We start from the raw sequence: 57,671 nt of genomic DNA, 5'->3' as shown, positions 1-57,671 counted from the left end.
TCGGCGAGGCGTTTGGCTACGGGGGGAGGCAGGGAGCTTCCGCCTTCGAATACGGAGCGCACGATTTCCGCTATGTCTTCGATGGGCATGTCTTTCAAGATGTAGGAAGCCGCTCCCGATTGCAGGGCGCGATGAATATCCTCGTCCCAGTCGTAGGTGGAGATGACGATGACCTTGGTTTCGGGGTGGAGTTTTCTGATGGCCATGATCGCCTCGGCGCCGCCCATGCCGGGCAGTCCGAAGCTCTTTTTTGATTCGGGAGAAAGCGATTCGATGTCGAAACCGATTCCGTCGTCGCTCACCAGCAGCTCGAGTCTTCTGTTCTGGTAGGAGATGCGGACATTTATGGTTTTTGGGTTGGCGTGCTTGCAGGCGTTGGTGAGGGCCTCTTGTCCGATGCGCAGCAAGTTATTTTCGACGACGGGTGGGAGACGTCTCCGTTTTCCCACTACGTCGACATCTATTTCGATATCGGTGACGCCGGTCAGTTGCTTGGCGATCCGTTCGAGCGCCCGGCTCAAGTCGTATTTCTCGAGGACTTGGGAGCACATGTTCCAAATGGAGTCGCGAGCGTCGGCCAGGGCGGTGCGAGCCAACTTGTGGGCGGTTTGAATGTGTTTCTGGGTAGTTTCTCCCAAGTTGTGCGAGTCGGTTCTGACCATTTCCAGCTGGACGGAGATGGCGCCGATGTTTTGTACTCTTGGAGCTCGACGGCGATTTCAGCGTTCCCGTCGGCCAGCTTCATGAGAGTGTAGAGGTGGGGTTTTCGATCGTCATCGCGTTGGTGGCCGAGGTGCAGAGCAATCGTTGATAAGGTGAGGGACAGGCGAGGCATCGGACTGGGGGAACCTGGACAAGGACTGAGCCTAGAGACCGAGCGCTTGTTGAAGGTTCTCGTAAGCGGGGTCGCCGTCTAGGTCGGTGCGTTGGCGGAGGATTTCCAAGTGGTCGCCGCGGTCGGCCATGTCGAAGAGCTTGCCGCGGGCGTTGCGGAAGGGGCGGTGCAGCACCATCATCAGCTCGCCTTCGAAGGTATGGAAAAGCATGCCGTGTCCGGAGTCGCGTTTGACGAGAGGCGGAAGTTGTTTCCAGGGGCCTGTCAAGGTGCCGGATTCGGAACGGGCGATGGTCTGCACGTAGGAATCGCTTTCGTAGCTGGACCAGAGCATGAGGAGATCTCCGGTCTTGCTGCGGAAGAATTGCGGCCCGTCGGTGCAATAGTGTAGTCCTGCGTCGGATACATTTATGGAGGCGTTGAGCCAAGGGGCATCGGAGGCTTTGAAGAGATGAATGGGGTCGCTGATCGCGGTTGAGAGGTCGGGTGAGAGTTTGACGGCTTCGATGGTGCCGTCGATGCGCTGCAACCATTCGTGGGCGTAGACCATCCAAGGCTGCTCGTCTGCGTCGACGTACAGCGTGCCGTCGAGGGTCATAAGCTCTCTGGGCACGACGGGGCCATTCTTGTTGAGCATCTCGAAGGGACCGTCAGGAGAATCGGATACGGCGGTGATGGTTCCGCGCACGTAGGTGTCGCGCCAGGCTTCGGGTGGGCGCTTGAGAAAGGCGTCGCTGTCGTGCAGGGTGACGAAGAGGTAGAACTTGCCTTGGTACTCGTGCACTTCGGGCGCCCAGTTGCCTTCTTGGGCGAAGCTGTCCTCGGGCACGGTGAAGACGACTTTAGGCTGATTCCAGTGCTTCAGGTCCTTGGAGGTGTAGGCCATGGTGCCGAGGGCTTTGACGCCGGTGAGACGTGAAACGTTTCGGGTGTAGAGGTAGTAGGTCTGGGTCGGCTCGTGGGCCACGATGTAGGGATCGTGCAGCGGCATGTCCGGCATGAGAAGGCTTGGCTCGCTGGCTTGGGTGGTGGGAGCGAACGCTAGGCAGCTTGCTGCAAATGCGATTTGTATCCGATTTTTCATGGCGTTGGCGGTCGTGGGGTTGGCTAGTGTGGGGGCATGAGAGCACTTTTCAGTTGGATTGACGCGAATCATCGCGTGACAAGCACGCTCCTACAAAGGTCATGTTTAAGATGAATGTGTCAGTAGGCGAGCCATTCTATGAGCGAGGGAGGATTCTCTGCTGCCGCATCGACAAATTGGATACGTAGGAATTTGCAGGTGACGGGTTCTATGAGGGTGATCGGGGAACCGGAAATTGGGGACTGGCGGTAGTCGGCCACGGTCTCCCAGCTTGTGCCGTCGAGGGAACTCTCCATAATGAACCGCTGTTCCTTCCAGCCGAAGGTGGGGCGAAGCTCTTGATGGCTTACTTGCGAAATTGAGTCGAATTCCAATTGGATTGTGGGCTCGCTGTCGTCGCTAGCGGCTTGCCAGCGGGTGGCGTAGTTGTTGTCCAGGACGTGGTTGGGTGCTGTGCGCTCGTCACGGAAGCTGGAAGCGGTGGCGCTGGCGGGAATGGAAGTATTGTTCCCGAGTCGGTTTGCGACGAGTTCGGGGCCGCGATGGGTCGGAGTGACAGTCTCGATGAGGCCGTCTGGAGTGAAGTTAAGCTCGTCCACGCAGATCTGGCGGTGCACGGGCTCGAAGGGGATGTTGTGGCGGTGGTAGAGGATGTAGTGTTGTCCGTCTTTTTCGAATACGGTGTGGTGGCCGGGGGAGGAGACGTTGCGGGAGTGGTCGGTGACGAGGATGGGGCTGTTGCTGGCTTCTTCGAAGGGGCCGAGGGGCGAGTCGCCGATGGCGTAGTGAACTTGGTAGGTGTCGATGGTTGTCTTGCCGTCTGAATACATGAGGTAGTACTTGCCGTTTTGTTTCACCATGACGGGGGCTTCGAAGTAGTGGGGAGGAGTGACGTTTTTCACTTCGCCGTCGAAGCTGGCCATGTCGGGAGCGAGCTTGGCGGCGAAGCAGGCGCCGTTGACCCAATTCCAGCCGGAGCCCCAGTAGAGGTAGGCGGAGCCGTCGTCGTCGATGAAGGCCTGGGCGTCGATCATGTGGAACTCGCGGTCGAAGTCGGCGGAGATCATGGGCCGGTCTCCGAGCGGGTTTTCCCAGGGGCCGAGCGGGTGTTCGGCGACGCCCACCCAGACCTCGCTTCCCACGGATACGTGCATGTAGAATTTGCCGTCGGTGCCTTGCACGACGGAGGGGGCCCAGACCATGGCTCCCATGGAGGTGGGGCCGGTACAGGCGGTTTTGGTGGGCCAGTTGAGCAGGTTGAGCTTCCAGTTCTTGAAGTCGCTGGATTCCCAGCAGGAGAGCTGCTCGCCACCCCAGGGATCGATGGTGGCGTAAATGTAGTGATTGCCTTGATACGAGACGATAGCAGGGTCGGCGTAGTAGCCGGGGAGGATTGGGTTGCCGCTGTGCGGTTGCTCGCCAGGAATGGAGGCGAAGGCGCTGGAAGTGGCGAGGGCGGCGGCGAGAGCGAGAGTTCGGAGGTGGCGAATAGTGATTTTCATGGGGAAAGGGGGGCGTTATCTGGGGAGGTCGCGTAGTTGGACAGGGCGACCGAGGCGTCGGCTGATGCGGGCGCAGAGATTGAGGAAGAGCAGGCCGGTGGTGTAGGCGTCGCCGAGGGCGGTATGGCGCTCGAGGATGGGCATTTTGAGATGGGTGCAGAGCTCTTCGAGGGTGGGGGGGCGTTGGTTGACGTATCCGGTGCGCTTGAAGGCGGTGAGCTCTTGCATGGCGAGGTGGGCGGTATCCACGACGCGGTTTTTTATGGAAATGCGGAAGTGGCGTTTGCTGGCTTCGTTGAGGACGGCCGTGTCGAATCCGATGTGGTGGCCGACGATGATGGCGTCTTGCAATTCAGAGAGGAATTCGAGCATGACCTCTTTTTCGGGCCTGCCGTTGTTGGTATCGGAAGGCAGGATACCGTGCACCTTTACGGCTTCGTTGAGGATGGGCTTTTCTTGGTAGACGGTCCAGCTGCGGGCGCTTTCGACGAGGATTTGCTGGGCTTGGACGCGTATGATGCCAAGGGTGAGGAGCCGGTCGACGCCGATCTTGAAGCCGGTGGTTTCGGCGTCGAGCAGCACGATGGGGAGTTCGCGGATCTCCTTCGCTTCGCGCCGTTGGCTCGGTTTGCTGGCGAGGTAAGCGGCGACGGTGGGTTCCTTGGGCTGGGAGAAGGGCCAGATCACTGCATGCGCGGGTCGAGGTGGAAGGTGCGACGCACGGCTTGTTGGATCATGCGCACGATGTCGAAGATGTTGGAGAGCTGGGCGCGCTCGAGCTTGCTGAGCTTGGAGGGGGTGATGTAGCGGCCGGAGTCGCGGCGATCGAGACCGGTGAGGTTGCGCAGCTGGAGCAGGTAGTCGTAGGCACCGTAGGCGTGCTGGGCGATTTCCCGCAGCTCGGGCACGGCTTCGGCGAGCTCCTCGAAACGTCCGCCGGTGGAGTGGCGGCTGGCGAGATTGTATTGCAAAGCGAATACGCGAGCGGCGTCGCGCAGCGGGGAGAGAGCTTTGGCCTTGATGTCGAATTCTCCGACGTTGCTGCCTTTTTTCTCCACCACGAACTTGCCGAAGAAGTTGAGCGGGGGCGGCGTGGCGACGGCGATTTCGGCGAGGCGGCGCAGCATGAAAGGGCTCTGGGCGGCGGTGGCGAAGAGGGATTTGCGGAGGCTTTGGCAGAGGGTCCGGTCGCCTTCCACGAAGCGCAGGTCGAGCAGGATGCTGGCCCGCAGGATTTGGTTTCCGTCTTCGGGGTTGAGGGCCGCGAGCTCTTGGGTCCACTCTGTTTCGGTGCGGCACCATTGTGGGTTGGAGCTCATGACGCCGCCTTGGCAGCGGGCGAACCCGCAGGCGACGAACTTGTCGATGACGCTTTGGTTGAAGGCGAGCAGAGCCTGGCGGTTTTCCTCGTCTTGGGCGGGGTCGCCGCTGGATGCAAAGACCATGGCGTTGTCCATGTCGGTACGCAGGATTTGCTCGCGTCGCCCGTCGCTGCCGATGCTTATCCAGGCCCAAGGGATTTCGGGCAGCTTCTTGCCTTGGTCGGCGAACTCCTCGAGGGAAAGGGCGATGAGGCGCTCGATGAGCACGTCGTTGAGCTCAGCGAAGATTTGGCCGACGAGGATGCCGGATATCTTGGCTTGCAGGTAGCTTTTGCCGACGAGCTCGATCTCGTCGCAGATCTCGCGGAGCCGCGTGACGGTGCGGGCGCGGCGGATTTGGTTGAGGAAGAAGGCGGGGTGGCGGCTGGTTTGGGCGATGAGGTCCTTGTAGGTGCAGACGTCGAGGGCCTTGGAGTCAGCGGTGCCGTCTTCGGTGACGCAGAGCAGGCCGATGCGTTGGCGGAGCATCAGCAGGATGGCGGCGGCGGTGCTGGAGTCGGGCGCGACGGTTTGCACGGGGCCGGACATGAGGCTTTTGACCGGCGAGGAAGGGGAGCCGCCGGCGACGACCATTTCCTTGAGCAGGTCGATGCTTTTGACCACGCCGAGGGGGTGGCGCTGCTCGTCCACCACGAGGATGGAAGGGACTCGTTTGGCGACCATCATGGCGGTGGCGACTTCCAGGGACTCGTCGGGCAGGCAGGTGAGCAGGCGGTCGAGGGGGCGCGGCTTGACCAGCTGGGCTCCCTCGAAGTAGGACTCGAGAATTGTACGTTTTCCGTGGATACGGGCTTCCTCCGGGACGCTGACCTTGCCGCCGACGCGGGTGGCCCAGAAAAGGTGGCGTCGCACGTAATTTCGGGCGGCGTCGTTGAACTCGATGAGTTGGAGGAAGGTTTCGGCTTCGAGGGCGTAGAGCAGGCAGTCCTCGGCCACGTTTGCGGAGACGCGAACGGGAGACTTTTCGAGGATGGCGGTGAGGCCGATGAGGTCGCCCACGTCCCGGACGTCGACCAGCTCGCTTTTGGCCTCGTTGTTCCAGTAGTATTCGATGCGGCCGTTTTCGAGGAAGTAGACGTCTGGCGGTGGCGGGGAGCCTTGTTCGAACAGGGTGTCGCCTGAGACGAGGGCTTGCACGCGGGCTTTACGGGCGAGTTCTTGAACTTCCTCGGGGGCGAGCAGGGAGAAGGGCGGGTATTTGGCGAGCGAATCGGCGATTCGGTCTGGAATGACGTTAGGGGCGGACACGGCGTTATTGGAGCGGTGTCGGGGGCGTTCCGCAACACGTTATTGCGGGACGCTTTTCTCCTCTGTGAATGGATGGGCAAATCGGTTTTGCGGAGGTGAGGGGCTCTACTCCCCAGTTTGTATCGGGATTTCGATGACGGAGCGCGGGGTTCGATCGGCGGTGAAGTGGACGGCGACGGTGCCGTGGTCGGCGGTGGCTCGCACGTAGGCGACGAGGGTGCCGTTTTGGGCGACGGCGACGTTGTCGTGGAAATTTTCGGAAGCGTCGCGGGAGGCGTTTTCCAGTCCGACGAGCTCGCCGGGGCCTTCGACCTCGCAGGTGACTTCGAGTTGGGAAGCGTCGAGCGGCTGACCGTCTTGGTCGAGGACCTCGAGAGTGATGACTGCGATGTCGTACTTTTCGTCCAGCGTTGGTTTTTGGATACTGGCTCGCAGGTCGGCGGCTTGACGGGCGGGGGCGAGGGAATCGGTGGCGTGTTGCTGTTGGCCGCGGTAGGTGATCACTTCGAGTTTGCCCGGCTTGTAGGGGATGTCCCAGTGGATGATGGCGGTTTCGGCATCATAGGGTTTGAGCTTGCCCAGTTTTTTGCCGTCGAGGTAGAGCTGGGCGGAGTCGCCGTTGGTGTAGCAGACGACGCGTACCGTTTGGCCAGGTTCGTAGTTCCAACTGCGTCCGGCGTCTATGGAGACGTATTTGGATTTTGGATCGCGTGGTTGGTAGGTTCCCAGGTAGGCGACGGGTTCGTCGGACCAGAGGGCGCGGCGGAAGTGTCCGCGGGCTTTGATCTTATTGGAGATGTCGACCATGCCGGTGGTGAAGCCGCGGGAGGGCCAGGCTCCGGATTCGCCGAGGTAGTCGAAGCCGGTCCAGATGAATTGGCCGAATATGAAGTCGTTGTCTGTGACGGCTTTCCAGGCGGCGAGATCGTGACGGGTTTCGCTGCCGTAGAGGATGCGCTCAGGGTAGGCGGCGTGGTCTTGGGCGTAGCGGTTTTCGGTGTAGTTGTATCCCACTACATCGATGTTGCTGGGGTATTCCGTTTCGTTTGACATGACGGCTCCGGCGAGGGCGGCGGTGACGGGGCGGGAGGTGTCGTGCTTGCGAACGACGGCGGCGAGGCGTGCGGAGAGCTCGCTGAGCCGGTCAGCGTGGGGTTGGTTCTTTTGGTAGCCGGCGACGTGTTGTTGGCCGATGCCTTCCTTGTCGAGGATGGGGTGGCTGTAGGGATCGTTGGGATAGTCGACTTCGTTGCCGATGCTCCACATGATGATGGACGGGTGGTTGCGGTCGCGCAGGACCATGGCTTCGAGGTCGCGCTCGCCCCATTCGTGGAAGAAGTCGGCGGCGCCCTGGAATCCGGGTTCGCCCTTGTTCCAGCCTTTGATCCATTTCTTCTTGGGCGTTTCCCATTCGTCGAAGGCTTCGTCCATAACGAGGAATCCCATCTCGTCGCAAAGGTCGTAGAGGTCGGTGGCTTGCGGGTTGTGGCTCATGCGGATGCCGTTGACGCCGATTTCCTTGAGCGTTTGCAGGCGTTCGCGCCAGACTTGCTTGGGTACGGCGGCTCCGAGCACCCCGGCGTCGTGGTGGAGGCAGACGCCTTTGATTTTCATGTTCTCGCCGTTGAGGGCGAAACCGTGGTTGGGGTCGAAAGCGATAGTGCGGATTCCCACGTTTGTAGCGCTTTGGTCGATACGTTTTCCGTTTGTCTTGAGCTCGGATTCGAGCCGGTAGAGGTGAGGCGACCGGATTCCCCAGAGCTGGGCATGGGGGACGGCGACCTCGGTGCGGATGCTGGTTCGCTCGGCGGCATCGATGGAAAGCGGGAGGGTTTTGGTGGCGACGACGTGGCCTTCGGGAGCGTAGAGGGTGTGCTCGATGGTGAGATTTTCTGGGGTCCGCTTTTGGTGGTTCTGTACGGCGGTCTCGATGGATAGGATGGCGTGACCTTGTTCGTCGACGGTGGCCTGGTAGTGGGTGCCCCATTGGGCGAAGTGTATTTGGTTTGCGGTGACGTGGTGGACGGGGCGGTAGATGCCGGAGCCGGTGTACCAGCGGGAGTCGGCGGACAGGCTGTGGTCGACGCGTACGCTGACTTGGTTGCTGCCGTCGGGGTCGAGGTGGGGCGTGATGTCGTAGAGGAATGAGACGTAGCCGTTGGGGCGTTCGCCGACGAGGTCGCCGTTGACGAATACTTGGCTGCGATTGTAGACGCCTTCAAAGTAGAGGTAGTGGCGTTTGTCGCTGGCTGGGTCGATCTCGAGCTCGGTTTCGTACCAGCCGATGCCTCCGGGGAGGTAGCCGGTGCAACTGGCGTTGTCGGGGCTGGCTGGATACTCGACGCTCCAGTCGTGGGGAACGATGACGGGGCGCCAGGCGGGATCATTAGGCTTCAATGCCTCGGCCGTGACGTCGTCGCCGAGACGGAAGTTCCACTCCCTGATGGATTGGGAGTCGCCGAATCCTTGAGCGAAGCTGGAGGTGGCGAGGGTGAGGCAGGCGAAGGCGAGAGCGTAGTTTTTGGACGCCATTTGTCTTTGGGGGATGGGGGTTGGTGGGAAGCGACCCAGGGCCGCGATATTGGGCGAACGAATCGCGACACAAGGTCGCTTCCCACAAAGAGTTAGAAATTTCTAGTTTTGTACTGGAGAGATTTTGTAGGAGTAGGACAGGTCCTCGGGGGCGATGAGGTACTGGTCGTGCTGTCGGTAGCCCCAGCTGTTGTCGCCGCCGACCCCCATCTGGGAGTGGTCGATGTTCAGGCTGACGAGGGGACGGTGGAAGATGTCGCTAGTCTTACGTTGCGCTTTTTCCACGCCGGGATCGAAGTCGGACTCGTACTGGTGGCGGGCGTTGAAGCCGAAGGGGCGATCGATGGCTTGGACGAGGATGCCGACTCCGTCCTTGTTTGTGAGGGCGAGGCTGCGGGTGTCGGTCCGGTATCCATTTTCTTGGGGACGGCCGTAGGCGAAGAGCAGGTCTTCGACTTTGGAAGCGTAGTTTCCGAGGAAGGCGGCGGTCTTGCGGTCCGAGTAGTTTTCGAAGGGGCCGCGGCCGTACCAGGCGGCGTTGGAAAAGGCTTCGTGCAAGATGACGTTGTTTCCGAAACGGGGGAGGTCGGGGAGCTTGTCGGAAACGCCTCGCAGCTTGTTCTCGACGACGATGGATCCGTCTCCGGAAATCGTATACACGATCTCGAGGCTGGCGTCCACGGCCGCGAGTTGGTGGGTGGCGGTGACTTGTACGCTTCCGTTGCCGAGGCTCTTGTGAGCGAGCGTAGCGTTTGCGGGCGATTCGGTGGCTTGTTTCCAGACGGCGTGGGTCTTGGTCATGTGGTAGCCGAAGTCGTTGTCGGTGGGGGCTCGCCAGAAGTTTGGCTTGAGGGCTTCCTTGAGGATTTGCTTTCCGGAGTAGCTGAGGGCGGATAGGGCGCCTGTTTGCTTGTGGAAAGTCGCTTCGAAGTGGGGGCCGGAGACGATGAGCTCGCTGTTTGTTTCCTGTAGGCTTGCCTCGGAGGAGGGCTGCGGGCTGGGGCTTGCGAATTGGGGAGCGGAGAGGGCGAACTGCTCGGCGGCGAGTTCGGTTCCGACGGAGAGCAGGGGCTTTTTGACGCTGAGGCTGGCGGAGAGGTTGAGCAGGTATTCGGCGTCGCTGGCGTCGAAAGCGGGTGTATCCAGCTTTATGCGGCGGGATTCGCCGGGGGCGATGTCGAGGACGGGGAGGCTGCGCCGGGCGATGGGTTCGCCGTTTTCGAGTAGGGTCCAGCTGACTTGGAAGTCGGAGAGGGAGGTGAAGTCGTAGCCGTTGGAGATTTCTACGGTTTGGGTTTTAGGATCGTAGTCGCGGAACTTGATGAACTGGTAGACCTTTTTAACTTCGTAGAGGGCGGGGTGGGCGCTGCGGTCGGCGTTGATGAGGCCGTTGAGGCAGAAGTTCTGGTCGTGCTGCAGGTGGGCTCCGCCGAGGTGGCCGCCGTAGGCCCAGTACTCGTTTCCGTTTTCGTCGTGGGCGAGCAGGCCTTGGTCGACCCAGTCCCAGATGAAGCCGCCCTGCATGATGTCGTAGGACTCGATGACGTCCCAGTAGTCTTGCAAGTTGCCGACGCTGTTGCCCATGGCGTGGGAGTACTCGCACTGGATGAGCGGGCGTTCGGGCGTTTCTTCGGCGTACTTGATCATGTCGTGGAGACGCCAATACATGGGTACCTGCAGATCGCTGTTGGAGTAGTGGGTGGCTCCTTCGTATTGCACGGGGCGGGTGTCTTGCACTTCTTTCAGCCAGTCGTAGGCGGCGAATTGGTTTTGTCCGTTGCCTGCTTCGTTGCCGAGGGACCAGATGATGATGGAGGGGTGGTTCTTGGAGCGCTCGTACATGCGGTAGGTGCGGTCCATAAAGGCGCCTTTCCACTCGGGTAGGTAGGCGGGGTGGACGGATTCGTCGAACTTGCCTTGGTTGGTGGTGCCCATGCCGTGGACTTCGATGTTGGCTTCGTCGACGACGTAGAAGCCGAGGCGGTCGCAGAGGGTGTAGAAGGAATCTTCCTTGGGGTAGTGGCTGCAGCGGATGGCGTTGATGTTGTTTTCCTTCATCAGCTGCAGGTCCTTGAGCGTCATTTTCTCGTCCATGACGTGACCGTTGACGGGGTGGTGGTCGTGCAGGTTGACGCCTTTGAGATAGACGGCCTTGCCGTTGACGAGGAGCTGGGCGTTCTTGATCTCGATGCGGCGGAAACCGACGTCGAGCTGGGTGACTTCGGGGTCGCCGTTTTCTGGAGTGACGCTAACGGTGAGGGTGTAGAGCTCGGGCGTTTCGGCGGTCCATTTGCGGACGTTGGGAACGGTCTTCTCGAAGGTGAGGGTTTCGCTTCCTTTGGCCGCGACCTTTACGGTTTTGCGGAAGGTGGCGACGGCTTTTTCGCCGTCCTTGAGGGTGGCGGAGAGGGTGAGCTTTTGGGGTTTGCCGCTGCTGTTGGTGAGTTCGAAGGCGGTTGAGAAGAGGCCGCGCTGGTAGGCGTCGTCGAGGTTGGCGGTGACGCTGAGGTCCTTGAGGGTGGCGGGGTTGGTGGCGTAGAGCCAGACGTCGCGCTCGATGCCGCTGAGGCGCCAGAAGTCTTGGTCCTCGATGTAGCTGGCGTCGGACCAGCGGTAGACTTCGAGGGCGAGGGTGTTGGAGCCTTCCTTGAGGTACTCGTTCACCTTGAACTCTGCCTCGGTCTTGCTGCCTTCGCTGTAGCCGACTTGCTGGCCATTGATCCAGAGGTAGAAGGCGGAGCGCACGGCGCCGAAGCTGAGGAAAATGTCTTTGCCGTCCCAATCGGCGGGTACGGTGAACTCGCGGCGGTAGCTGCCTACGGGGTTGTCGGAGGCGTCGATGAAAGGCGGGTTCTTGGGGAAGGGATAGACGAGGTTGGTGTAGATGGGGATGCCGTGGCCTTCGAGTTCCCAGTTGCTGGGGACGGGGATGGTGTCCCAGCTGGAGACGTCGTAGGCGGGGGCTTCGAAACCGATGGGCCGGTCCGCGGGCTTGGGAGACCAGTGGAAGTTCCACTCGCCGTTGAGGGAGCGGTAGTAGGGCGAGTCTGCTCGCTCCTGGCTGGCGTCGCTGCTGGCGAAGCGGGTGAAGTTGGCTTGCGGAGCCTCGCGGTTGATCTGGAAGACCTCCGGGGAGCTGAGTTCGCTGAGGTCGTTTGCGGAGAGGCAAAAGCAAGAAGCGAGGGCTGCGGAGACGGTGAAAAGTGTTTTGGTGGCGTTGGCCATTTTTCGAGGGGTTGCAGGGCTGATGTGGTTAGAAGACGGGGTGGTTTCCGAGGCTCGCCTCCTCTCCCTGCGCTGCGCCTCGTCGAGGAGGCGGGCGGGCAAGGGGAGTCGTTCCACTTGTCGTCGGAAACCCGTGGTCTGGGGAGGATACAAGGTGCGTGGAAAAGCGTCCATCCCCCGAATAGGGGAAAGTCTTTTGGGGGAGCGCTTGTTGTGGAGCTTGAAGGTGTCGTGGCCGGGGATCGCGACCAAGGTCGCTCCTACGGGGAGCTGGTGCCCCAGTGGGACTCTACTCGCTCGAGCTCTGCGGCGCTGAGGGGGATGACGGAGCCGTGGCGGAAGTGGAAGGGGAACTGGAAGCCTTCGGCGGGCTCGAACTGGCCGGAGTTGAGATCGGAGGTGACGTAGGGCTGGTAGCCGGTGCCTTGGGAATAGCGATCGATGATGAGGCACCATTGGCCGGGTTCGCCATCGCTGGGGGCGTCGAGCCGGTAAGCCTCCGGACCTTCGTAGCCTTGCAGGTGGGCGAGTGAAAAATCGGATACGTCGCTCCAGGGCCCGGAGAGGCGGGGGGCGGTTTCCATGGTGATGCTCTTGTACTTCTCGTCCTTGGTGAAGCGGTAGTAGTTTTCGCCGTCGTTGACGATGGTGGTGTCGATGACGGTGGTGGGCTTTTCGATGAAGACGAAGGGCTCGCCGAAGGTTTTGAAGTCGTCGGTGCGGGCGGCCCAGATGCGGTGCTTGGCGAAGTCGTCGCGGGCGGTGGTGGAGGCCCAGAAAACCATGTAGGTTTCGTTTTCTTCGTCGTAGATGGCCTCGGGGGCCCAGGTGCAGCCGGCGTCCTCGGGGGCGACGGCGATGAGGCGGGGTTCGGACCAATTGACGAGGTCGGTCGACTCGAAGACGACCACGTTGTGGCTGCCGGCGGTGACGGCCCGGCCCCAGTCGGGGTTGAGGTTGATGTTCAGGTCGGTGGCGACCATGTAGAACTTTTCTCCGTCGTGGGAGCGCAGCAGGTAGGGGTCGCGCAGGCCTTTTTCCCCTTGCTCGCTGACGAGCACCGGCTCGCCTCCGTTGAGGGCTTTCCAGCTGCGGCCGTCATGGCTGGTGGCGAAGTAGATTTGCTCGGTGAGCGGCGTTTGCTCGCCCTTGAAGGTGGCGAAGAGGTAGCCGGCGGGCTTGGCGGCGAGCGGGGAGGCGCTAAGCAGGAGGGCTGCGGCGAGACTGGAAAGGCGGAGAAGGCGCGGAGCGAAGGTTGCGAGCGTCATGGGCGATGGAGAATGTTTGGGGTGGGCGTTGGAGCGGAGCGCGTTGGATGTGCGTTTACCCAATTCACGAATTGGCGGGGAAGAGGGCAAGCGGATCTGTATCCCTCGATTGGGGGAAGCGGGGTGTAGCGCGCTACTCTTTGGGGTGGGAGCGGATTTCAAGTTCCCCGCCGCGAAGGATGCCGTAGCTTCCGTTTTTCGTATCGAGGTCCCAACTACGGCCCTTTTGGTTCGGTTCGGGGATGAGGGTGTGACCCACTATTTGCGGCCATGGCAGCGCGTCCTCGAATTCCTTGAACCAGTCCTGCCAGACGATGCCGCCGTGCGCGTCGGTTCCGCCGCGGGCAGCTCCGACGGCGGCGAGGGCTTGCGGTTTGTCGGAAGGAAGGCGGAGAACCTGCGGCTTGAGTGCGTCGTAGAGCGCTTGCAGGCCCGCGGAGTCGGGCGATGCCAAGTGGCGCGGATGGAGGCCGGCGTGGGAGAGGATCCAGCCTTGGGCGAAAGCGAAAGGCTCGAGTTTGCGCAGGAATTGCGGCGCGAGGTGGCCTTGGATGCTTTCGGAGAGGTAGGGTTTGTAGGCTCCGTTGAAATAGGGGTTCCAATCGCTGGCGTCGGGGCGGCGCTGGTGGTGCAGGTCGTAGAGGTAGGGCAGGTCGTGGTTGCCGACGAGGAAGGTGAAGGGGGCGTCGTAGCGTTTTTCGAGTTGGGAGAGGTAGAGGCAGGTCTGGGCGACGTCTGCTGCCGCTTCGACCTTGGTATCGAAGTAGTCGCCGAGCACCACGATGCGATCCGCGGCGGGGGCTTCTTTTTGCAAGACGGCTTCCGCCCAATCGATGTTTTGGTGGATGTCGGGGAGGACGAGGCAGTGCTGGGAGGAGTCGTTCATTTATCTGCGGTGGGAAGCAAACGGTACGCTTGCTGAGGCTGCAAAGGGAAATGGTCGCGAGAGCGAATTTGTTCTCGAACGCCTGCCTGTGGCAGACCTGATCGCGTGGCGTGGGAGCTGGTTCCGTTTATCGCTTGACTCCAGCCGTCGCTCTTCGAGCTATGGCGGACTTGCGAAGCACGCTCCCACACGCGGTTTTCGGTTGTCACCCCAGCGCCCACTTCAGGGCGTTGGGGAGAGAGGTGGCCCAGGCTTCGGCGGAATGTCCGCCGGAGAAGGTGTCGTAGCGTACCTCGTATCCGTTTTTCAACAACATGTCGCGGAAGCGTTCGACGCCTTCCACCTGGGAGATGGTTTGCACGACGTCTTCTTTGTGCCAGACATACTCCTGCGTTTCCTTGTCGCCTACGTCTAGGAAGAAGGCGGGCGGATGGTTCAGGGATTGGCCGTCGAATTCCCGAATGAGCCAACAATCGTTGGACCAGTAGGAACCGGATTGGGAAATGACTTTTGTGAAAAGGCCGTCGTGGGTGAGGGCGACGAAGGAGGCGGCGAGTCCGGTGTAGCTGAGTCCGGCGATGACGCGTTCCTTGGCCTGGACTGTTTTGGGATAGCGTTCGTGGATCGAAGGTATCAACTCTTTGGTTACGAAGGCGGCGAAGGGAGGGTAGCAGGGGCACTCGATCCAGCGGACGTCCATACTGACGCTAGAGACGTAGACGACCAAGGTTTGGGCGAGCGTGCCGGATTCGAAGAGGTCCTCGATGATCTGCGGAGCTTGCACGCGATTGCGGTAGAGCTCGGCGTCGAGGACGATGAGGAGATCGAGGTCCGTTTGGAGGGAGGCGGGTTCGCGTATCCAGATTCGTCGCTCGTTATCGAGAATCTCGCTGCGCAGGGTGTACTCGGTTTCGGGCATGGATAGGTTTATGAGTCGGAAGTTATCGCGACCGCGGTCGCTCCTGCAGGGCCTTGTTATCTACGGTTTGGCCGGAGTGGGCTTCCTTGATCTTCACCAGGTTGATCAGAAGAACGGACGCGACCCAAAGCAAATAGGGAGGCATTGTGATGTAGAAGAGCGTCTCGCCCTCGGGGCCTTGCTGAGGGAGGATTCCCGCGAGTCCGGCGAGGATCATGGTGGCTATTCTCAGGCCTTTGTGCAGCTCGATCCCGGGTAGGACGGTGAAGTTGAGAAAGAAAAGCGACAGCATAGCCAAACCATACAAGAGCTCGGGAAATCCGGATAGCAGGAGTGCGACGCTGCTCAGCGCGCAGTGGGTGGCGATCTGGATGCCCCAAAGTGAGAGGTCGAAGCTAGGGGCCACGAAGGAAAGGGCGTAGAGCCAGTAGCCTACTTTTAGTTTTGTATCCATTTATTGGGGGAGGGGGTGGATGAGCTCGCTTGTCTAGATGGGAATGCTGGGGTCGAGGAGGCGGGCGTTTTCGAGGAAGAGGATGCGTTGGGCGACGGTGGGATGGGTGCTGTTTTTGCTTTCGCGTACGTTGTCGGTAGCGATGTTGAAGAGTTGGTGCTGGGGGCTGGCGTCGAGGGTGCGTACGAGACGCTCGTATTCGGCCTGGTTGAGGCGGCCGTCGGGGATGACGAAGTCGAAGCGTTTCCAGTCGAGCAGCTTGAAGTCCCGGTCGAGCAGGAGCCGGTCGATGGCCTTTTGGATGAGCTGTTCCTCCTTGGCTTGTTGCTGAGCGTCGAGGGGCTTGCGGATTTGTTGGGACTGGGGACTGGCGAGGATGTTGCTGACGAGGCGTTGGATGTCTTTTTGGCCGATGGCTTTGGCGGGCAGTTCGTTTTCGCAGCGAAAGAGCAGCTCGTCGAGCTGATCGATGGAGAGTGTATTGTCGTTGCGGATACGTTGAAGCAGGGCTTTGTAGAGCTGGGCTTGGATTTCGGCGGTTTTGCAGACGCCGAAGAGGCCGTTTGCGATGTTGAGGACTCCGTAGCGGCGGGCGGCGGAAAGGTCGCAGAGGTGTTCGTGGTCGCGGGAGGTGCGGCCTAGCCAGGTGTTGACGGAGAAGTTGAAGAGCAGGGAGAAGGCGAGCCAGATGAGGAAGGCTTGCCAGAGGGAGATGGAGCCGGCGTCGAGGCTGAGGTAAATGGGGAAGAGGGCGTTGAAGCCCATGAGAGCGAAGTGAACGCGGCTGAGTGGGCGGATGTATTCGTAGAAATGGGCGAGCTCGTGGGCGAGGATCGCTTTGATTTCGCCGGGCTTGAGGATTTGGAAAAGGTGCTGGGAGATGTAGACGGCGTTGAGCGGTTTGACGAAATTGAAGAGCAGGCTGTTGAGCACGAAGGCGCCGTCGTATTTCTGGAAGGTGATGTAGGTGCGGGGTTGTTCTTTGCCGCGATGCGGGGCGAGCAGTTCACGCATCATGAGGTAGATTTCGCCCGCTTGGTAGCGACCGATCTTTTGGGTGGAGCCAAATTCGACGAGGCGGGCCTTGGGGAGCTTGAAGAGTCCGTGGGCGAAGCTGAGGTGGATGGCGTAGGAAAGCCCGAATAGTATACAGGAAACGAATACGGAGTAGAGCGAGCTTTCTCTGACGATGAGGTAGGCGAGGACGGCGTTGGCTGCGAGGCAAAGGGCGATCAGAGCGAAGTCGATGCGGGCGTACTTGCGGGAGCGGGCTTGGAGCTGGGCGGGATCTTTCTGCATGGGGTGGCTAAAAACCTATGGATGGGGAAGCTGAGGTGGAAAGCCAAAAGATTTGGCTGATACCGAGGCTTGCTCGCGGCTTTAAGTTTGGCCAGTTTGCCGCTATGCCTGACTGGTTTTACAGGACTGTAGGTCGCCCCCTCTTGTTTGCTCTGCCGGATTCTATTTCGAGGAAGTTGGCATTGGGCACGATCGGGATCTTGGGGCGGAGCAAAGCGGGTTGCGGCGTGATCGATTTTTTGGGGCACATGTCTCCGCCTCCGGGGTTGGCTTTTGAGAGGCGGGGAATCGTTTTCTCTTCCCCGATGGGGATCGGTTGGCGAGTGGATCCGTTTTGCCAGGTTTCGAATATCGTGACTGCCTGTTAGGTGGCGGATCAAAGAGAAACGACCTTGCTAATGGGGCCGCTGGCTGAAGCGCAGTGCTAGGTCTTACGGAAGACCCGACCTTAACGTTTAATCTCGCGGTACTTCGAGATGCGGTCGGGGCGGTCGAGGTTGGCGGCGGTGTCGCGGGCGGCTTGGGTTTCAGCGCCTGGTTTTTGTAGGAAGCCGAGGTCGTCGAGCCAGTGCAGGTAGCGGTCTTGCCATTTGCCGAAGGCGACTCCGTCGCGGCTGCTGAGGCCGGCGGTGGCGGGGGCTTGGCTGGCTTGGGAGCGGTCGCCGGGGTGCACACCGCGGGCGTAGATGTGTAGTTCGCAATTGGGTACGCCGTCTTCGAGCAGGGCGGTGAAGTGCTCGGTGGCCCAGATGGCGTGAATCCAATCGCCCCAGCCGGGCGAGGCGAAAAATACAGGGGGAGCGTCGCGGGGAATGTCCGCGGACTTGCCGAAAGCGAAGGGCGAGGGACCGGGGTAGACGCTACCTATGAAGTCCGGTCGGGAGGATATAGAGGCGAGTGGATTGTCGGGCTTGTTTTCCGCCGCGTCGAAGGCTTCGTATTGCAGGCCGGCCCGGGCGGCGAGTTCGGCACCGGCGGAGAAGCCGAGAATGCCGATCTTGTTTGTATCCAAATTCCAATGCTTGGCGTGGGCGCGGACGAGCTTGATGGCCTGCTGGGCGTCGTGCACGCCGTGGGTTGTAGGTTTATAGCCGTCGGAGCGGAGGCGGTTGCGCAAGAGCACGGCGTTGATGCCGTTTTGGGTAAAGAAGGGTACGAGTAGGGAGCCTTCGCCCACGATGTTGAGATTATTGTGTCCCCCTCCGGCGGCGAGGATGACGGTGGCTCCGGTGTTGAGTGCTCCGTTGGCGGCGTGGAATTCGATGGAGGGGTTGTGGATGTTTACGATGTAGCCGAGGTGGGGAGGGCTGTAGCTGCCGTATGTCTCGGCTTCGTGGATACGGCTTGGGTCGAGGTGCGGAGAGTCGGGCGGGTAGAGTGGGATGACAATGCCGCCGGGCACAATGGGCGTAGGCTGGTAGGGCGCGTCGGTTTGGGGGCCTGGCGTGGGGATGTCGGCGGGAGGGGGCGGGGGTGGCAGCTCTAGCGTACTGGCATGGCAGAGCTGGGCGAAAATTGCCGCGACGACGGCAACCGTAAAGCGGATCTTGGGGTAGGGCATGCCTTGTCTATGCACAGCCCGGCTGCCACTGTCTAGGGTGGTTCTACACTTCGGTAAGCGCGTTAGGTCTCAGTAGAGGCCGGTGAGCTCAATCAGCGAGGCGGATTCGCCATCATGAGAGCCGAGGGTGAGGCCGACGTGATGGATTGAAGGGAGATCAAGGATTGCGGTTCCGAATTCGTTCCAGTCGACCCCGTTGGGGGACCATTGGTAGGAGACGGTGTTGCCTTGCCGTTCGAGGGCGAGGTAGCAACCGGCGGGGAGTTCCGGTCCGCTGAGGGTGGTGATCTTGGCCCCGTCCCCAGAGCGGGTCAGGGTCTCGATCTTGCCGTAGCCGTTGAGGGTGACGGCGGCGATTGGAGAGTCGGGTTCGAGGGAGGCTCGCAGGGAGAGCCCGGTGCGGGCGGAGGTTCCATCGCCCACGAAGGCGTGGATCTTGGCGACAATGCGGCACGATCCGACGCCGGTCCACTGGTAGAAATTGAGTTGGTCGTGGTATTGCTCGAAGCCGCGTCCTTGGGCGGTCAGCTTGTAGAGGCCGGTCGCTTGGTCGAGGGTGGAGGAGACCTGGGAACTTTCGACTCCGATGGCGGCTTGGCTGCCAGATGCGCGGTAGTAGGAGAGTGAAGGAGCCAAGAGGGGTTCGGTGCTTTCTAGGATTTCGAGCACCGCGATGGAGTTGGTGTTTCCGGAAGATGCGAGAAAAATGCCGACCAGAGGGGTGCTGCCGAGCGCGACGGGAACCTTGCTGCTTGGTGACCAGTCGTATCCGTCCCGGGAAGCGCTCAGCCAGCAATAGGAACCGCGGCGGCGTATTTTCAGGTAGCGGGTGTTGGGATGGGAACTGAGCAGCTCTCGGGTTTGCGAAATGTCGTTGTTTTTTGGGCGCCAACGAGCCTGAGCGGCGCCGTTGGCCGTGAGCAGCGCGGCCCCGTAGGCGGAGTCGGGAGCGAGGCTGCTTCGAACCATGATGCCGCAGGCGCTCTCCGGAGATCCACCGGAATGGAAAGGGACGCGGACCACGATTTGGCAGTCTTGCTCGATGGGAAGGTAGGTAAATTTGAAGGAGTCCGAGCGGGGGCCCAAACCGCTGCCTAGGGAGATCAGGGCATGGAGCCCAAGGCTGTCGTAGTATTGGTATGCGTCTTGGATTGTCGAGGAGCCGACGGTGGTAGTGGGCAGGCTGCTCGCGGAAAGCAACTGACCGTTGAAGAGGAGCTTCTCGCTTTCCTCCGAAACGGTTTGCAGGGTGCGGTCGATCGTTTCGCTGGCGCTTTCGACCAAGGCAGCGACGGTGGCGCTGATGGTGTCGGTGTAGCCGGAGAATCCGAAGGCGTTGAAGGCGCGTACGCGGTAGTGGAAGGTTTTTCCCTCGGTCGCGTTCGGATCGGTGAATTTGTCGACGTCGGCTGGAACGCGACCGATTTCCTGGAAGTGAATTCCGTCGATGGAGCGTTCGATAGCGAATCCGTCTTCGTTGCTGGAATTGTCTTTCCAGTTAAGCGATACGCTGGCTTGGGCGCTGTGAGCGAGTGTGAGTGCGGCGAGGATTTGGACGTGACGAGTGAGGGCGTCAGGAAGGAGTTTCATCGAGGATCGGTTGGCAAGCAGGAGTTGGCATGGGTGTTAAAGGAACGCATGCCTTGTGGGTGGCTTCCCTAGCGATGTCTCTACCAAAATTGGATCAAGCGTCGTGATTGCGTGGATACACGAAGAAGCTCGCGTTGTTCCCTAGGGGGATTGTGTTATCGTGGTCCAACGTTTTGACTAGAGTCTATTTGCTGGCCCACGTACGCAAATTTAGGGGGGGGGCTGGTATGGGCGTAAAAAAGAGCAGCCGGTGAGGGCTGCTCTTTGTGAGATTGGGTTGGTGTGAATAGGTCGTCTTCGGAGAAGCCGACCCACCAGTTAGATGAGGGCGAGGATGCTGTTGAGCGTGGAGCTCGGGCGCATGGCGGCGGAGGCCTTCTCGTCGTCGAAGTGGTAGTAGCCACCGGCGTCGACTTCGCTGCCTTGGACGGCGATGAGCTCTTCCACGATCTTGTCCTCGTTCTTGGTAAGGGCATCGGCCACGGGCTGGAAGGCGGCGGCGAGCTCGGCGTCTTCCGTTTGGGCAGCCACTTCCTGGGCCCAGTAGAGGCAGAGGTAGAAGTGGGAGCCGCGATTGTCGATGCCGCCGAGGCGACGGGTCGGGGACTTGTCGTTCTCGAGGAATTTTCCGGTAGCGGCGTCGAGGGTCTTGGCGAGGACCTTGGCCTTGGCGTTGCCAGTGGTTTCGCCGAGGTGCTCGAAGGAGACCGCGAGGGCGAGGAATTCGCCGAGGGAGTCCCAGCGCAGGTAGTTTTCAGCGAGGAACTGCTGGACGTGCTTGGGAGCGGAACCGCCGGCTCCGGTTTCGAAGAGGCCGCCGCCGTTCATGAGGGGAACGATGGAGAGCATCTTGGCGGAGGTGCCGAGCTCGAGGATGGGGAAGAGGTCGGTGTTGTAGTCGCGCAGCACGTTGCCGGTGACGGAGATGGTGTCGAGTCCCTTGGCCATGCGCTCCACGGAGTACTTGCAGGCGGCCGCGGGCGGCAGGATTTGGATGTCGAGGCCGTCGGTGTCGTGGTCCTTGAGGTAGGTGTTGACCTTCTCGATGAGCTGGGCGTCGTGGGCGCGGTCGCCGTCGAGCCAGAAGACGGCGGGCGTGTTGGAGGCACGAGCACGGGTGACGGCGAGCTTTACCCAGTCGCGGATAGGAGCGTCCTTGGCTTGGCAGGCCCGCCAGATGTCGCCGGCTTCCACTTCGTGGGAGAGGAGCACGTTGCCGTTGGCGTCGACGATGGAGACGGTGCCGGCTTCAGCGATTTCGAAGGTCTTGTCGTGGGAGCCGTACTCTTCGGCCTTTTGAGCCATGAGGCCGACGTTGGGCACGGTGCCCATGGTACGTGGGTCGAGAGCGCCGTTCTTCTTGCAGAAGTCGATGACGGCTTGGTAGACGCCGGCGTAGCTGCTGTCGGGGATGACGGCGAGGGTGTCGGCTTCCTTGCCGTCCTTGTCCCACATGATGCCGCCGGAACGGATCATGGCGGGCATGGAGGCGTCGATGATGACATCGGAGGGAACGTGCAGGTTGGTGATGCCCTTGTCGGAGTTGACCATGGCGAGGTCAGGTCCGTTGTCGTAGGCGGCTTGGATGTCGGCCTCGATTTCCGCCTTCTTGTCGGCTGGGAGTGTTTGGATTTTGGATACGAGGTCGCCGAAGCCGTTTTTGAAGTCGACTCCGAGCTCGGAAATAGTGTCGGCGTGCTTGACGAGCAGGTCCTTGAAGTAGGCTTGGACGCCGTGGCCGAAGATGATGGGGTCGGAGACCTTCATCATGGTGGCCTTCATGTGGAGGGAGAAGAGCACGCCTTCTTGCTTGGCGGCTTCGACTTGCTCGGCGAGGAAGGCGTCGAGGGCCTTGGCGGACATGAAGGTGCCGTCGAGCACTTCGCCTGCTTGCAGGGCGAGGCCGGACTTGAGCACTTGCTTTTCGCCGGAGGCGGAGGTGAAGACGATCTCAGCGGTGGTGGCCGCGGGCAGGGTGACGGACTTCTCGTTGGAGGCGAAGTCGTTTTGGCCCATGGTGGCGACGCGGGTCTTGGACTCGCTGGTCCACTTGCCCATGGAGTGCGGGTTTTTCTTGGCGTAGTTCTTTACGGCGTTGGGGGCGCGGCGGTCGGAGTTGCCCTCGCGGAGGACGGGGTTGACGGCGGAGCCGAGGACCTTGGCGTAGCGGGCCTTGGCTTCCTTTTCCTCGTCGGTCTTGGGATCGGACGGGAAGTTGGGAATGTCGTAGCCGTGCTCCTGGAGTTCCTTGATGGCGGCGGTGAGCTGGGGGATGGAGGCGGAGATGTTGGGCAGCTTGATGATGTTGGCCTCGGGAGTCTTGGCCAGTTCGCCCAGTTCTGCGAGGTGGTCGCCGATGCGCTGCGCTTCTGTGAGTTTTTCCGGGAAGTGAGCGAGGATGCGGCCAGCGAGGGAGATGTCGCGCGTCTCTACGGAAACGCCTGCGGACTTGGCGAAGGCCTGCACCATGGGCAGGAAGGAGTAGGTGGCGAGCGCGGGCGCTTCGTCAGTCTTGGTGTAGATGATGGTGGATTTTTCTGTGCTCATGTTTGTCGAGACCTCGGATAGTTTCCCCTGCAATCAAATAGAGGGGAGTTCTTGCGTATGCGGAATCGGGAATGGGTCAACAAGATAGGCGGGTAAAGTCGGTCGAGGCAGCTGCGTTGTTCGCTAGGCGAACGATCTAGGAGGTTTACAGTACAACATCAGGAGGAGCTAAGGGTCTTTCCTTTGGGGTATTTCGTAGCTAATCGCAGGGTTCCGGATTATGTCTCGACTCCGAATGTGGTTTAGGCAGGTTACGGGCGTCTTATCCTTATCGTGAACCAATCCCTATCTCGCAGTGCCAACAGGGTCGCGCGTTTCGCGTGCATTGCCCTTTTCCCTCTCTCAATATCTTCAGCTCAGGAGGCATTGACGCCTCAAGACCTGATCTCCCGCGCCCTGGAAAACAACTTGGGGCTCGAAGTCAGCCGCTTGGACGCGGCGATCAAGGAGGACAACCTTCGCGGCGAATGGGGCCGCTTCGCTCCCAGCATCGGAGTGGAGATCGGCACCGACCGCTTGTTCAAGCAGCTCAACGCCCAGGACCTCAGCAGCTCCTCTGCCTTCAATCCGCTGGATCCCGAGTACAACCACGAGAACTACTACGCCCGCGGCAAGCTGGGCGGGCGCTTGCCATTCGGAAGTACCTATGAGCTCTCTGGTGGCTCGGGACGCTTGGAGAGCACCTATACGCGTCGCGCCAGCGCGTACTACGATCCTGAATACACGTCTAACGTGAAGCTGACGGTGACCCAGCCTTTGCTGCGCAACTTCGGCTTGAAGGTGAATCTCGCGCCCATCCGCTTGGCCAAGGCTGAGCTGGAAGTAGCCCGCTTCGAGACGCGTTCCGCGATCGAAACGGTGGTGGCCAGGGTGTTGCTTGCGACTTACGAGACGCATTTTTCGATCCGCAACCTCGAGGTGAAGCAAGAGTCGATCGATCTTGCCAAGGCCTTGTTGGAAGAGAACAAGAAGCGGGTGGAAGCGGGGCGCATGTCGCCCATCAACGTGACGCAAGCCGAGGCCCGCGTGGCGGAAGCGGAAGCGGAGCTGATCGAGGCGACCGCGTTTTTCAAGCAACGCCAGAACCAGCTGCAGGAGCTGACCCAAGAGAACTACGTGCTGAATGCGGCGGACTACGTTTTGGCTGATGTCGAAGGGGCCTTGCCGAATGTACCGGGCAGGGTGGACCACGATGCGCTGGCGTCGGTGATGCTGGAGAAGAATCCGGACTACTTGGCGGCTATGAAGGCGGCGGAGAACGAGGGAATCCGCGTCGTCTACAGCAAGAATCAACGCTACCCAGAAATCAATTTGCTCATGTCGGTGGGCACCAGCGGCTTGAACGACGACTGGCGCGGCTCGGTTTCGGATTTCGAAAATCGCGAAGACGTGGACTGGAGCGTAGGCTTGGCCTTCAACATGGCTTTGGACAATCGCGCTGCCAAGTCTCGCCACCTCGCGTCCAAGAAGCGCGAGCAGCAAGCTCTCTTGAAGGTGAAGCAGTCCGAGGTCCAATTGTTGGGCGCTTTGGACAACGCGATCTACCAACTGGAAGCGGGCATCAAGCGTCGCGACTTGATCGAGCAATCCGTGGAGCTCGCTCGCGAAGCCCTGAAGGCGGAAGAGCGCCGCTTGGAAAACGGCAAGGCCACCAACTACGAAGTGCTTAACCAGCAGCGCGAGCTCAGCGTTTCTCGTACGCAAGGCCTCGCGGCCGAGGTGGAAGTGCAAAAGGCTTGGATCCAGTTGTTGCTTCTGCAGGGCGAACTTTCCGAGGTGCTCGGATACGACTTTAGCTTCGCCGAGAAGGGCGAAGCGGAATAGAAATATCTTAGAATTAACTGTTATTGAAGTGGTGCTTGTTGCTCGAGGTTTCGATTTTGTAGGGCCGTCGCTTGCGACCTGCGGGGAGCCTTCGAACCGATATCCTGCAACGCGGCGTGGCGCGAGCGCCAGCCCTACGCTCACACGGCAAGTTCCTTAACAATCTGAATTACCCCAAATCATTTATGTATCCACTTTATCGATTCGTGCGCTTGCGGAGCTTGTTCGCTGCAAGTTTAGGTTTCCTCGTTAGCTCAAGCCTGCTCGCGGAAACGCGTTGGGTGGAAGGCATCAGCCAACCGATGGAGCGTATCACCGTGAGTTCTCCGGTGGAGGAAATCGTAAAGTCCGTGTCCGTCTCGGAAGGGGACGAAGTGGAAGCGGGACAGGTTTTGGCGGAGCTGCTTTCCTCCCAGGAGCGGCTGGAGGTCGAGCGTTTGGAAGTGCTGATCGAGAAGGCGGAAGTCGATTTCAAGGCGACGGCTGACCTCGTGGCGGAACGCATCGAAAGCGAGGACAAGCTGGTGGAGGCCCGCACGGCGTTGCAGAGCCTCAAGATCGAGCGCGAGATCGCTCTTAACGATGTGGAGGAACGCATTATCCGTTCTCCCATCGCGGGCGTGGTGGTTTTTCGTTTGAAGGACCCGGGCGAAGCGATCGGGCGAGTGGAGCCGCTGTTCGAAGTGATCAAGTCGGACCAGCTCAAGCTGCAGTTCTTCATGTCGGCTTCCGACTTGCCGGCTTTACAGGTGGGCGGCGAAGCGGAGGTGCAATTCCCCATCGCCAAACCGGGCCAAACCTTCACGGCGCGGCTGGACTTCGTGGATCCGCAGATCGACTCCCGCAGCGGACTTTTCCGGGTGCGCTACGTCTTCGACAATACGCAGGCTGGGGTGAAGCCCGGCGCCCGCGTGCAAGTGAAACTCGACTTGGGGGATCAGTAACGCTCCATGGAATCGGAAGACAGATTTGATGCGGCCAGCTTCGAGAAATTGCTCGGAGACGCGGTGGATCCGGTAAGCTTTTGGAATACGCTGGCTCGTTACCTTTCCCAGCAGTGGGAGTTGAAGCGCGCGCTGGTGCTGCACGTGGCTTCCGCCTCGGAAGTGCGCTTGCTCGGCCAGCACGGCCAAGGGGGAATGTCGGAGCTGCCGCAGAGCGTGCGCCGCGCGGTGGTGGGCGAAAAGCCGGAAGGCGCCCAGGTCATAGAAGAGGGCGCGGAACGCTGGCTCGTTGCCGGCTTGGAGCGTGCGGATGGCGTTTCTCTGGTGCTACTGGCCGAAGGACGCGAAGGCCTGCAGCAAGATGCTGCCAAGGTCGTATCCCTGGCTCAGGCCTTGGTATCCGGCTCGGAGGCGAAACAGGCGGCATTGCGTTCAAGTCGTTCGCTGGACCAATTTTCCAAGATCGTTGACCTCGGCCTCCTTTTGGGGGAGTCGGTCAATTTCGATCCGGCGGCCATGACGCTTTGCAGCGAGCTGGCCCACCACCTCAAGGCTATGCGAGTGACCTTGTCGTGGAAATCTGGCGACAAGTATAAGCTGGTCGCCACCAGCCATGGCGGTCGCGTGCGCAACGACACCGAAGCCGCTGGCTCCTTGCTACGCCTGATGGAAGAGGCGGCGGACCAATCCTGCGAGGTCGCTCACCCGCCGCTGGATGGCGATGCCTTGAATCTGCAGCACCGTTTGTATTCGGAAAGCAATGCCAACTGCAGAGTGCTTTCCTTGCCGATTCGTTTTGAAGATGGATGTGTGGGCGTTCTGACGGTTGAGCATCCACAGGAAGATGCTCCGGTTGGGCAAGAGGACATCGAAACCTTGCGAGTCATCCTCGACTTGGTTGCTCCTCGCCTAGAAGAGATGCATCGCAAAACGGGCTGGTTCGGGGCGCGTATCTGGCGCCGCTCCCGCCGTTTTTGCGCAGGTTTCATCGGCTATCGCCATACCGGTTGGAAGGTGACCGGCTTGTTGATCGTGGCTTTCATGCTGGTCTCGCTGGTGGTGCGCATGGAGCACAAGGTGAAGGCGTCCTTTATTTTGAAGTCCGAGGCATCGGCTTTTTTGACAGCTCCATTTCCTGGATACATCGACCAAGTTCACCATGACGTAGGCGATATCGTGCAAGCAGGCGACTTGTTGCTGGATCTAGATCGCCGTGAATTCGAAGTTCAACTCGCGGAATTGGTGGCTAATCGCGACCGCAACCTCACCGATGCCCGTCGCCTTGAGGGCGAAGGCGAGCTGACCGAGATGCGCTTGGCTCAATTGGCAGCCAAGCAAGTGGATGCCAAGATCGATGTACTTGAGTATCGCTTGTCCAAGACTCAGGTGCGAGCGCCTTTCGATGGCATTATCGTGGAAGGCGACTTGCGCGAGCGGCTCGCTTCGCCCGTGCAAGCTGGCGAAACGCTTTATCGCATCGTGAAGCTAGAAGGGTTGTACGGGGAGCTGCGGGTGGACGAGCGGGACATCAATTACCTTTCCCCAGATCAAGTGGGGCAGATGGCTTTTGCGAGTCGCCCTTACGATCGCTATGACGTGAGGCTCGAGCAGTTCGAACCGGTGGCGATCATCGAGGAGTCGGGAACCTATTTTCGTGTCCGTATCCATTTGGAGGATGCGCCTGACGATTGGTGGCGTCCGGGCATGAGCGGCGTGTGCAAGGTGGATGCAGGCAAGCGTTCGCTGGCGTGGATCCTGATGCACCGCACCGTCGAATTCTTCCGCATGCTTTTCTGGTTCTAGTTTTCGAGCGAACTCATGAGTACGGCCAACGGAGTTTTTGACGAATCCTGGTATCGGGTGAAGGACTGTCGCTTGCGACTGCTGCCCGGGATCGAGTTGGTGCGTCAACGCTTCAAAGGCGAGCAGTGGTACGTGGTTTGCGATAAGCTCGGCCACCAGTATTTCCGTATCCGCCCGGAAGCCTACAAGTTTGTTTGCCACCTCGAAAACGAGAACTGCGTGGAAGACGCTTGGAACGAGGCTTTGCGGGTGGATCCGGAAAATTCGCCCAGTCAAGGCGACGTGGTGCAGCTGCTATCTCAGCTCTACCGCTCCGGTTTGCTGAGAGGGGATCGCATGGCGGATATCGAAGCCTTGGCGGAAGTGCGCAAGACTGAGAAGGCCACCAAGACCAAGCAGCAGTGGGCCAGCTTTCTCTTTTTGAAGATCCCGCTCTTCAATCCGGATCCTTTTTTGAAGAAGACGATAGCCCTCTTCAGCTGGTGCTTCGCTCCGTTCGGATTTATAGTTTGGCTGCTTGTCCTTGCTTTTGGAGTACAGGCTTTGGCTTTGAATTGGGGTGAATTCAAGGACGTGTCGGAGGGTTTGCTCGGACTGTCGAATCTACCGCTGCTGTACTTGGCCATGATCATTACCAAGACCTTGCACGAGTTCGGCCACGCCTATGCCTGTCGCCGCTATGGTCGCGAGGTACCGGAAATGGGGGTGATGCTGCTCGTGTTCAACCCGCTGCCTTACATGGACGCATCCGCGAGCTATGCCTACACGCACAAGCATCGCCGGGTGTTGGTGGGGGCGGCAGGCATGTATGTGGAGATCTTTGTGGCAGGCTTGGCGATCTTGTATTGGGCCAATGCGGGGGACGGAACGATGTCGCGCCTAGCTTACAACATGGCGATTACCGCTTCCGTATCCACGATCCTGTTCAATTTGAATCCGCTGCTGCGCTTCGACGGCTATCATATATTGACGGACCTGAGCGAGACGCCGAACTTGCAGATGCGTGCTCAGCAGCTGATAAAGTTTGCGGTGAATCGCTATGGCTTCGGCTTGCGCGGGCAACCGGTGCCGGCGAATAGCCTGGGGGAGGTAGTCGGGCTCACGACCTTCTTTTTCGCCAGTTGGATCTATCGCATGTTCCTTTTGGTGAGCATTCTCTTTTTTGTATCCAAACAATGGCTAATCGCGGGCGTGATCATTGCGATCGTGTTTGCGGTGATGTGGTTGGTAGTGCCGATCGTAAAGGGCGCTCGCTATGTAATCTCGGGGACAGAACTCATGAACAATCGAAGCAGAGCAGTATTGGTTTCAGCGGGCAGCATTTTGGCGATCGCCGCATTTCTCACCTGGGTTCCCTTGCCGCACTATTTCCGCACCGACGGTATCGTACAGTCGAATCCCTTCGTGAACGTGTATGCGGGGACCGCGGGCGAGCTTGTTTCGATTGATACGCCTTCCGGATCTATGGTGCAAGCGGGGCAGTTGCTGGTCAGTTTCCGCAATCCCGAGCTGGAGCAGGAGGCCCACTTGGTGGAGTTGGAATACGAGCGCTTGCTGCTCTTGATCCGTTCCGACCAAAGCGTGGACGGGGCTCAGTTGGAAGGGCTGCTGGCCAAGAAAGAAGCCCTTCTGGTGCGTCGCGAGGAAGCGAAGCGTCGCCTCGCCGAGCTGCAGGTGAAGGCGCCGGTATCCGGCCGTTGGATCGCTCCCGGCTTGCACGAGTACGAGGATGGCATGGTGGCACGCGGGTCGCCGCTTGGATTTGTGCGTGGTGAGCGGGAGTTTCGTTTCTCGGCGGTGGTGCGCCAGAAGGACGTGGATCGCTTGTTCACGGAGATAGGGGACACGGCCGAAGTGAAGCTTTTTGGCCAGGAAAACGTAACCATGCAGCTCAGCAAGGTGACGCCGATTCCGGCCGAACAAAGCCAGCTGCCATCCGCATCGCTGGGCGTTATGGGTGGCGGTAATGTCGGGGTGAATACGAACGAACGCTCCGGTTCCACCAGCTCCGAACCGTTTTTCGAGATACGTTCCACCTTGCATGTTCCCGAGGGACAGATTGCCAACCACGGGCAGCGCGGAGTGGCTCGGCTGCGCTTGCCAAATCTCCCGCTGGGTCGCCAATGGTACCTGCGGGTGCGCCAGGCCTTCCAGAAAGAGTACCAACTCTAAAATAGTTGCATGAGCAATCCCTTCCAGCTCCAGGCTCCCAGCGAGTTCCAGCACCGCTTCTTCGAGAAGCCGGTTCCGGCGCCTTTGAAGGGTATGGACGTTTGGGCGAAGGGGGTTGCGGGGCGTTGGTCTCGCCGCGCTTCGGTGCGCAAGAAGTGGCAGGAAAAAGTGGATACTGCTCTCGGCTTGCTGGCGGATCTGAGAGATTTGAGCGACGCGGCCTTGGACTCGGAACTGCAGCGTTGCGGAGCGGCAGCTCGGTTGGAGGGGCCGCTTTGCCTGAAGCCGACGGCGGAAAGCCTGGCTTTGGTTTGCGAACTCTCGCGCCGCAGCCTCGGACTGACTCCCTATCCGGTGCAGATGCTGGCAGCCTTGGCCTTGTGCCAGGGGTACTTGGCCGAAATCGATACGGGAGAGGGAAAGACTTTATCTTTGGCCATGGCGGCCTCGCTGGCCTGCATGGGCGGCGGCTATTGCCACATCGTGACGGCCAACGACTACTTGGCGGATCGCGACGCCAAGATCATGTCGCGACTGTACGATCGCGTGGGCTTGGAAGTGGGATCGGTGACCAGCCAGTCGGAGCCGGTCGAACGTTCCCACGCTTACGCGAAGCAGGTCGTCTACACTACGGCCAAGGAAGTGGCGGCGGACTACTTGCGGGACCGCATTTTCTTGGGCGAAGCCAACTGTTCGGGACGTCGCTACAGCGCTAAGAGACTTTCCGGTAGGGGCCGCAACTATGTGGGCATGGTGCAGCGCGGGCTATTTCGTGCCTTCATCGACGAGGCGGATAACGGCTTGATCGACGAGGCAACGACTCCGCTGATCATCAGTCGCCAGCAGGACATGGATGATCTGGAGGCAGCCTGCCGGGCAGCTTGGTTCGTGGCTTCCGAGATGGAGGAGGGCAGGGATTTTCGAGTTTGGGTCCAGCAACGTCGCTTGGAGTTCACCCCGCAAGGCCGCCAACGCGCCCGCGAATCGGGAAGCTACCCGGACGCAGCGCTCTGGGAATGTCCCACTCGCCGCAGCCAGCTGGTGCAGCTCGGCCTGGAGGCACGCCAGTTTTTCCTCAAGGGCACCCACTACATTATAGAGAAGAAGTATCTCGGCACCTCGACCAGCCCGATCGTCATCGTAGACGAGAGCACGGGACGTCCTATGCCGAACCGTAGTTGGAAATTGGGGATGCACCAGATGGTGGAGGCCAAGGAAGACCTGCCCATGACGCCGCCGACCCAGACCATTGCCCAGATCAGCTTCCAAACCTTCTTCCGACGTTACGGTCATCTGTCGGGGGCGACGGGCACGGCGAAGGAGATCGCCGACGAGGTCTGGCAAACCTACGACTTGGCGACGGTGCGGATTCCCCGTAACAAGCCCAAGCGAGTAACGGACCGAGGCATGCGTTTCTTTCTGACCGTCGACGACAAGGAAGACGCTATCATCGAAGAGATCAGACAGCGCCAATCCAATGGGCAGCCCGTCCTAGTCGGTACCCAGAGCGTAACCGCCAGCGAGCGCTTGGCTCGGAGGCTCAACATCAATGGAGTGCGTTGCGAGGTATTGAATGCGGTGCGTATCGAGGACGAGGCCAAGATCATCGAGCAGGCAGGACAGCTTGGACACGTGACCATCGCTACCAACATGGCCGGCCGCGGGACCGACATTAAGCTCAAGGCCGGAGTGGAAGCCTTGGGCGGCTTGCACGTGATCGCCACCGAACCGGCTAGCAGCCGTCGTGTGCATCGTCAGCTTTTTGGACGAGCAGCCCGTCAGGGAGCTCGCGGCTCGACCAGCGCGTATTACTCTTTCGAGGACGAGTTGCTGGTGAAGCAGCTGCCTAGCTCGGCCTTGCGAGTCTTGAAGTGGTTCAACCGAGTACCCCTTGTATCCGGATTGTCACGACTCGGGCTCTTTTACGCCCAGCGTCGAGCGGAGAAACTTGCCAAGATCGCTCGCAAGGCAGTGATGAAAAACGAAAACGAATTGCGTTCGTCCCTCGGGTTCTCACGGGGAGAGAGCACCCAATGAAACTAGGGTGTTTGTGAATATGTTAACAATTTTGTGAATACATGGAATAAGTTCTCGCAATGTGTAAAACGCATTTCTTTATTTCGAGGCTTACTTCCCTGTTTCCCACTTGTTTCTCTCTTCCACAGCCAAGCGTCTGAAAGACGTGTTCGCCCAGAGTCGCGAACGCTCGCGCTTTGTCGTCGAACAGCTGGAACCAAAGGTATTGCTCTCGGCTGCTCCGATCGACGTGCCTCAGTTCGCGGGAGCGGACCTGAACCAGTTCAACCAGCCAGAGCAGGTTCCCGTGGCCAGCTCTCAGGCAGCTGAAGAAATCATCCTATCCGCGACCCAAATCGCGGACCTGCAGTCCGAGAACAACCTCGCATTTCATTCCGAAGGCGAGGTTTTTGATTGGTCGGATGGAGCGGAAGAGGAGCGCATCGTCGAGGAAGGCGGCACCCTGGAGGGTAGCGGCGACCTTGGCGGCGATCTCAAGAATTTGGGTACAGTGGCGCCGGGCAACAGTCCGGGCGTGCTGGAAGTTGATGACTTTTCTAACGAGGGCACGCTCGAGATCGAGCTGGCTGGCACTGCTGATTCGGAATTTGACCGCGTCCTGATTTCCGGGGCGGCTGACTTGGGCGGCGTGCTGAAAGTGTCCTTGCTCGACGGCTTCGAACCGCAAAGCGGAGATCGCTTCACTATAATAGAGTGGGGCGCCGGTCAACGCAGCGGCGACTTCGCGGAATTCGAAGGGCTAGACCTTGGCGGCGGCTTGACGCTGATGCCGATCGTGACCGAAACGGGCTACGATTTGGTGGCCATGGATGCCGCTCAACCGGTCGGACTGCTCGACGGTTTGATGACTTTCACGACGGGAATCGAGGTCCTAGACAACCAGATCAAGGGCTTGCTCGACGGGGCGATCAACGAGTTGACCGAGCTCTCCAAGACCACTTTTGACCTCGCTTGGAACTACGGACCGCTGGACATTTCCGGCACTTTCGAGATCGGAAAATCCGGTTCCGACATCTTCTTCCTAGCTGCCAATGCTTCACTAATTGTAGACGCATCGGGCGCGGCGGACGGCTTCGACGGCGACGAAACGGCCTTCCGTTTGGTCGATATGGACCTCGCCATTATCTTCGATTCCAGCGCTAAATCCTTCGCTTTCGTCGGTTCAGGATCGGCCCAATTGCTCGGATCCAGCCTCGAAATGGGCGGCGATTTCACTCTCCAATGGAACGCTCTCGGGCGCGATTTGACCAACGCCAACTACGCCACCAGTACCCTCAGCCAGACCCTCACGGCGGCGAATGGGGTGGCAACTTTGAGCGGTCAGGACGCTGTTGTGAGCTTCGCTTCGAGCGCCTTGAAGGCAGATTTTTCCTTGGCCATGGCGGCTGACGGCAGCTCCGGATTCGCCCTTTCAGTGGCCAACGGTGCCCTCGAATTTCCTACGACTCCGCGAGCGGACGTGAAGGTTGTGAACGTATCCGGCACGGTTGATGTCGATGCGGACGGAGCGATGGACGTCGCTCTCACAGCCACTTTTAGCGCCACGTTCTCGGGTCTGAATATCTCTGCGACACAGGTACAAGTCAGCTATTCCGGCGCTCCTGGAGCCGCCACCGCGGTCGCGATCAAGGTTCAAGCCCCGGTCGCCCTCAGCATAGCGAACCTGTCCGCAACTGCCTCTTTCAACCTCGAAGCCCGCGGTCCACCGGCCGGAAGCAGCCTCCCCGAGTACTTCTTTTCCTTCACAGACCTTACTTTAACCACGCCTGACGTAAAAATCGCAGACGCCAGCGGAGCTTTGCTCGCGACCGTCGACGGCGTGGCCCTCGCAATTTACGGCACGGCCCAAGCCGATGCCCCCGGTTTCACCGCCGGAGCCCGCCTCCAGTACCGCGCCAACACGACCGGCCTGGAAATCAACCGCAGCATCGACTTCCTCAGCGGAAGCGTGGACCTCGTTTTCAACGCGAGCGAAACTGCGACAGACTTTTACGAGATCGCCATCATCGATGCCTTCGTGCAATTCGGCGATCACCTGCAAATCCGCGGCAGCCTCGTTTGGCAGCAAAGCGTTCTCGAAATCGGCGGCACCGAATATTCCGTCCGCACCCTGAACGCCACCAACCTCGACGTCTTTGTCGGCGCCAGCGAATTGACTCCCGGCGTTTGGGCAATGGACGTCGGCGCTTCCGGCCTCGTTCTGGAAAACGCGAATCTGCAGATCATCGAGTTTTCCGATTTCGCGAATGGCAGCCAATACGTCATCCAAGCCAAGGGAACATTCCAAGCCACTGAGCTCGGCGACCTGACCTTGGGCGGCACCGGCACGCTCAAGTTCAACCAAACCGGCTTGGCCTTCGACATCACCTTGCCAACTCCGGGCCAGAACAACGAAGGCGTTCGCATGCTCTTCTCCAGTTCCGCGGCCATCCAAATCGCGGTTGCCGATTTCGCCCTGCAAGTGGTCGGGCAAGATTTGACCGGCGCGGCGCTGATCACGGTCGACGACAATCGCCTCGAGGTCACCATGAGTTCGGTCAACGCGACCTTGCTGCTCGGCACCTCCTTGATCGGCGTGCGTGACGCGTCCGGAAAAATCGTCCTCGGCGACGACCAGGCCTACGGCACTTTGAACGGCGACCTGATTTTCGACGGCTTCGACTTCTTCAGCCTGAGCGGCGGTTTCGCCATCGAGTTCAACACCGGCGATGCTTCTATAATAGAAGGTGGCAACGAATTGCCCGCTGGCCCGTATTTCGGAATCCGCGGCAACAACGTTCGCCTCACCGTGGAAGGCGAAACTTTGCTCGGCGACTTCCTCTTCGAAAACGGCGCCTACAACGCGAGCACCGGCGAGACTCATCGCGGCGCGGCAGCGGCAGGTGAAACCGATGTCTTCCTGCTCTCCGCTTGGAACGTCTCTCTTAATACAGATGGCCTGAACATCGGCGACATGAGCTTGGCCGGCAGCGCCGTGATTTCCAACGCTTGGCTCGCGGCCGATCTGCTCGGCAGCTTCGAAGTCGAGTTCTCTTCCGTCAATGTCTCCATCGGCGGGGAAGTGGGCATGCAGATCAACACCCACACCGCCGAGGTCACGCTCGCCGCCGCCAGCGGAAAGGGAAGCGTCACGCTTCCGGCCGGACCGAGCTTCTCGATTTTCGCCAAGGATTTCCATGCCGACTTGCAGGCGGCTTACTTGACCGGCGGCTTCGCTCTCTCGGTGGTCGAATTCGATGGCGACGCCAGCTGGCAGTTCGACCTGGAGGACATCGACCTCCGCTTCGGTGGCAACCTGCGCGATCCGCTGCTCAACCTTCACCTCAGCGCGGGACAGTTCCTCGTCACGCCGGACGGCTTGCTCGGCAACTTGCCGAATCTGGAAATTGGCGGAGGCGACCTGAATCTCGGCGGCACGCCCGACTTCTCTTTTAATACAACAGGTGTCGATTGGAATGGCATCGCCGCGGGCGTCTTCGAATTGGGCGGCGATCTCAGCTTCGACTTCGGCGACTTCAGCTTGCTCGGCGACATGAGTTTCTCGCTGATGGATTCCATCAACGCGGCCGCGTTCGACGTGCCCTCCACCGGCTTCACCGCTTTCGAAGGTCTGCGCTTCGAGCTCGATGGTGTGTCGATGGATATCTTCGGCCTCGCCAGCATCTCCAACTTCAGCGGCACCAACTTCATCTTGCCGGAAGGTTTCGTAGGCGTGAACAGCGGCGACGTTACGCTCGACCTGCCCAACCTCGATTTCTCCGCGACCGCGTCCATCTCCCTCAACACCATCGGCGAAGCCTTCGACCTCGGCGTCATGGTGGACGGCAGTGCGGTGCAAGTGAACGTGCCGGCTGGTCCTTACTTTGCCCTGAGCATGGACGACCTCGACTTCGAGCTCTTCGGAAGCTTCGTAAACGCGGCCAACATGACGCTGGTGCTCGACGCCGGCGTGAGTGGGGGAGCGGATGCTAGCTTGCTCTTCGAAGTGTCTGACCTCGACATCTTGCAAAGCATCGGCGGAGCGACCTTGAAGTTGATCGACCTCGACGGATTCTTGCTCGCGGACAGCGGCGGACTCACGGCACGCATCGCTGGTGGCATGAGCTTTGAGGGCATGGCCGACATTTCGCTGAGCGTTTCCAGCGCGGTGGTTTCCTTGAATACCAAGTCGGTTTTGGTCAGCCATGAATTCCAAGGCACGACTTACGAGTTCGTGGGCGGTTCCTATTTCGATATCGATGCGGCCGGCGCGAGCGCGGTTGTATTAAGTAACAGCTTGAGCGCGGACTTCCGTTTCAGCCTCAATCCCGCGACCGGTCTCAACAAGGCCGAGATCGTAGCGGCGGTGAACAACGGCAGCATTTCTTTGGGCGGCGACTTGGTCAGCCTCAAGAACGGAAGCGGCGCTTTCCTCTTCACCAACGACGGTGTCGCGGCCACCTTCGGCGGCGACCTCTCCTTCAAGTCGGACGATCTCGATGCGAGCGGAACCTTCGCCCTCGCTATCAACACCAAGCCAACGGCTGTTTCCCGTTCTATTACAGTAGGTGGTTCTTCCGTTGAGCTCAACCTGACTGCGGGGGACTACCTGCGTATTGCGGGCACGGATGTGAGCGTGATCGTGGCCGGACAAAGCTTGACCGGAAACTTCGCTTTCCAAACCGAAGGCTCCGATGTGCGGATTACTGCGAGCGCTGTATCAACCAGTCTTGGTCCGGTGGATACGCCATACGTGAGCGTGGAAAATGCGTCCGGCGATTTCATCCTTTCCGCTGCAGGAGCCGTGGGTGGTTTGTCGCTCTCCGGTCGCGGCCTCAGCCTGGAGGTTCCCGGCATGAGTTTCTCCACCGGCGAAGTGCGCGTCGAACTCAGCACCTTGGCTACTGCTTTTGACGGAGATCTCGATTTCGGCGATGGACCGGTAACGGTTTCGTATCCAGCTGGACCTTACGTTCGCATTGCGGTGCTGGGAGTTGATGTACAACTCGCAGGATTGACCATTAGCGCAGGCGGCGCGGCGGCTTCGCTGAGCGGTGACTTCTTCTTCGAGCAATCTGGCAGCGTGACCCGCGTGGCCATGGCCAACGTGAATGCCACCATCGATTTCAACGGCAGCGGCGGATCTATCTCCGACGGCCGTGGCGCCATGGTCATCTACGCGACTGGCGTGGCGGGACAAGTACGCGGCGTGCTCGATGTAGACCTGCCAGGCGTCAGCGCTGGCGGTTCCGTTTTCCTCTATATAAATAATACAGGCGGAGCGGTCGACGAAACGATCCAGATTGGTGAGGAAACCATCGAGATCGTCTTCACCGCGGAGGAAGGCTCGCTCTTCTCGGTTGCCTTGGGTGGAGCCAGCCTCAACATCGCCGACGTCATTCGCGTGGAAGGCTCGCTCAAGTTCACCACGGTAGGGGACAAGCTGATCTTTGGCGGCACCGAGTTGACCCTCTTCATCGGAGACGGTGTTCCCGTCTTGGCCGATGGCAGCGTGAATACGCAGGCGCGCGGTCTGTTGATCAACGACGCGGAAGTCGGTTTGGTGAAAGTCAACGGCGCGGATGGCGCTCTCTACGCTTTGGTCGCCACCGGTACGCTGCAAGTGCTGGGCATCGACAATGTCGAATTCACTGGCACCGTTTCGGTTCGCCTCAACATGTTCGAGGAAGCAGTGGCGGAAACCATTTCCATTCCCGGAACCCAGCGCGCGGTGGAGGTCAACTTCAGCAGCAGCGAAGTGGCTAGCTCGGTGGGTGGCGTTTTCACGGAAATCCTAGCCGAAGGAATTTCGTTGGAAGTGGCCGGTCAGAGCTTGGCAGGCGATATCTCGATTCGTCGCTACCGTTTCGATGCGAATGGCACTCCGGCTGACGACAGCGATGACGAGTCGATCCTGCAGCTCGAACTCTCCAACGCCAGTGCCTCCTTTGGCGACGGCAATGACGCAGTGGTCAGCGTGGAAGACGCGGCGGGCAGTATTCTGATTTTCGAGACAGGCGTGGCCGCATCGCTGCGTGGTTCGATCCGGGTGGACGTTCCCTCGGTAGCCTTCTCCGGCGATTTCGATTTCCAGATCAACACCACAACCCGCAACGTGGAGCCGATCTTCCAAGCGGGCGGCATCGACCTCTCCGACAATCCGATCCGGGCTGGCCCGTTCGTGAGAATTGCCGGTTCCGACGTTTCGCTCACAGTCGCAGAGCAAAGCCTGTCCGGCAACTTCGAGTTTGTATCCACAAACGACGGCTCCGTGCGGTTGACCATGAGCGACGTGGCATTGACCATCCAAACCGGCAGCACGGATTTGATTCAAATCGCGGATGGTTCAGCGGACTTCATTCTTGATGATAGCGGCATACTGGGAGCTATCGAAGTCGGCTCGATCAATTTCAATGTTCCCGGTATCAACCTGAGCACTACGACAGTGAGGGTTGAAGTCAGCACCCGTGCGGCGGAGTACACCGGCGCATTTACGCTCGGCAGCGGAACTGAGACACTGACGCTGCCAGCTGGGCCTTACTTCCGTGTTATGGTCACGGGCGCGACGCTGGGTATTATAGATGCAGCGAATCCGACCCAGGAGCTGATCAGTCTCAGCGGGAACTTCTTCTTTGAAACGCGTGATGGCCTGGTTCGCTTGGCAGTCACCAACGCATCGGCTACCATCGAACTCAACGGCGAATCGGCCGGCGTGGTGAATGGGGAAGGCTTCTTGCTTATCACCAACACTGGCTTGGCCGGTACCATGAAGGCGGACCTCGCGGCCAGCCTCGGTGGATTGCAAGCGGGTGGCACCGTCGTGGTTCGGCTGAACAACACGGGTGCCGCCGTCGACGAAACCTTGCTTCTCGCAGGCCGCGAACTCGCTATCCGCTTCACCGCTGCAGAGGGCAACTTCCTGCAAGTCTCCTTGGCCAACGCCAGTATTACCATCGCGGATGTGCTGACCATCGAAGGATCCTTCACTTTCGCCGACAGTGGGGATGGCAAGCAGATCGCTGCCGGTTCCGGATTGCGTATCTTCTTTGGCGAAGGTCCGATCACGCTCGCAGACGGCACGCTCAATCCATTCGCCTACGGCCTCTTGATGGACGAAGCCCAAGTCGGTCTCGTCAAAGCCGACGAAGGCGGCACCACCAAGTATGCGATCGATGCCCGTGGCACGGTCAAGCTCGTTGGCTTGGATGGAATTGTGATCTCCGGTACGATTCGTGTTCGTATCAACACTTTCGGTACAGCGATCGAAACCGAAATCGCTCTACCCGGAACGGACAGTACCGTTCCCGTGGTCTTCGCATCGACGGAAGTTGCCGACGCCTCCGGCGCCTTTATTTCGATTACCGGATTGGGTCTCACCGTGGAGGCTGCCGGGCAACATATCAGCACGGACCTCGCTATCGAGCAGGTGTTGACCGATGTGAACGGCACCGCTGATGACACCAGCGATGATCGCAAGGATCTCTTGCTCACCCTGCGCAACGCCAGCCTCTCCTTAGGCGATTCCTCCAACGACTACATCACGCTCACGGAAGGCTTCGGCCAGATTCTCGTTTCGAGCGACGGTATCGCGGGTGCCTTGGGTGGCACCATCCGGACCGATATTCCAGGGGTCAGCTTCAGCGGAAGCTTTAACATTATTCTGAATACAACGCAGGTCGCGGTTGAGCGCGAGTTCGTGACTGCGGTCGATAGCTCTGGAAATGCGACCGAAACGATTTCGGAAATCGTGGCAGGTCCCTACGTTCGCTTGATCGGTACCGGCGTGAGCGTCGAGATCCTCGGCCAGTCGATGAGCGGTGATATCTATTTCGAGCAGCAAAGCTTGGCCAATGGCGGTAGCGTTTTCGTTCTCGGATTCAATAATCTCAGCCTCGGCTTCGGCGACGGTACCACTGACTACCTCACTGTGACGGAAGGGCAGGGGCTCTTGATCGTTACCAGCTTGGGCGTTGCCGGCGAGCTTTCCGCTCAGGTCGCTTTGGCACCGAGTTTGGACTTCACTCTATCGGTCGAGAAGCTGACCCTGGCGGTCAACACTTACACTACTGCGGTCGACGAAACTTTGGCGCTCGGCGGCGAGACGCTGCGTTTGAAGCTCCCAGCCGGTCCTTATCTGCGGGCGACGGCGGAAGGCGCTTTGATCGCTATCGCAGGACAACGCATTTCGGCCAACGTCGCTTTCGAGCAACTCACTGACGAAGGTGTGACCAAAACCTTGTTGCTGCTCAGCGATGCGGAACTTTCCATCGGTCCAGCGGCGGCACCTTACGTTCGCATGACGGAAGGCGAGGGTGTATTCTTGTTGCGCGAATTCACCGATAGCTCCAGCGCGACCAAGCAAGGCATCGCTGGCCGTCTCTCTGGTACGGTTGCTCTCAACGTTCCAGGAGTTTCCTTCAGCGGAAGCTTCGCCTTCGAAGTGAACCAAACCGGTGAGGCGATCAACGAAACCTTTACCCTTGGCGGCGTCTCCTTGGTGCTGAACCTTGAGGCAGGACCTTATCTCCGCGTGGCGGGCGAAAACGTATCCCTCGATATCGCGGGTCAAACCTTGGTCGGTAACTTTGCCTTTACCCAAACTGCCAAGGTCAGCCGTATTGAAATTTCTGATGCGGAACTGAACCTCGCCAACGGCGTGGTAGTCGCTGGTATCAGCAGCGGCATTATCGAGCTCTATGAAGATGGAGTGGTCGCCCAAGTCGAAGCATCCGTTAGCCTTGGCGTTCCCGATGTCTCGCTGTCGGTCGATTCCATGAAGCTGGTGATGAACACACGCATCTCCAGTGGGGCGAACTACATGCGTCTCTCTGGTACGAATGTGGTGCTGGATGTATCCGGCCTCGAACTACGCGGTGATTTCATCTTCGAGCAAAATACACCCCAGGTCGGACCGAAGGTAGTAAAGGTCGGCATCACGAATCTATCGCTGCAGATCGGCGATGGGTCCACGAACTTCGTCGACGTACAAAATGCGACCGCCCAACTGCTGATCTTGCCGACCGGTGTGGCGGCCCGCATCTCCGTCAGCGGCAATCCCATCAATATTCCCGGCCTAACCTTCTCAGTGGGCGAAGTGGTCATCGAGATCAACACGCTCGCGGTTGCGGTGACCGAGGAGATGACAGCCCTGCCAGTTTTGGCTGGCTTCAGCTTGCCCGCGGGTCCTTACCTTCGCGTGACTGCTACCGATGCCACGGTCGGATTTGCCGGTATCGAAATGGAAGACGGCAGCGGGGTTTCCCTCTCGGGCGACTTCTTCCTCGAGCAATTCAACCGCACCGCTCCGGACGGAACCACTTCTACTGTGACGCGTTTGGCTGCAGCCAACGTAAGCGCCCAAATCAAGTTTGGCGGCGACGGCGCGGAATTCGTGGAAGGCGAGGGGGTATTCGTTTTGGCGAACGGCGGCATCGCGGGTTATTTGAGCGGCCAAGTCAACGGCAAGCTCGGCCCTGTTGATGCAGGCGGCAAGTTGGCTATCCGCATCAACAACACGGGCGGAGCGGTCGAAGAAACCGTGACCCTTGGTGGCACCGAATTGACGGTCAGCTTCAGCGCCAGCGAGGGCAATACTTTCGACGTATCCATTTCGGACCTCACCGTTACTATCGGCGACTTCGTTTCGATCTCCGGCAACTTGGCCTTCGGCAAGAAGACCTTAACCGTGAACGACGGCAGCTCCGACCTCGAAGTCGAGGTCGACGCATTTGCGGGCGAGGGCTTGGAAATCTTCCTCGGCAACGGTCCGATCCGTTTGGGCGACGAGTCCATCAACCCATTGGCGACAGGCGTCTTGCTGACCAACGCATCGGTAGGCGTGATCAAGTTTGGCGGCACCACTCCGAGCTATGCGCTTTACGCGACTGGTACGGTTGAGCTGATCGGCGTGGATGGCGTGACCATCGCCGGTACCGCCACCGTTCGTGTCAACGATAGTGGATACGCGGTGAACGAAACGCTAACGGTTTCCGGTAGCGCGGGCACTGGCGTGGAAGTCGTGTTCACCGACACTGCCGTAGTGAAGACTTTCATCGCGACCGGAGCAGAACTTTCGTTGCTCGGCCAAAGCTTGAGCGGTAACTTCTCCTTCAACCAGGTCGTGGTGGGCAACGGCGTTGATGGTTTGGCAGGTACGGCGGACGATGTTACTTCCATTGCGATTGTCGCTACCGAAGTCAGCCTCACTCTTGGAACGGCCGATGCGGGTGTATCCATTTCGGAAGGTACGGGCGCGATCCTCTTCACCACCGAAGGTCTCGCGGCCAAGATTACCGGCACGGTCGCTCTCACAATTCCCAACGTCAGCTTCGAAGGGGACTTCACCCTCTCTATTAATACAGGCGCCAACGCGGTGGCTCGCAGCTTCGACTTGGCAGGTACGACGGTTGACCTGACTTTGCCTGCGGGACGCTTCTTCCGTCTGGAAGGCGTAGGCGTAAAGCTCACCGTTCTCGGTCAGACGCTGGAAGGCAACTTCGCCATCGAGTCCACGACCAAGGCGGACGGCAGCAGCTTGCTGACGATCCGCGCCACCCATGTTGCCTTCGCCCTGACGGCGGGAGGCGACGAGATTGTTGCTCTGAGCGACGGAAGTGGTGCCTTTGTGGTAACCGATGCAGGGATCGCCGGCGAGCTGGCGGGTACCATTGCGGTCAATCTTGGACCGGACGTCACGGTCGATGCGAACCTCAGCCTTCGTATCAATACGACCAATACGGCGATCAGCCAGACTTTCGATCTCGCGGGTCAACGCTACGTTTTCGAAATCGCTGCAGGGCCATACTTCCGTTTCGAAGCGAGTGAGGTTGCTATCGATATCTACGGTCAACGCCTCACCGGCGACATCCTTCTCGAGAAGGCGACTTCGCTCGGGGCGGACGGCGTTCCAGGCGGCACGGGCGCCAATGCCGACACCTCGATCGTTCGCATCGCCTTTAGCAACGTTGGGCTGAACCTTGCGGATGGCCTGCTCACGCTCTCTGACGGTAGCGGCGCCTTCATCATGACTTCGGCCGGATTGGCCGGCCGCTTCTCGGGTCGCGTATCGCTCGATGTTCCCGGAGTGACTTTGGAAGGTGCGCTGGCCGTTGAGATCAACGCGACCGGTGTTGCCGTAAACGAGACCTTCCGCATCGGCGGCAAGACTCTCGAGCTGCAGCTGGACTCTGGCAATTACCTGCGAGTGGCAGGCACCGATATCACGCTGGCAATTGGTGGCGCGCTGCGCTTGAGCGGCGATGTGGTGATGACTTCCACCACTGCTTCCGATGGCAGCAAGGAACTCGCGGTCGATATCACCGATCTTTCTTTCGGAATCGGCGGCACTGCGAGCGCTCCGCTCCTCGGTGTCACGGTCGCCTCCGCTCAACTCCGTTTCCTCAGCACCGGCATCGTGGCCAAGGTCGACGAGATCACTCCGATCCTGAATGTTCCCGGTCTCACCCTGACTGGAAAGCTCGATCTGGAGATCAACACCACCGCCAGCACGGTGCTCGGTATCGAGGGTAATACTCTTCGCGTTTTCGGAACCGGCATGAAGGTGTCTGTACTGGGTCAATCCATACAGGGCGACTTTAGCTTCGAGCAAGTGACCAATGAACTCGGTCAGTCGATCATCAAGGTTGCCGTAACGAATTTGGAAGCCTTCTTCGGAGCGGACAACGCCGGTCTGCAATTGAGCGAGGGCAGCGGATTCTTCCTGCTCACTCCAAATGGATTGGTGGCCTCCATCGGCATTAAGGTGGAAGTTCTACCTGCTGACCAGTTCCGCATCGAAGGCAAACTGCAGCTGCAGATCAATACCACTGGCTTCGCGGTCGAAGAAAGCTTCCGTGTCGGTTCGGGCGAGCAAACCCTCAGCATGCAGGCCGGTCCGTACTTCCGTTTGAGCGGTACCGACATTGTCATTGAAATCGCAGGACAGCGCCTCGCCGGTAACTTCCTCTTCGAGCAACAGCTTCTCAGCAAGGGAGCAGACGGCATCGCCAATACCGCGGACGACGTGAAGGCGGTCCGCATCGCGGCGACCGACGTTTCGCTCAGCTTCGGCGACGCCCAGCAAGACTTCCTCTCGCTCACCAACGGCAAGGGCTTCTTCCTCTTGATCAGCTCCACGGATCCGAGCCAGAGCGGAATCGCCGGCACCTTGAGCGCCGACGTTGCCCTCAACCTTCCGGGCGTGGAACTCTCCGGCACCCTGAAGCTTGAGCTCAACCAGACTGGCCGGGCTGTTGACGAGACCTTTACTCTCAAGGGACTGCCGCAGGTCGTTAAGCTGGAGGCAGGCAACTACGTTCGCATCGCGGGCGAGGATGTCGCGCTCGAGATCGTTGGCCAGCGCTTGGAAGGCAACTTTGCTTTCGAGCAAGCGACCGTGAACGGGGAAGTGGTGACCAAGGTGAGCTTCTCCGATGTTGAATTTGGACTCGGCGACGGCACTACCGATTTCGTCAAGCTGACCGGCGGGGAAGGCGAGTTCGTTATGGATCGCAACGGAGTGGTGGGTTCCTTCTCCGGCACTATTCTCTTGCAAGTTCCGGGCGTAACTTTTGGCGCGTCGGTAACCGTTAGCGTGGATACGGTGAACGGCACCTTCCAAGTGGTTGCTCAAAACGTGGTGCTCAACGTATTGGATCAGGTACTACGTGCAGACTCCATTAGCATCGAACAAGCGACGCTTCCTTCTGGCGCCTCCATCGTGAAGCTGACTGCGACTAATTTCTCCTTCGCCCTTTCCGATGGCAGCACCGATCTGCTCACTTTGAGCGCCGCTTCCGCTGCCCTCGTGATCAACGACCAAGGACTCGGCTTGAGGGTAGAGGGTGCCAGCATCGCTTCCAATCTTCCAGCTGGTTTAGAACTGTCGGTCGCCAATGCCAACATGACGCTCAACACCACCGGAACCGAAATGGAGCTCGGCGGAGGCCAAGGTCCCATCCGGGCTGGCCCGTATGTCCGCATCGAAGTTGAAGGTGCCACGCTCGCAGTTTCCGGCGTCGGTATCGTAGGCAGCTTCGTATTTGACCAGGAAACCGACCAGCTTGGACAAAAGATTACCCGCGTCGCGATCGATGGGGCCGCTCTCCAGGTAAATGGTGAGGACATCGCGGCGGCGGAAGGAGCCATTGTCATTTTCTCGGATGGCGTTGCCGGTGTCTTGAACGGCAAGGTGGAAGCCGGTAACGGCGGCGGAGGATTCGAGGCGGAAGCGACTATTGGAGTGCGTATCAACACGACCAGTCGCGACGTAAACCAATCGATCACCGTAGGGCAGCGCACCTTCGTCATCGATCTGAAGCCCATCGCGGGTGGCTTCGAAGTATTTGGTTCCGCCCTCATCAACATCGGCGATTTCATCACCGTCGAAATCACGGAAGGCAGCATCAACGGCGGAGCGGGTTGGGTCTTCGTGGGAATTGGTCCTGCCTATCTCGACGAATTGGCCGACGATGGTTCCAAGATCATCAATCCTGCCGCCCAAGGCGTTCTGCTCTCAAATGCACGATTTGCTCGCTCAGCGGATGGAACTCTGTTCTTCGCGGAAGGCACCGTGCAAACGCTCGGTCTGCCAGGCCTCGAATTGAGCGGCACCGCTCAAGTTCTCTTTGCCTCGACCAGCGGAACCGGTCGCACGCTCACCATCCCAGACGGACCGGATGCGGGATCCGATCCCGATGTTGTTAGCGTACCAAACAACGCCGGTACCTTCATCAAGATTGATGGCCTCGATCTGAACATCGCCGGCCAGAAGCTCAGCGGTGACTTCAATCTTGAATACACGGCTGACCACATCGCCTTCGGCGTAGAGAATCTGTACGTCGGTATGGGCAATGGCACGACTGATTTCGTCAGCCTGAGCAGCCCGGCTTCCAGCTTCCTCTACACCAGCGAAGGTTTCGCTGGATACATCGACGCGACCATCAATTTCAACCTCCCCACTGACGCGGTTGATTTCGGCAACGGCATCAACGGTCAGCTGGTTTTGAATACGACCAAGCGGGCTCAGACGCTCACCGTAGGCGGTGTCGAAAAGACTATCGAAGCCGGACCGTACGTGAAGGTCACCCTCGACAGCGACGGAGTCGACGTGCTCGGCAATACGCTTTCAGGCACCTTCAGCTTCGAACAAGCCTCTGGTGCTTTGAGCCCGGCGGCCATCCGCATCAACGAGCAGATCGACGCGGATACGACCATGAGCGAAGCTGACAAGGCAGCGGCCCGCATCAAGGCTCCGCAGATCATCAAGATCGGGGCCACCGACGTGAACCTCTTCCTCGGTGACAGCGCTTCGAGCACGGGTATCAAGGTCAGCGATGGCAACGCCTTGCTCGTCATCAACGGCGACGGCATCGCCGGTACGGTGGGCGGCACGGTTGAATTGCTCGTCCCGGGCGCGGACGTCCAGCTCTCCGGCGACTTGCTGGTTCGCTTCAACACCACCGGTTTGGAGGTGAAAGAAACCTTCGAAATCGGCGACCAGACTTTGGAGCTCAACCTCGACGCTGGTTCGCCGGTCCGCGATGTCGATGGCAACCCGCTCTATTGGGACAAGGATGGTCTCTCGACCACCGAGGCAGGCTACTATGTCGACACCGATATGAAGGTCGACAGCGACAGCGACGGAAACAAGACCAACGACAAGGACGTGCTCGTTCCCAACAAGCCGCAGCGCAACACTTACTTCGAGCTGGCAGCCACGAACGCTGTATTGGCAATCGCAGGACAACGCCTCGCGGGTGACTTCGTGTTCACTTCCGATGGCACCACCGTTCTCGTAGCGCTTGCCAATATCGAACTTGGATTGGGCGATGGCCAGACTGACTTCGTTACCATTAGCCAAGGCGAGGGTGCCTTCAAGATTACGCCAAATGGATTGGCCGGTTCGGTCGGCGGCGTAGTCGGAGTCAATATTCCCGGCGTAAGCTTCACCGGCGAAATCAAGTTCCTCGTCAACACCAGCACCGTTGCGGTCGGCGAAGAGATCACGCTGCCAAACGGCGAAAAGGTCGCCCTCGAAGTCCCAGCCGGCCAGGTGGGCAATCCATTCATCCGCTTGAGCGGTCGCAACATCGCCCTCAACGTGGCGGGCCAGAAGCTCACCGGAAACTTCAGCTTCGAGAAGGGGGCCCGTCCGGACGGCGAGCGCTATCTCAGCTTGATCGTCGAAAACGCCTCCCTGAACTTGGGCAGCGGTCTCGCCGAGCTGACCAACATCAACGGCGCCTTCCTCGTTACCGATGCGGGCATCGCCGGCAAGCTCACCCTTGGCGCCTCGCTCGACCTCGGTCCGGTCGCCATCTCGGCCGACAAGATCTCCTTGGTGATCAACACCGGTCTCTCGCCCATTATCTTGGACGACACAGCCAAGACTCGCATTCCTGCCGGTCCCTTCTTCCAATTCGAAGCTCTCGGCGGATCCTTCCAGATCGGCGACATCGTCATCACCGCCGATATCTTCATCCAGAAGCGCACTACTGCGGAAGGGCAGAGCCGACTCACCTTGGCGGTCAATAAGCTCAACGCGAACATCGGCGGTATCCAAATTTCCAATGGCCAAGGCGTCTTGCTCATCTTGCCGGATCGCGTGGTGAACGGAACGCCTGTTGCCAACACCGGCGGCATCGTTGGCCAAGTGGAGGTCACGGTCGACCTTGGCGGCGTGATCGACGGAGTCGACTTGAGCGGAACCTTCGGTCTGCGCATCAACCAAACCCAGAGCCGTATCCAGGAGTCGGTTACGATTGGCGACGAGAAGATCGTGGTCGACATGCCAGCTGGTCCTTACCTGCAGGTTTACGCGAACGACGCTTCGCTCACCATTGCCGGCCAAAACCTCTCGGGCAACTTCGCCTTTGAGCAGGTCAAGACCGCGGGCACCGACGGCATCCTCGGCAATGCCGACGACCAATCGAAGCTCACCTTGGCAGCTTCTGATGTATACCTCGCGTTGGGCGATGGCACGACTAACTACGTGACCCTAACAGAAGGGGAGGGACGCTTCGTCATCGAAAGCTACACAGCCAATGGCATCACCAAGAAGGGCTTGGCGGGCCGTCTCTCCGGAACAGTTACCCTCAACATCCCAGGCATCACCTTCAGCGGCAACCTCTCCCTCGAGATCAACAACACCGGTCTGGCCATCAACCAAGAGTTCGAGGTCGGCGGCGTCACCGATACGCTCACGCTCAGCGCGGGCAACTACGTGCGCTTCGGAGCCGGCAACGCCTCTCTCTCGATTGCCGGGCAAACCCTTTCCGGAAACTTCTTCTTCGAGCGCTCCACCACGCTGCCCGTCGGCACGGCTGCTCCGAAGACCTTCATGCGTATTGCCGGAACGGATATCAGTTTCTTCCTCGGGGACGACAATGGCACGCCGACCGACTTCTCCGATGACGCCGGTCTCCGCATGACAGGAGGCACCGTTGCCTTCTTAGTGGCGCCGGAAGGCGTGGCCGGTATGGCCAGCGGAAATATCAGCCTGCGCATTCCAGACGTCGTGGAAACGACCGCGGATGTAACGGTCTCTATTAATACACGCAGCACCGCGGTGAAGGCGACCTTCCCGGTTCCAACCGGCAGCGGCGACCTCACCCTCGACCTCAAGGCCGGACCCTTCTTCCGCGTCGACATCGAGAACTTCTCCCTCGAGCTCTTCGGTCAAACCTTGTCGGGCGACTTCGCCTTCGAGCAAGTCAAGGCTCCCGGCGCGGACAAGATTTTCGGCACCACCGACGATACCAAGATCATCCGCATCGGTATCAACAATCTGGAGCTTTTCCTCGGCGACAATGGCGGCACCGCTACCGATACCAGCGACGACGTTGGACTGCGCATCACGGACGGCACCGCAATCCTCTTGCTCACGCCAGCAGGCCTGGCCGGTCAGTTCAGCGCCGGAGCGACCGTCTACTTCGAGCCAGGCAAAGGCTTGCAGGTCGCGAGCGTCGCCGTATCCATCAACAACACTACGGCCGCGGTTAAGGAAACCTTCCGCGTTGGTTCCACCGACCTGACCCTCGAGGTTCCCGCCGGACCGTACATCAAGGTCGCAGTAACAGGCCTCGACGTCACCATCGCGGGCCAGCAGCTACGCGGCGACTTCAGTTTCGAGCGCATTGTCAACCTCGGCGCTGACCAGCTCTTAGGCACAAGCGACGATACCCAGCTGACCCGCATCGTTGTCGACAACGTCGTTCTCTCCCTCAACGCAGGCGGACGCGAATTCGTGCGGGCGGAAAGCCCTGAAGGTGAAGCGAGCGTGCTTGAAATCGTAAGCAGCCCAACGCAGCGCGGCATGGTTGGGCTCATCCGCGTATCGGTAGCCGTCGATATCCCAGGCGTCACCATCGGCGGTACATTCCGTATCGGTTTCAACACTACTGGGCTCGCGTACCAGCTCGACGACGATGGCGATTCCGCCACGCCAAAGGTCACCATCAAGAATGGCGTTCGCGTGGAAGGTACCAATGTCTACCTCACCGCCGCAGGCCAAACCCTCACCGGCAACTTCGCCTTTGAAAAGCAGGGCACTACTATCGCTATTGTACTGGCCGACGTTTCGCTGAAGCTCGGCAACGGCACTGAAACCTTTGTCACCGCCACTGTATCCACTGGCGCCATACTCATCACTAACACCGGTATCGCCGCCCAGCTTCGGGCTGGCCTAAGCGTTTCGGATTCCTTGAAGGATGACTTCAACTTCTCGGGCGAAGCCTTCATCCAGATCAACACTACCAAGGCCCGCGTGGTGCGCGTCTTTAATATTACCGGTTTCGGCGACATCGCTCTCGACGTTGCGGCCGGGCCGTACGTCCGCGTGCAGGCCGGCTTCCCTGGTTCGCCCGTCTCGCTGACGGTCATGGGTCAAACGCTAAAGACGGTCTTCTTCTTCGAGCAGATCACCACCGCCAACGGTACCAAGGTCGTACGGGTCGGCTTGACCGAAACCTCCATCTTCCTCGGAGATCCGGGCGCCTTGCCAAGCGCGGACGACGACAAGGGCGTTTACCTGCGCGATGGCGAAGGCTCGCTCATCATCACTCCGCAAGGCATCGCGGGCGAGTTCAGCGGCACCACCGGTTTGACCGATGCTCTTAGCACGGATCTCAACGCCAACCTCACCGCGACTTTGGTCTTCCAGATCAACAACCTGAATCGCGCGGTTAACGAAACCTTCGTCTTCAACAACAGCGACGGCAGCACCACGACCAAGGTTCTCAAGCTCGAGAAGGGACCCTTCTTCCGTGCCCAAGCTTTGGATGCAGCGCTGTCCATCGGCGAATTCACCTTGTCCGGAAACTTCAGCTTCGAGCAAAAGCTCATCAAGATCGGCACCACCAACCAGCAGGTGATGGTCATCGGAGCGGCTCAAGTTTCCATTACCGGTGGCACGGACCAGCCCGGCATGAAGCAAAACGCGGACGGCAGCGGCACAGGTTCTGGCGCGATCGTTATCTTGCGTAGCGGCGTAGCGGGCATCGTGACTGGCAAGGCGGCTCTTACCCTGCCAGGCTTCGAAGCGGGTGGCTCGGTTGGCTTCATCTTCAATACTTCCAACTCCGATGTGGATACGGTGGTCACCGTGGGAACGGCGCAGATCACGGTCAGCGTGGGCAAGAAGACGCCTGCCCAGTTCGTGGTGCAAGACCTCGACTTCAACTTCGGCAACATCATCGAGCTGCAGGGCGACTTCCGTATCAGCGCCGGCAAGTTCAGCGGCAGCAACCTCGGTATCTTCATCGGTAGTGGTCCTTATACTTTGGAAGACGGTTCCACCAACGACGACGCCATCGGAGTACGCGTGTCCGGGGCGACCATGGATTTCGTCGATCCGACTCCAGCCACCAAGAGCGACGGTCTCTACGCCTTCAAGGCTACCGGCAAGCTGGCCCTCGTGGGTCTCGACGGTCTCGTGGTGGAAGGCGACGTTACTTTCTTGATGAACAACAGCACGCAGACCGTGACGGTCGGCAGCGGCGCCAACGCGACCGCGATTGCTCCGGGCACCTTCTCCTTCATCGCCCGCAACGCCAAGTTCTCGGTTGGTAACGTCTTCAGCATCGGCGGTACCATCTTCCTCAACCGCAAGCCGAGCGGCGACATCGACGTGATGGTCGGCGGGGCCTCCGTTTCCATAAACAACGGTTCCGGCGAGAGCATGTTCGCCATCCAAGGCAGCGCGGCCTTCAGCATCAGCCAAACCCAAGGCTTCGAGATGCAGAGTTTCAAGGTCAATGGCTTCTCCATTATGGATCAGATAGGAGTGAGCTTGCCGTCCGGTTCGGGGTCCAGCGGATCCGGCTCGTCGAGCACGGTAGGCAGCGGCTTCGACTTCTTCCCCACTGCTGACTTTGCCGGTCCGGTTAACGCCAACGTCGAGCAATGGGGCGTCATCACCATCGACGACTTGTTGGCGAATCGCTACATCGACATTCAGTTCAACGACCTCAACGGCGTAGGCCTCAAGACAAACTCCATTACGGACGCGGCCCAAGAGTTCCGCCTCCTTAAGAACGGCGTGCCCATCACCGGTTTGACGATCAACGGCGTGGGCGTCGCGGTGGCTGGCAAGACCAACACTTACCGTTACCAGATCAGCGGTACCATGCCGTCCAGCAACGATCTCGTCACCATCGAGATCCTGAAGGGTTCCTTCTCCGACAACAACGGCATCGGCAACTTCTCCGAGCTCGAGTACCTGAACATCGTTCCCAACGTGAACACGCGTCCCGGTCCGATCGCTCAGCTCAGCGGTCCGAACAATGGCGGGGCCATCGATGTGCTTTCCATCAACGCCAAGCGTTACATCGACATCACCTATGTCAGCCAAGATGGAACTGCTATCAACAAGGCCTCCATCACCGATTCGGCCCCTGAGTTCAAGTTGGTTGGTACCGGCATCGACCAGCTCCTCATCGACACCACCACAGGCGCCCCTGTCATCTCCGGTTCGCCGCTCCTGACCGCAGGGTTCGAGGACACTGCGACCAGCGTCACCTACCGCTACTTCCTCAAGGAAAAGCCGCAACCAGCAACCACCACCACTCCGACCACCGGTACTGGCACCAGCACTACAACTGCTGTGCAGACCAACAAGCTCTTCAAGGCGGGCACTGTGGAAGTGGTCTTCCTCGACAACTCTTTCAGCACCAAGGGCGCGGCTGCGACAGGTACGACGGCAGCTATCCTCGCCGCTCAGAATATTTCTGGTCTCAAGCAAAGCTTCACCATCGACCCAGCTGCCCCTGGCGCCACTAAGGCTCCGGATGCGACCGTGATCAACCTCGGTCCGTTGCAGCTGGAAGGTCCAACGGTCGGAATCGAGGACATCGGCTTCAAGGACGGATTGCTCATGCTCACCGTCGGCATCGGCGTCAACCGTGCCACCATGGCCTTTGGCGGTAGTGGTGGGAACACTACAGGTCAAAGCACCCAGCAGCAAAGCAGTGGGGTGACCGCGGAATTGCTTGGCGTGCTCGGCACCTTTGATATTGGGGTGGACGCCTTCGGTTTGCTCAGCGGAAACGTCCGCGTGGAAGTTCCGGGCAAGTTTGGCCTGCGCATCGGTGCCCTCGAGGTTGAGGTTCCAGACGTGGTCAAGGTCACTGCCTCCGGTATCGCTCTCAATTACGATCCCGATTACGCCGCCAACAATCCGGACAACCCCGTCCAGGAACTTCTGGTGGTCGACACTGCGATCGTGCAGTTCCCCAAGTTCGATATCCAAGGCAAGATCGAGCCGTTCATCCGCGAAAACGGCGATACTATCCCCGGCCTCGTCATCCGCACCAACGGCTTTACTCTCGGTACCGCGGAACTGCGCTACGGCGGTATCGCTTCCAACACGACATCCACCGCTCCAGGCGCGACGTCCACAAACCAGCCTGCCATCAAGATCGGCAACATCGTCGAGTTCGACGACCTGCGCATCGGCCTCAGCGACTTCACGGTTAACTTCGATACGGGAGTCAAGCTCACCGGCGAAATCTACATCGCTACCGGCGGCGCTCGTTTCCTCCCCGGCAAGGCCATCAATGGCACCATCCGCGACCGTAACGACGCCACTGACGTTCGCCCAGATGGTACTCAGGATGACGAAGCGATGCGGGCCACCCTCGAATTCGACGACAATGGCCGCGTGGAAGCCTTCAAGTTCTCCGTCGATACGCTCGAACTCAAGTTCAGCAGCTTCGTTACGTTCCGGGCGGTTGGCTTCGAGCTCGATACAGGCGCATCCGATACGGAAGAACTGGTCTCCTTCATTTCCATCGGCGCGACCGTCAAGATCGGCGCCCTCGAGCTCACCGGCGAGGCTCGCAACTTCGCTTTCCTCGGCGACGGCAGCTTCGACGCGAAACCTGGCTTTGGCGTTTTCATCGCGGTTGGGTCCGCTACCGGTTCCTCCTTCAAGTGGCCCGCCTTCATGCCGATCCGCATTACAGAGATCGGTATCCAGTGGCCGGATATCGAAAACGATCCGGGCGACTTCGTGCTCATCCTCTCAGCGGAGGTCACGGAGATCCAAGGTCTGGACGCGGTCGAGTTCTCCGGGGCCATTCGCGGCATCAAGATTTCTCCCAAGCTCCTGCTCGAGGGCAAGTTCCCCATCATCGACATCGAGTCCATCGGCGTATCGGTGAAGGGCGAAATGTTCGGCGGCGAAGTCGGGGGTGGCTTGATCGGCGGTATCCTGAAATTGGATTCAAACTTCGCCATCATCAGTCCGCTCGACACGGTAACGCCCGTTCACCAGCGCGTGTTCTTCGTCGGCGTAGAAGGCACCTTCTCCCTCGCAGGCATGGCTGGATTCGGCATCCGCTTCGCCCTCAGCGAGCTTGGACCGCTGGGCGTGCTCATCACTGCGGATATCCCTGTGTTGATCGAGCCAAACTCCGGTCTCACGCTGTCCGACTTCTCCGCAGGTGTGGAGTTCTTCAAGACCTTGCCGTCCATCGACGATCCGTTTGCCCTGCGCTCAAACGAGTTCGGTCCTCCAGGTTCCATCGACGCGGCTTCCTGGCTCGACTCGGTGCGTGGCCAAGTGGCGCTGCAAGCCAAGGCCATCGCTGCGAACCCAAGTCTGGGCGGATTCTTGGCGGCCTTCACTTCGCCGATGACCATCACCGGCAGCGCCAAGATCTACTCCACCTACACTTCCGAGCAGCTCTTCAACGGCCAAGTTTACGTCAAGATCAGTACGGATGGAAAGTTCCTCATCGGCGGCAAGCTCAACTTCCTCGCCGACAACCTCAGCATCGGCGGCAAGCTCTACGCGGACCTTTCCAACGTGGCCGCAGGGGACGTTACCATCCTCTTCCTCGCCGACATCCCCGAGCAGCTCGAGCTCTTGACTTTGCATGGTCGCATCAAGATGGGCTTCCGCAACGCCGCTGGCGAAGAGGTCGCCTTCGACGTCTTCGATCCGCGTTCCGCCAATGCAGCCGGTACGGCTCCGGGCGCGGCTATGTTGGTACCGGTTCCCGATGGCGGTATGATCGACATCGGCGTGGCCAACGATCCGTCCAACCTCTTCACCCTCGACGGTACGGATTACCGCTACATCGACATCAACTACGAGCCCGCTCGCAATGCCACGCTCGACTACGAGTCTATCTTGGACGATGCCGCCGAGTTCAACTTGATGCTCAACGGAGCCTTGCTCGGCACTGATGGCGCTCCCACCCCGATCGATACGGTCGTGACGGAAAACGGTGCCGAAGATGCGGCCCTTGTGGTTAAGAAGAGCGGCGATGCTCCCACTAAGGTGGTACGCGTGCTTTCCGACGGCACCGAAGAAGACGTCTTGCTAGTAGGGGAGTTGACCGACGCTCCGACCGACAACGACGAACTTTCCGCTTACCTCCTCGTGGCCGCCATCCGCAAGACCGGCACGCGCCGCTTCCGCTACGTCATCACTGAAAGTGCTTTCAAGTATGCGTCCGGTGAATACACGGTCGAATTCATCGAAGGCAGCTTCAAGCACCAGGACGGTACCCTCGAAAGCGGCGTGGCCATCGAAGGCGGCAGCAACGAAGCCTTCACTCAAAGCTTCTCCGTGGAAGGCACTACGGCTGTGCTGCTCAATCCAGGCACCGATTCCCATGTGGACGTCAACCTGCTCAATGGTCGCAACTACATGGACGTGGTCTTCAGCCAGCCCACCGGTCCGATCGGCGCCACCCTCGACGTCGACTCCATCACCGACTTCGATCCGGAATTCCGCCTCACCGGCAGCGGTCTCGGTTCCATGAGCTTGGATGGCGGACAGGCTCCGCTCGTTCTGAGCTCAACTTCCACTGGGCTGACGGTTCGCTACTTCCTCGTAGGCGAGTGGGCTGACGAAGGGGAGGTGACCTTGACTTATCTCGACAACGCTTGGGCCTACAGCTTCAGCAGCGCGGCGAACAATGTCGAAGTGGAGGTAGACACTGCGAGCCCGGCTCCCGGCGGCGCTTCGCCGGCGGTTCTGGAAATAGAATTCGATGGGCTTACCATTCCAGACGGCTTCAGCTTGAACATCGATTCCGTGCTCGATTCCGGCGTCGAGTTCGTCGACTTGGATCCCGCGACCGACGGCATCCAGATGCAAGCTTACCAAGGCGGCAACCTGATCGACGGCGTAACCGTAACGCTCGACACCACTCTCGATGTCTTCCACGAGACCGATACTTTGATCTTCCGCGTTCCAGTAAGAATCGAAGTCGACTCGGATGTGACCTTCGCTGCCGACACCTTCCAAGTGAAGGCACAGCTCGATTCCTCGAAGTTTGGATACGACGGAACCGTAACCGGCGGAACCAATGCGGGCGACACTGTTAGCGCGGTTCGCAGCTCGCCTGCTCCGGGAGAGATCCTCATCGGAAACGATCGCGGCTACCTCGACATCGGTTTCGCCGCCAGCTCGGGCAGCACGCTGGATCCGGATGATATTCTCAACGCCAGCGGACTCTTCACCCTTGGTGGCTTGGGCGCCAGCGGTGTGTCGCTGAGCGGTGATTCCGCCCTGGCTCTGGGCGACAATACTTTCCGCTTCTTCCTCACCGGCGAGTTTGCGACTGGCAAGGTTGACGTTAATTTCGGAGCCAACGGCTGGACCGATGCAGCAGGCGTTACCAACCGCGCCTTCACCTTGAACTTCATGGTCGAAGGACCGACGGCTCAGCCGACCTGGGAACGCGATGGCAACGACCTCGCCCTCGATGGCATGGGCATCGGACCGGACGAGCTTACCAACGCTGGCAACCAGTTCGAGGTCATCTTCCGAGGCAGCGATGGCAACGGCTTGGACCACAGCACCATCGACGGAGACGAATTCATCCTCACCGCAGCGGATGGAACCGTGATCGAGCTCGGTGCTCCAACGCGTATAAGCGGCACGGATACTTTTATTTACACCATCGAGTCGGTCCTCTCCGAGGGCGACTACACCCTTACTTTCGTGGCCGGCAGCATGGCGGATGCGGAAGGCATGGCTAACTTGGCTCGTTCTTATATCTTCACAGTCGAGACTCCAAGCGGGGAGTTGACCAACCCTCCGTCTGGCAGCGTGCAGAACCGCGAGGAACTGAACAGCCGCGGTTACGTGGACATCACCTTCAACGACATCATCACCGAGGTGAGCGGCGTTACCAGCAGTGCCGCTATCGACTTGGATTCCATCCTGGATGCGGCGCCGGAATTTGAGCTGGTCGACGGCGACGGCAACAATCTCATCCTCGAGGCCACTCCGGTTTACCTCGGCAACGGCGTTTTCCGTTACTTCATTTCCAAGGGAGCCGACGCCAGCTCGGTCACGGTCACGTTCTTTGCCGGCGCCTGGCAGGACACCAACGGCAACGCGGTCAGCCAAGCTCAGATCGACGCCACCGACGCCACCGTCGCGGCTGCCTTCACCGATCCCTCTAACCCGACCCGCGCTGGCCCGTACTTCGACATCACCTTCAGTCCAGTCGCTGGCGCCGGAGTCGATGCTTCGACGATCGATGGCGACGAATTCAAGCTGAGCGGCGCTCAGTCCCAAAACCTCATTTTCAAGAGCGTGTATGCGCTCGCCAACGACAACGATCGCGGAGAGCTTACATTCCGCTACCTCTACGAAGGCCAGCTCGATACCGGCTTGCTGGAAATGATCTTCGTCAAGGGCACTTGGTCCGACACGGCGGGCAACGAGTCCACCGGCGGCAAGTCCAGCATCCGCTTGGTTACCCAAGCATCCTCCTTCTTCATCGATATCGACGGTGGCCTCATCCTCAACGCAGGTGGATTCCTCGACGAGCCGATCCTCGAATTGGCCGCAGCTGTCACGCTCGAAATCGACACCGTCCGCTCCGTCTTCCAGCTCGACTTCGACGGACAGCTCAAGCTTTACAAGCTCGGCTCCGTAGGCGCTACCGCCGGACGCTTCGTCCTCGACAACAGCAACACGCTCAGCGACACGCCGCAGATTTGGGGGGTTGCGACCATGGAGACGAACTTCTCCTTCCTCGAGCAATACGGTGTCTTCCTCTTCGCCAAGGGAACCCTTCAGCTCAACCTCACCGAGCACACCAAGACTGAAACCCTCACGCTCAAGGGCCTCAACAACGGTCAGGACGTGACGCGAACCTTCGAGCTCGCTCCCTACACCTTCGGACTCGAGGTGGTCGGCCAAGCTCGCTTGCAACCGCCAGGCACCGGTACAGATCTGGTTCGCCTGGAGGGAGGCTTCTACCTGAACATCAACCCGACCGGCTTCGAGTTGTTCGCCACGGCTGAACTTTCGTTCGGAGTAGGCGACGCTCAGCTCACTTACGCTCAGGCCACCGGCTTGGTCGTGATCCAGACGGGACTCGAGCCCGGCGAGAATATCGGTATCGCGGGCTACTTGAAGATCACCCGCTCTGCTGGCATCGGATTGCCGAACGTGGGCACGCTCTTCAGCGCTACCGGTACGGTGACGGTCATGTTCAACACGACCTTACAGGACGTGGTCTTCGAGGTGCCGGATGCGATCTTGCCGCTGCTGCAAGAAGGCGAGGCGACCACCATCACAATCTACAAGGGCGCTCCCGGCATCGACGGAAGCCGCAGCACCAGTGAGCCTGCCGCAGGCGAAGTTTACGTTTCCGCCATCGTGGAAGCTGAGCTCACGATCGGCGGTGCCTTGACCTTGACGGGCTTCATCAAGATCGACGTCGCAGCGGGCACTGAGTCCGCAGGCGGTGGAGCAGGGGCTCGTTTGTCGGTAACGGGTGCGGTGTCCGCAGAAATTGAATACCTCGGAACCTTGGTCGGTACTCTTAACCTGAACGTCTTCATCGGAGAGAATACCGGTGTCGTCGGGCGTATCATGCTTTCGCTTACCAGCACTAGCATCCCGGATGTGGAGCTGGGCGGAATCCTCCTCCTAGAGATCAATACCTTTGGCACCGAAAAGTCGGTCGAGACCTTTAAGACCACGACCCAGACCATAAACGGCCTGCAGTTCTTCGGCGGCTTCGAGCGCGATTCCAACAACAACCTGATCACCGAAGAGGTTACTCTCAGCGTCGTTGGCGGCTTCAAGCTCTACCTCGCCGGTAC

At 59.6% G+C, this 57,671-nt stretch carries 21 protein-coding genes (2 of these 21 cut by a window edge); 6 read left to right on the top strand and 15 right to left on the bottom strand.

Translation table 11 applies throughout. The features are described from left to right. The 15 genes from IEN85_RS22250 to IEN85_RS22180 form a co-directional block, all read right to left on the bottom strand. Positions 1–662 carry the 5' portion of a helix-turn-helix transcriptional regulator gene (locus tag IEN85_RS22250; RefSeq protein ID WP_191619316.1) on the bottom strand. It extends 217 nt beyond the left edge of the window, so the window shows 662 of its 879 coding nt (coding positions 1–662); it begins with the start codon at positions 660–662; its stop codon lies off the left edge, out of view. 204 nt (positions 663–866) lie between these two features. Then, positions 867–1,919, bottom strand: a complete 1,053-nt coding sequence (locus IEN85_RS22245) for a glycoside hydrolase family 43 protein (RefSeq protein ID WP_191619315.1) — start codon at positions 1,917–1,919, stop codon at positions 867–869. Positions 1,920–2,038: 119 nt separating this feature from the next. Continuing rightward, positions 2,039–3,421 (bottom strand): family 43 glycosylhydrolase, encoded by a 1,383-nt coding sequence (locus tag IEN85_RS22240; protein WP_191619314.1) that lies wholly within the window; start codon positions 3,419–3,421, stop codon positions 2,039–2,041. 15 nt (positions 3,422–3,436) lie between these two features. Beyond that, positions 3,437–4,108 carry a 3'-5' exonuclease gene (locus IEN85_RS22235; RefSeq protein WP_191619313.1) on the bottom strand — a complete coding sequence of 224 codons (672 nt, stop codon included), beginning with the start codon at positions 4,106–4,108 and terminating at the stop codon, positions 3,437–3,439. Next, the gene (locus IEN85_RS22230; RefSeq protein WP_191619312.1) at positions 4,105–6,051 is read right to left on the bottom strand and encodes a DUF294 nucleotidyltransferase-like domain-containing protein; all 1,947 of its coding nucleotides are present in this window, start codon (positions 6,049–6,051) and stop codon (positions 4,105–4,107) included. Before IEN85_RS22230 ends, IEN85_RS22235 begins: the two co-directional genes overlap by 4 nt. 105 nt (positions 6,052–6,156) lie before the next feature. After that, entirely contained in the window at positions 6,157–8,583 is a 2,427-nt protein-coding gene (locus IEN85_RS22225) for a glycoside hydrolase family 2 TIM barrel-domain containing protein (RefSeq protein ID WP_191619311.1), read from the bottom strand. A 102-nt stretch (positions 8,584–8,685) separates the two neighbouring features. Continuing rightward, complete coding sequence (lacZ, locus tag IEN85_RS22220) at positions 8,686–11,808, bottom strand: beta-galactosidase, LacZ type (protein ID WP_191619310.1); 3,123 nt, start codon at positions 11,806–11,808, stop codon at positions 8,686–8,688. A gap of 260 nt (positions 11,809–12,068) precedes the next feature. After that, a complete protein-coding gene (locus IEN85_RS22215; protein WP_224772844.1) occupies positions 12,069–13,076 on the bottom strand; it encodes a glycoside hydrolase family 43 protein in 1,008 nt (335 codons plus the stop codon). A 133-nt stretch (positions 13,077–13,209) separates the two neighbouring features. Continuing rightward, the gene (locus tag IEN85_RS22210; RefSeq protein WP_191619309.1) at positions 13,210–13,962 is read right to left on the bottom strand and encodes a metallophosphoesterase family protein; all 753 of its coding nucleotides are present in this window, start codon (positions 13,960–13,962) and stop codon (positions 13,210–13,212) included. A 205-nt stretch (positions 13,963–14,167) separates the two neighbouring features. Continuing rightward, complete coding sequence (locus IEN85_RS22205) at positions 14,168–14,881, bottom strand: alpha/beta hydrolase (protein ID WP_191619308.1); 714 nt, start codon at positions 14,879–14,881, stop codon at positions 14,168–14,170. 22 nt (positions 14,882–14,903) lie between these two features. Then, the gene (locus tag IEN85_RS22200) at positions 14,904–15,335 is read right to left on the bottom strand and encodes a hypothetical protein (protein ID WP_191619307.1); all 432 of its coding nucleotides are present in this window, start codon (positions 15,333–15,335) and stop codon (positions 14,904–14,906) included. Positions 15,336–15,368: 33 nt separating this feature from the next. Further along, positions 15,369–16,634: a M48 family metalloprotease gene (locus IEN85_RS22195; RefSeq protein WP_191619306.1), complete on the bottom strand. Its 1,266-nt coding sequence runs from the start codon at positions 16,632–16,634 to the stop codon at positions 15,369–15,371. A gap of 448 nt (positions 16,635–17,082) precedes the next feature. After that, positions 17,083–18,195 carry an alpha/beta hydrolase gene (locus IEN85_RS22190; RefSeq protein WP_191619305.1) on the bottom strand — a complete coding sequence of 371 codons (1,113 nt, stop codon included), beginning with the start codon at positions 18,193–18,195 and terminating at the stop codon, positions 17,083–17,085. Positions 18,196–18,264: 69 nt separating this feature from the next. Next, the gene (locus tag IEN85_RS22185) at positions 18,265–19,785 is read right to left on the bottom strand and encodes a fibronectin type III domain-containing protein (protein ID WP_191619304.1); all 1,521 of its coding nucleotides are present in this window, start codon (positions 19,783–19,785) and stop codon (positions 18,265–18,267) included. A gap of 318 nt (positions 19,786–20,103) precedes the next feature. After that, positions 20,104–22,332, bottom strand: a complete 2,229-nt coding sequence (locus tag IEN85_RS22180; RefSeq protein ID WP_191619303.1) for an NADP-dependent isocitrate dehydrogenase — start codon at positions 22,330–22,332, stop codon at positions 20,104–20,106. Between the two features lie 366 nt (positions 22,333–22,698). Between IEN85_RS22180 and IEN85_RS22175 the strand changes: the two genes are divergently transcribed. The 6 genes from IEN85_RS22175 to IEN85_RS22150 all read left to right on the top strand — a co-directional run. After that, positions 22,699–24,156 (top strand): TolC family protein, encoded by a 1,458-nt coding sequence (locus tag IEN85_RS22175; protein ID WP_224772841.1) that lies wholly within the window; start codon positions 22,699–22,701, stop codon positions 24,154–24,156. Between the two features lie 185 nt (positions 24,157–24,341). After that, positions 24,342–25,100, top strand: a complete 759-nt coding sequence (locus IEN85_RS22170) for an efflux RND transporter periplasmic adaptor subunit (RefSeq protein WP_191619302.1) — start codon at positions 24,342–24,344, stop codon at positions 25,098–25,100. A gap of 6 nt (positions 25,101–25,106) precedes the next feature. Then, positions 25,107–26,903: an efflux RND transporter periplasmic adaptor subunit gene (locus IEN85_RS22165; RefSeq protein WP_191619301.1), complete on the top strand. Its 1,797-nt coding sequence runs from the start codon at positions 25,107–25,109 to the stop codon at positions 26,901–26,903. Positions 26,904–26,918: 15 nt separating this feature from the next. Further along, on the top strand, positions 26,919–29,075 hold the full coding sequence (locus IEN85_RS22160; RefSeq protein ID WP_191619300.1) for a peptidase M50: 2,157 nt from the start codon (positions 26,919–26,921) through the stop codon (positions 29,073–29,075). 9 nt (positions 29,076–29,084) lie between these two features. Next, positions 29,085–31,112, top strand: coding sequence for a preprotein translocase subunit SecA (locus tag IEN85_RS22155; RefSeq protein ID WP_191619299.1), 2,028 nt, complete (start codon positions 29,085–29,087; stop codon positions 31,110–31,112). Between the two features lie 109 nt (positions 31,113–31,221). Then, positions 31,222–57,671: the 5' portion of a calcium-binding protein gene (locus tag IEN85_RS22150; RefSeq protein WP_191619298.1), read on the top strand. It continues 23,122 nt past the right edge of the window; 26,450 of the gene's 49,572 nt are visible here — the first part of the coding sequence; its start codon is at positions 31,222–31,224; its stop codon lies off the right edge, out of view.

The organism is Pelagicoccus enzymogenes, assembly GCF_014803405.1.
Lineage (GTDB): Bacteria > Verrucomicrobiota > Verrucomicrobiia > Opitutales > Opitutaceae > Pelagicoccus > Pelagicoccus enzymogenes.
Note: the sequence above shows the minus strand (reverse complement) of the source record. Positions and strands in the feature narration are given on the sequence as shown.

What these genes read in the sequence shown, in the direction of transcription:
- IEN85_RS22245 (WP_191619315.1), bottom strand. Translation starts at nt 1,919, where the DNA reads ATGAAAAATCGGATACAAATCGCATTTGCAGCAAGCTGCCTAGCGTTC.
- IEN85_RS22240 (WP_191619314.1), bottom strand. Translation starts at nt 3,421, where the DNA reads ATGAAAATCACTATTCGCCACCTCCGAACTCTCGCTCTCGCCGCCGCC.
- IEN85_RS22225 (WP_191619311.1), bottom strand. Translation starts at nt 8,583, where the DNA reads ATGGCGTCCAAAAACTACGCTCTCGCCTTCGCCTGCCTCACCCTCGCC.
- lacZ (WP_191619310.1), bottom strand. Translation starts at nt 11,808, where the DNA reads ATGGCCAACGCCACCAAAACACTTTTCACCGTCTCCGCAGCCCTCGCT.
- IEN85_RS22215 (WP_224772844.1), bottom strand. Translation starts at nt 13,076, where the DNA reads ATGACGCTCGCAACCTTCGCTCCGCGCCTTCTCCGCCTTTCCAGTCTC.
- IEN85_RS22210 (WP_191619309.1), bottom strand. Translation starts at nt 13,962, where the DNA reads ATGAACGACTCCTCCCAGCACTGCCTCGTCCTCCCCGACATCCACCAA.
- IEN85_RS22205 (WP_191619308.1), bottom strand. Translation starts at nt 14,881, where the DNA reads ATGCCCGAAACCGAGTACACCCTGCGCAGCGAGATTCTCGATAACGAG.
- IEN85_RS22200 (WP_191619307.1), bottom strand. Translation starts at nt 15,335, where the DNA reads ATGGATACAAAACTAAAAGTAGGCTACTGGCTCTACGCCCTTTCCTTC.
- IEN85_RS22195 (WP_191619306.1), bottom strand. Translation starts at nt 16,634, where the DNA reads ATGCAGAAAGATCCCGCCCAGCTCCAAGCCCGCTCCCGCAAGTACGCC.
- IEN85_RS22190 (WP_191619305.1), bottom strand. Translation starts at nt 18,195, where the DNA reads ATGCCCTACCCCAAGATCCGCTTTACGGTTGCCGTCGTCGCGGCAATT.
- IEN85_RS22185 (WP_191619304.1), bottom strand. Translation starts at nt 19,785, where the DNA reads ATGAAACTCCTTCCTGACGCCCTCACTCGTCACGTCCAAATCCTCGCC.
- IEN85_RS22180 (WP_191619303.1), bottom strand. Translation starts at nt 22,332, where the DNA reads ATGAGCACAGAAAAATCCACCATCATCTACACCAAGACTGACGAAGCG.
- IEN85_RS22170 (WP_191619302.1), top strand. Translation starts at nt 24,342, where the DNA reads ATGTATCCACTTTATCGATTCGTGCGCTTGCGGAGCTTGTTCGCTGCA.
- IEN85_RS22165 (WP_191619301.1), top strand. Translation starts at nt 25,107, where the DNA reads ATGGAATCGGAAGACAGATTTGATGCGGCCAGCTTCGAGAAATTGCTC.
- IEN85_RS22160 (WP_191619300.1), top strand. Translation starts at nt 26,919, where the DNA reads ATGAGTACGGCCAACGGAGTTTTTGACGAATCCTGGTATCGGGTGAAG.
- IEN85_RS22155 (WP_191619299.1), top strand. Translation starts at nt 29,085, where the DNA reads ATGAGCAATCCCTTCCAGCTCCAGGCTCCCAGCGAGTTCCAGCACCGC.